This window comes from Vibrio sp. 10N.286.51.C3 (assembly GCF_003050065.1).
Lineage (GTDB): Bacteria > Pseudomonadota > Gammaproteobacteria > Enterobacterales > Vibrionaceae > Vibrio > Vibrio crassostreae.
The window spans coordinates 1-57,671 of record NZ_PIGC01000020.1; the positions used below are offsets into that span (position 1 = coordinate 1).

The following is a 57,671-nucleotide window of genomic DNA, read 5'->3' on the forward strand; positions in this document are numbered from 1 at the left end:
AATACAGCAACGTTGTCGCCTTTTTCAACTTTAGCTGTGTTCAGTACCGCGCCCATACCTGTTGTAACGCCACAACCTAGAAGACAAACTTCTTCAAGTGGTGCTTCTTTGCTTACTTTTGCTAGTGAGATTTCTGGAAGTACTGTGTACTCAGAGAAAGTAGAACAACCCATGTAGTGGAAGATTGTCTCACCGTTGATAGAGAAACGGCTTGTGCCATCTGGCATTAGGCCTTTACCTTGAGTTTCACGAACCGCTTGGCAAAGGTTAGTTTTACCAGACTTACAGAATTTACATTCGCCACACTCAGCAGTGTAAAGTGGGATAACGTGATCGCCAACTTCAACGCTTGTCACGCCTTCGCCGATCATCTCAACGATACCGCCACCTTCGTGACCAAGAATAGAAGGGAAGATACCTTCTGGATCGTCACCTGATAATGTGAATGCGTCAGTGTGACAAACACCAGTCGCAACGATACGAACAAGTACTTCGCCAGCTTTTGGCAGTTCAACGTCAACCGTTTCACGCTTTAGTGGCTCGCCCGCTTTCCAAGCAACCATAGCTTTGGATTGGATATGAGTTTGACCAGGTTTGATTTCGATAGTCATTGGATGCTTCCTTTATATGTCAGTACAGCGGATAACTTTGCAATTAAGTTCAACTCGTTAAGAGTAGTCGAGCTTAAATGTTTCCGCTCTCTCGTTTTGTTGGAGCTAGTATAGATGTCACTCTAGTTTTTGATAATCCCTCTAAATGGAAAATGATTATTACGTATTTGTAATAATTGGTATATTAAGAAGGGGGGATAGGGGACGTTCGTTACTCAGAGAACCTAAGGACACTGTAAACAGGAACTATGTAGGTAAGGTATTTATTAGAAATAAATACGACGTGAGATTTTCGCTTATTTTCTCGTGGTAAGTTCAAACATGTTCGTTTGCTGGTCATTTCCACTGTGTCATTGGCTTCTCATGTGGACGAGTTACACATCAAAGCCTCTTCGTTTTGAAAATATTCAGTAATTCACAGTAACTACTCAAGGCTTGATGGCAAAGTCCATGGAGGACCTATTCAAAGTATGGACTTTTACATATGAGTCGTAACGTTCAAGTGGGGTGCTCGGGTCACCTCACTCACGTTAATTGCATATTCGCTTTCTAACAACGATCAACGCTCATCGGGTTGATCACTGTTACCTAAGTCGGCTTTCTATTATGCTTTGTGCTTACTTGTCTAAACAAACACGTTGGAAGTCATTCCAATCACCCACACCTGGAGCGACTTCTATACAGCCTTCTTTTGTATCCATAACTGCTGTTAGCGTGGAGATAAAGTCAGAGCCATAAGCGGCATGCTGCGCAATCGGCTTCGTATTAAGTACATACTTAGCAGCCTCTACATTGCCTTCTGGTGTGTTATCAATGAACTGCTGAGCAAACTCTGCGCGCCACTCAGTGTAAGCGGTTGCAACCGTACGCTGTTTACTCTTCTCGCCAAGCCCCACAGACTCAGCGAATGCTTGCAATACGCCTGGACGCTCAGAGTGATTCGCATGACCGACACCTGCAGGACGTTTTATGACGTAGTTCTTACCGTCGAGCATCTCCACGCCCACCGTGTTACCAGTACTGTCCGCAAAGTTAAAGTGGGATGCCACGACAGTACGGTATTGGTCTAAAATCTTCTCTGCATCATCAACACTCTTGGCGTTTCGCACTAGGTAGTTTTGAAGTGTACCAAGCTCAATAGCGTTGTCTGCTTCATTGCCTATACCCTTAGAGTCGGTACCTTGGAAGTTAATCACAACCCCAATATCTTTACCTAGTGTTTGACCTGAACCATAAAATCCTGATGCCATCACCTGTACATAATCATCAGCTTGTAAAACCCAGTAATTACCACCAGATAACGAAGGCGTGTCGTTTACTTGACCTACAACACCAGTACCTGAAAAACTCACTGTTGTGCATCCGCTTAGCGCAGACTGGGCAGTCGAAGCTAATGCCGCATCAAGCTGTGATAGTGTGAACATGGTTTTTAACGAAATCCCGCCCACTTTGGCAAGCGCGTTAAGAACTTCGAAGTAGTCGGGATTAAGCTTTTGAGAGTTCCTTAAAACCTTCATTGAATCTCTCTCAAACTTGACCACATCGATGCCTGCTAGTTTGTAGACGTATTTCGCTTCCTTAATACCACGTCGTACTTCTTCACCGACCTGCTTTTCAAATAACTCAGCATAATCAGCCGATTTTACGCCACGAATATCAACAATAGGTAAACTTTCTTGCTGAACAAATGCTTGCGGCGCATAGTAAGGCTGATGGACATCCAAACCTGGTACTGGCTCAAGAGAAATCGCGTGAGCTGAACCTGAGAGTGCAAGTGCGGTAGAAAGGATTGCGCGTTTAGTCATTTTCATATTGTTTTCCTTTATGTATTTGATTCATCATTTGAGACAACTCATACCTCTATGTCTGGCTATTAAATTATCATTTCAAATTTCCGAAATTCAGATAGCATTACTCGAGTAATTCCAGAAAACGGACAATCGTAATGGCAGAAATAGAAACAGAAGGGTTTGAATTCTTCGGCGTTGAAGAGACGGTCTTTCGAAGAATGGTGATAGAGCGAATCGAGGCGCTCATGGTTCAAGAAGGGTTATCTAAGAATTCGCTGGCTAAAAAAGCAGATATTGGCCGCTCAGCGCTTTATGAGAAGATGGATAGAGAAGCGAAAAGTCACTTCACCATTTTGGACTTTTTCCGAATCGCCAAAGCGCTTGATGTCAGCTTGCTGCAGTTGTTCCCAATGACCCAATTAGAGCGATTACATGGAGGGCAATTGCCTCTTTCTGCCAGTACACTTAAATTTCTCGACCTCATGCTTGCAGCCCCCAAAGAGGACATTGAGTTTTTAGCCAATTTTTACGCATCACTGAAAAAGCGCGATCAGCTCAACGGGGAGCAATAGCTGAACACATATTCATAATCCATAAACTATCAGTCCGTCTTTTCCTAATTATGGAAAACCTTGGGCTATCTATGAATTGCTAATTTAGGGGAAGCTGTAGCTCCCTTTTGTCTAAAAATGAGTTAGCAGGCTCTTTTATTTTGCATGCAGATGAATTATCTAAGACCAATTCATTGAGTTTCTTGGTTAAGATCTTTTAGGGTACGTCATAATAATTGCTTACTGAAAATCGCATGAATTGGAAATAAAACTACAATATTCTGAGCGCCGTATTTTACAGTTGTGGACTCAAACATGCTTTTATCTCTCCCACCACCAGTGATGCTATCACTCGCCATCGTGCTTGAAGTTGTCGCCACTTCTTTATTACCTAAAACGCAGCAATTTACTTCTTTACCGGCCACGGCCGCGGTATTGATTAGCTACGGTTGTGCCTTTTATCTGTTATCTCTCACAGTGCAAACCATGTCTTTGGGTGTGGCGTATGCGATTTGGTGTGGGGCTGGGATTGTATTAGTCGCAGCACTGTCTTGGCTGGTTTACGGGCAGAAACTCGATATCTACGCGGTGATTGGGATCGGTTTGATTCTGTCTGGCGTAGTGATCATCAACCTGTTTTCGGAGTCGGTGAGTCATTGAGCTTTATTTAGGTCACACTTATTAATTTAACAGATTGATTTTTATTTTTATTTTATAAATGTGGATTGTATTATGTAATTATGAAGCACGGACTTTCGTGGTATAGAAGTTGATATTTGTAACCTCTCTTAGTCTGCACACACATGATAGTAATCGGATAACATAAGTTGTTCCATTGTACAAACCGAACTCATTTCAATGCACTATATGACTTTTGGACATTTGATGTATAAAACATTATTTTTTTTGTTAGGAGTATTCACTTCACTGCAAGTTTTTGCTGAAGGAGATATAAGTTGGGTTAACGCAACAAATAAGTATTCTTGTACTAAGGAACTAGAGACCTGCTTCTTCGATGACTTTACTTCAGAGGAAGACTCTAAGGTGGTTGACGGTATATTTGTATATTTGGACAATATAAATTACCTAAGTGGTTTCTACAGCAAAAAAAAGTTCTTAGAGAAGTTAGAAATTATCTCTAAAACAAATGAAAACTATGCTTTTTTAATCGAAGCCAGTATTTATTACCATGGGGAGGGCTTTGTTCGCAACCTTGATAAAGCAATCGAAATTGTCGAGTCTAGCCCTTTTTATAATGAAAATGATCCCGACCAGATGTCTATCCTTGGTCTGAGTTATTATTTTAAATTTACAGAAGCAAAAGATGCACCTTTAGATTGGTATTTAAAAGCTAAAAACTATCTGAAAAAGTCTTATCAGCTAGATGAAAACTATGTAACAAGAGAATTAGCATTTTCTCTAATTAAGTCTAGCAATTTACAAGATCTAGAGTTGGCAGGGGATATTTTCAGAAGATTTTCTGAGATTGGTGATGAAGATGATGTGTATAACTATGATGTATATCTTAAAGGCATGAAGCAGCTCCAAGAAAACTAATAATGATCTACATTATCAATATTGGATTCCGAGTTAGAGGGATCTTTTATGCCAATGCCAATGCTAATTTCCGAGTGAGCTAATTCTCTATCGAAGCTATGTTCGAAAATAAGTCAACTTACCCCCCAACACCGCCACAAACGCATCCAAATACTGTTCGATAGTCAAATCTGAAGAAACTGGCGGTAGTTCTACGGTAATACACGGTAGGTTTCTTTCTTGGCACCAAGTGCCGAATGAACCTGGGGTTTCGTAATCAACGTCTTCGACGAGCGGTAGGTTGAATTGCTTGCCTAGCCAAATGGCGAGCTCTGATTGAGTTGGGTCGTCGACCATGGCGAGTGGCTCGTGGAAAGATATGACGAACTTAGGCTGGCGCTGCTCGATGAGGTCGATCAGTGATTGTACTTCAGGTTCTAGCTGGTCGGTTTGCCCAGTTTTTACTTTTACATCTCTGACTGGTGTATGTGAACTCCAGCGATAGACGGTGCCGTTTTCTGTCCAGTTTTGAGTCGGAAAAGCGCGGTTTAAATCAACTTGGTTGGCGTTGGCGCGAGTGCCGAGTTGATTGCCGTCTGGGTTCATCGATAAAATTACATCGTGTCGTAAGTTGGGGGCAGGCAAACTTCTTAGCGCGCAAGACAAACCTGCGATAGAAGCAGTTTCATCGCCGTGTGTGCCTGCTAAAAGCAGCCCGCGAGACTCACTTTCTACTTGCGCGGGGAAGTAGAGCAAGGGTGCGCCCAATACCGACTTTCCATATGGCAGCGGCTTTATTGAAAATGCAGCTCTTTCCGTTCTTGGAATTAAACTCACCTTTATCTCCTGATTGATCAAGTACTATCAAGTATTAACGATTACAAAAACTGCTTAGATAAACGAAAGCATTAAAACTCGTCAACAGTCGCATTGTTAATTTTATTACTTGCTTCAAAGATAGGCTAGGAGAGCAAAAACATATGGATTTTAAGAAACACTCAACGGCGTTACTCATTTCATCTCTATTGACCCCTTTTATCTCAGTGACTGCCGTTGCTGATACATTGCCAGCGGGAACTTCTCTGGCGAAAGAACAACACTTAGTTCGTGCTAACGATGCAGAAGCTGCGACGCTTGACCCTGCAAAAGCAGAAGGCTTGCCGGAAATGCACATACTACGCGATCTGTTTGAAGGATTAGTGATCCAAGATCGCGATGGCAATATCACCCCAGGAGTTGCGGAATCTTGGGAAACCGAAGACAACAAGACGTTTGTATTCCACCTACGTAAAGACGCTCAATGGTCGAATGGCGATCCGGTGACAGCCGATGATTTTGTGTATGCGATAAGACGTGCGGTCGACCCTAAAACCGCATCGCCAAACGTGTGGTATCTCAAGCTCACCAAAATCAACAACATCGCTGACGTGGCAGAAGGTAAGAAGCCCGTTGAAGAGTTAGGTATCTCTGCAGTCGATAAACACACGGTGAAGTTCGAACTCGATAGTAAAGTGCCTTACTTTGTGGCGATGACGGGCCACACATCCATGATGCCCGTTCATAAGGCAACGCTAGAAAACAGCGACAAGCCGTGGAGTGACCCTAAGCAGTTTGTCGGTAATGGCGCGTTTGTTTTGGATGAATGGGTGGTTAACGAACGCATTGAACTGAAGAAGAACCCGAAATACTGGGACAGTTCAGATACGCACTTAACCGAAGTGACTTATATTCCGTTTGAGAATCAGAATGCCTCGATTAACCGTTATGCGGTGGGCGAAGTTGATATCACTTCTGACGTACCAACACACATGGCGCAGCAGCTCAAAACCAAATACCAAGATGCATTTACTGCGGTACCTTTGCTGTGTACCTACTACTACGCGTTCAATACTACACGTCCTCCATTCGATGATGCGCGAGTACGTAAAGCCGTGTCGTATTCTATGATGCGTGATGTTATCACCAATGGCGTCACTCAGGTGGGTAACCTGCCGGCTTATACCTTTGCTCATGAATATACAGCAGGGTTTGATGCGACTCAGCCTGAATACAGTACTTGGACTCAAAAGGAGCGCGACCAAAAAGCTAAAGAGCTACTCAAAGAAGCGGGCTACGATGCGTCTAATCCGTTGGATTTCAAATTACTGTACAACACCAGTGAGTCGAACAAGTCGATTGCAGTGGCGATTGCATCAATGCTGAAAGGTAATTTGGGTGCTCAAGTCGAGCTTGAAAACCAAGAGTGGAAGTCTTACTTGGTGTCACGTCGCCAAGGTGATTTTGATGTGATGCGCGCTTCTTGGTGTGGTGACTACAATGAAGCATCGACTTTCTTGAGCTTATTGCGCTCTGAGTCTTCAGGTAACTTTGCGCGTTACAACAATGACAAGTACGACGCTGCAATGGACAGCGCACTGTCAGCAACCAACGAGCAAGATCGCCAAGGCTTCTATGATCAAGCGGAGCAGTTACTGGCTGAAGACATGCCTATCGCACCCATCTATTACTATATGCAAGCTCGCCTAGTGCGACCGAGTGTTGGTGGCTTTGCGAAAAACAATGTAGAAGGACGTATCTATTCTAAGGATCTTTACATCAAGGAATAGGTGGGCCAAATGCGAGTTCAGACATATCAGGACTAAAATATGATAGAGCTAGGAAATAGCGCATAAAGGTCAAAAACAGAAGAAAAGGGACGTTGAACATAAATATATGATTAACGTCCCTTTATTATATCTCTATTTTAGATAATGCTACTTATAGGGAGTTTTAGCTGCCTATAAATGAACGTTGAAGCTCGAAATTGATACTAACCATTATTATTTGTGAATTAGTTAAGTATAGCTATCATAATGCTATTGATATTTATAATATTTGAGATTTTTTTAAAAAAGTGATTATCTATTTATTGAGTTCTAAATATCTATTTTTATATTTTGTCTATTTGTATTTAAGTTGATGTCGATCAATTGAAATAAACTCATTCATTCCTACGCTTAATTATATAAATAGAGCAATAGGATTTAGGAGGGTAATAATGAAGTACTCAATGATGACGCTATTAGCCGTGGTTGTACTTACGATCATTCCAGCCAGTGCTGTTCACGCAAAAGATAAGATACTAGAGAGCAGTAAGCTTGCCTCAAATATAGTTATCGATGGCAACGTTGATGCCGTTTGGGAGCAAGCTAAACCACTGACACAGAAGGTGAACAAATTACCGTATAAACCAAATAATGGCTATGAAGGCATTAAAAAAACCAGTGTGGAAATGAAGTCGATGTATGACAATGAATACATTTACTTCTTGTTTACTTATGCCGACCCGACCAAAAGTATTGACCGCTTTCCTTGGGTTAAACAAGAGGATGGGTCATGGAAGCAGTTGAAAAATAAAGATGATACTGGGCACGACAATACTTACTACGAAGATAAATTTGCGGTTTATTGGGACATCAATGCTGAAGGCTTTTCTGAGAAAGGGTGTAATGCTGCATGTCACAGAGCTAAAAAGGGTAAAAATGCAGGGCGTGATGATAAGAACCCAGCACGTAAATACACCAAGCAGGAAGACGAGTTTATTGATATGTGGCACTGGAAAGGTGTGAGAACCGCGGTTCATAATCAGCTCGATGACCAATATGTTGATAGTAATACCGATCCAAAACAAAACAAAGGTTGGGGACGTAAAGGAGACAGCAAAACGGGGGGTGGCTACGTTAATAACGTAAAAGACGGTCAGCCAGCCTATGTATCAGATAACTTAACCAATGAAACATTACTTATTTTAGACTCAGAGAAGAAGCCGTTTACAACTGACTACAATAAGTTAGACCGAATTCCAGGGTTAACGGGTAAGCCATTTACCGGTTCCCGTGGTGATATCGAAGTCGGTGCTATTTGGAAAGAGGGTGTTTGGACTCTGGAAATGAAGCGTAAGCTTGTAACTACGGGGGAAAATGCAGAAACGCAAGATGTGCAATTTGACGATTTGAGCCAATTATATCCATTTGGTGTTGCGGTTTTTGATAACTCTCAAATTAATCACATATACCATCGCGGTGTGTTAAACCTTGAGTTTAAATAATTATAACACTCGTAACTAACTGAAATGATTTGTGTCGAAATAATCGGCTCAAATCATTTCTTAACAGAAGAGTACTATTATGGTCAAAACAGTTACTCAATATGTTTCTTATTTATTTGTGTTGACCACGTTGAGCATATTCTTTATGCCGCTACCACTCTGTTCTGAGTCAACAGTTCAGAATCCCGCTGTGCATAATGTAAAACCGTTTTCTAGCCAAATTACCAATGAAGCGGAAATGCAGACTTTAATAAAGGAAAATAAGCGTTGTATACGGTGCCATCAAAAAAAGCGTCTGCTTAAAAATATTAATGCCATCGCTTCTGTAGGCGCACATGCCAGTACTGAGTTTTACAACAACTGCACGGCTTGTCATGGCAGAAAAGGTTCTCATCCCAAAGATTCTGATGTGGTAAGTGTGATTCCATTCGATGATCATATCGACTTGCCAATTTTCGAGCAAAACCAAAAGTGTATCGCTTGTCATTCTCCTGAAAGCTTGAGGGTCAGTGAGTGGACTCACGATGTACATGCCACCAAATTGACATGTTCCAATTGTCATAATTTACATCGCGATTCAGACCCGATTATCGGTATCAGTAAGAAGTTCCGTATTGGGTTATGTGCAACCTGCCATGAAGCTATTCTGCGTGAGAAAGAGCTTAAGTCGCATCGGTAAGAAGGAGCCAGTTTTATGAGTACGACTAGATATTTAATTAGTGTGTTACTTGCTGGAGTATGCGCACTGGTGGTCGCTGAAGATTTACCTAATCCAGATGAGCATAACCTTGCGAATATTCACCTAAAGGATGAAACATGTGCGGGTCAGTGCCATCTAGACGAAGAGCCTTCTGACGATCTTGAGTTTGAATATAACAGCTGCGTGGAGTGTCATGATGATTTTGGTCACCTCGAAGGGCGCCAGCATAATTTAAAGCACAAAGAGAGCGAAGAGATGGAGTGCGTCGAGTGTCATCTTCCCCATGAAGAATTTGATCCTAAGGACACTTGTACCGACTGTCATGATGAAGAAGACGAAGAATTATCAGACTTTTATTCAGTTAGGCTAGAGCGCTATTTAAATACGTTTAGCCTTGATTTCTAGAAACTCATTATATTAAAAAGTAGAGCCGGGCACACTTACTTTAGATGTGATGGGTTTACTCTCTTCAACGTCTTTAAGCGGTGCTGCTTCGCGAATATCGGCACCTACTAGAGCTGCGTTATTGCAAAGATCAATAGATAAGTCTGATGCGAACTCGGCTCTAAGACATAGCGAAGCTAAGACATCACGCATAACAATTAGAAATAGAGAAGAGGGACGTTGATCATAAATATCGGATCAACGTCCCTTCGTCATTAATCTGTAACGGTAAGCGCAAAAAACTGAAACCTGACTGAAGTATTTTTCACTTTTATTTCAATCAGGTGAAGCCATGTTACCCCCTCTACGTGCCCTTGTTGCGTTCGAAGCTGTTGCCCGCCTCGGTTCTATTGGCGCTGCTGCGCGAGAGCTTTGTGTTACGCAAGCTGCGGTGAGTCAGCAGCTTAAAAGTTTAGAAATCTTTCTCGATACCACACTGTTTGAACGCAGCTCCAAAGGCGTAAAGTTGACGTCGGCTGCCCAACATTATCAACCGATTGTTGCGGGCTCATTGGCTCATCTGAAACTACAGACTCAAATCCTGTTTGGGGAAAAAGAAACCGACGTTTTGAGCCTGCGCGTTAATCACACCTTTTGCCATAACTGGCTGCTACCTCGCCTGCCATCTTTTTATCAAAAATACCCTTTTATCAGGCTCGATATTCAGCTGGTGGATTGGCCATCAACCAACCCTTGTCAGAATGTCGATATCGAGCTGACCAACGGCAAAGTCGAAAGCGAAGACACCCATTGTGAGCGACTGTTTCAAGAACACTGGCAGTTAGTGTGTAGCCCTCAATTCAAATCCGATCATCAAGAATTACTCAGCAAGCATGACTTTGCTGCTCTGCCGACGGTTCAGGTGAAAGGCTACCGAGAGAACTGGCTGCAATGGCTTGGGCATAACCAATTCGAGATGACCTTACCTAAGGTTCTGCTCGAAGTGAGTAACTCTCTGCATGCCTTAGAAGCGGTTAAACATGGCATTGGAATGTTGCTCGTACGCTCGCTCGCGGTGTCTGAATTGCTCAAGAAAGAAGACCTTGTGTTGGCAAACGAATCCTCGATGCCTGCCGAATCTGCCCACTATCTGATTACCAAACACAGTCGCAGCGCCAAGGTGAATTTCTTCTGCGATTGGCTCTATCACCAAATGGAAGACGGTGAACTGGAGTAAAGATTTTCTTATGGATAGCCATAAAAAAAATGAAGGGCGCTCTTACTAACCTGTCATAAAAAACACTTAGTTTAACCGCATACAAATAAGGACGAGGTCACCATGAGTGCTTTCTCACAACCAATGAAAAACCGCTTAAAGGTACTGTTATTTACCGCACCGTTGTTGGTGCCACTGTTTACTTTTTGGCTCGTACCATTTGGTTATTCAATTTATATCAGCTTTACCGATTGGGATTACATCTCGCCAGATTATTCGTTCATCGGTTTAGAAAATTACGAGTACATGGTTGAGGACTACGAGTTCATTCAAGCGGTGCTCAACACGTTTTGGTTCTCTGCCGGAGTGGTGATTCCAACCATCATTCTTGGTCTTGTGTTTGCCATGTTGCTGCACAAAAACTTCAAGGGTAGCCAGTTTTATCGTGCTGTGATCTTCTCGCCTTGGATCACGCCAACGGTCGCGGTGTCGATTGTTTGGTCTTGGGTGTTCGAGACGAAGTCGGGCTTGGCAAACCACTTGTTAGAGTCTGCAGGGTTTAGCGCGATTCCATGGTTAGAGAACGGAAACACAGCCTTGATTGCGGTAATTATCGTTACGGTGTGGCAGGCGATTGGTTGGACGATGTTGTTTTACATCAGTGCGATCAACAAGATTCCAGAGTCACTGTATGAGGCTTCTTTGATCGATGGTTGCAGTAGCTTAACGCGCTTTTTGAAGATAACGCTGCCCCTGATTTCTCCAACCACATTCTTCTTAGTGGTGGTCAATATTATCACTGCAATGCAGGCGTTCGATCAGTTCCAGATCTTAACGCAGGGCGGGCCGGGTGGTGAGACTCGTACCTTGTTGTACTTATTCTACCAACAAGCATTTGAACGTTACGAAATGGGACCTGCAGCCGCGACATCGTTAGTGATATTCCTGATTACTGGATTGTTGGCACTTATTAATACCTACATCGGCAAGCGCTGGGTGTACTACTAGTCGATTTTTGAAAGGACAGAATTATGACCACGCAAGTATTGGATGCCAATCAAGTATTAAATCAGAGGGCAGCTACAACCAAAGTTAAAGCCCAAACCAAAGCGACGAAATCAGAGGTTGCGTCAAAGACAAATTCAGTGGATCGCCGTTCGTTCCTCGCACTGGCTAAGCACCTGTTCTTGGCAACCTGTGGAACCATCATGGTGTTTCCGTTCTTATGGATGCTGTCTGGCTCGCTGAAAAGCAACGATGAGATCTTTGCTAACCCGCTGGACTTGATTCCAGAACATTTCCGTTGGGAAACCTTTGTCGAAACTTTTCACAGTGCGCCGTTTGGCTTGTACATCTTCAACAGCTTTAGCGTGGCTTTGTTTACGACTCTATTGGTGATTGTGAATTCCGCGATGTTTGCATACGCGCTGACTCAGCTGAAGTTTCGCTCGAAGACGGTGCTCTATTTCATCGTGATGGGTTGTTACATGCTGCCGGGCGCAGTGACTTACATTCCGTCTTACATCACCTTGGCAAAACTGGGTTTGTTGGATTCACATATGGGCTTAGTGGCGTCGAATGCGGCGTCGGTTTTCGGCGTGTTTTATCTGCGCCAAGTGTTTATCAAGGTGCATCCGTCGCTGATTGAAGCGGCACGAATTGATGGTGCAGGTGAGCTCAAAATCTTATGGGCAATCATCTTACCGCAATGCCGAGCAGCAGTCGCAACACTGTTCCTCATCACTTTTATTACCAATTACAACAGCTACATGTGGCCAAGTCTGGTGATTACGACTCAGGATTTAAATCTGATCGCTACTGGTATTCGTCACTACTTTATTGCCGAAGGTAACTATGGGTTGAACTGGTCGCAAATTATGGCGGCGAGCACCATTGCAGTATTGCCTTTGTTAATTCTATTCGTCATTTGTCAAAAGACGATTCTTTCAGGTATCGCCGATAACGGCGTAAAAGAGTAAACGGAAATGAAACTAAAAACTCTCGCACTAGTGTGTGCTGGCGCAGCAAGCGCGTCTATGTTCTCTAGCAGTGTTCTTGCCGCTACCGAAGTTAACTTTTGGTATTCCGGTGGTACTAAGCCACAGCAAATGATGACTAAGCTCATCGAAGAGTTCAATGCGAGCCAAGATGAGTATGTGGTGAAGCCAGCATTGCAAGGTAACTACACAGAAACCTACCAGAAGCTGCAAGCCGGTTTAGCGTCGAAAACGGCACCTGAACTTGTTCTGTTAGATTCAGGCCGTGCGGAAGCGATGCACGGGCGTGGTCTGAGTCGTGACCTAACGCCGTTCATGGATGAAGAGTTCAACTTCTCTGATTTCATCGGCGCGTTTAAAGATCAAGTGACGGCAGAAGATGGCACTATCATCGGTCTACCTGCTTACGGCACAACTCAAGTGTTCTACTACAACAAGCAGGTGTTGGCAGATAACGGCTTTACTGAGCAAGATCTAAAGACATGGCAAGGCGTGGCTAAGGTCGCAGAGAAAGTCACACAACGTGATGAGAAAGGTAATGTGACCTTCTACGGCTGGGAGCCGATGTGGGGTCAAGACAACATGATTGATGCGGCATTTTCTAACGGCGCTAAGATCATCAGTGATGACGGTAAGAAAGTGCTGATTGACTCTCCTGAGTGGGTTGAGGTTTGGGACAGCTTCCGTAAGTGGATCCACGATGATCAAATCATGCGTATTCACTACGGTGGTCAAGGCTGGGAATACTGGTACAAAACCATTGATGATGTGATGAAAGACAACGCACTAGGCTACACCGGTTCATCGGGTGACCAAGGTGACTTGGACTTCACTAAGCTTTCAGCAACCACGCAACCAGGTTGGGGCTCAAACCCTTCTGCACCACAAGCGGGTGCGCTGGTTTACGTAATGCCAAAAGGCACAGATGACGCAGCGGCCAAAGGTGCATTCGAGTTTGTTGAGTTCTACACCAACGCGAAAAACACCGCGGCATGGTCGATGTTTACGGGCTACATCCCAGTGCGTAACAGCGTTTCTGAAGTTCCAGAATACCAAGCGTTCACTAAAGATAACCCACAAGCTCTGATCCCGCTAAAGCAAGCGAACACGGCGACCAAAGATTTCCTAGACCCTACCAACGGTAAGATCATGGATGCGCTTAAGGTGGCTGCAGACCAAATTCAAATCCAAAACGTGCCTGCTGATAAAGCGCTAAAACAAGCAGCTAAGAAAGCACAACGTGCACTAGACCGAGCGAATCGTTCTTAATCTGTAAAGTGGTTAAAACTATCTTTGCATGCATAAAGGCCCATCTATTCGGGTGGGCCTCTTTTTGACCCAGTCCTTCAATTAGGACGAATTTGGTGAAGACAATGACCCAATTTCAAGGTGAGCTGCCGTTTGGCAGAGTACGTATCCCCTTTGATGTGCCAGCAGGTTCTCACAGCGTAACCATTATTGGTACGACGGTGACAAAAGGGTTCCTATACGCAGCAGCCTACGATCCCAACCAAGCATTTCGTGGCAAAGTGCTGTTTGAAAAGACGCACAAGTCACTCACCATCCAACCGGAAAACTCAGGCCTAGGCGCGATTGATGGAGCGATTCCATCGGGCGAGTGGTTCTTAGAACTCTACAACCTTGAGGGTGAGTTTCGTACCGAACGCGCGATGCAGTATCAAGTCGATGTGCTTTGCTCTGATGAATTAGTTAATAACGATGTTGAGCTAGAACTGAACCCAACAGTCACAACTGAGCACGATATCGAGTTTGATTACAGCTACATGCTGAGTTCTGATTCTCGCTGGTATCGTGGCGATTTACACGCTCACACTCAGCTTTCTGATGGTCACAATACCTTAGCCGCGGCTAAAGACATTGTTGAATCACAAGGGCTCGATTTTTTCTTCTTTACAGAGCACAACATTTGCCAGCCCAAGCTGCCTGTATCAAATCAGTGTTTGTTCTTACCGGCGTTAGAAGTCACGACTGATCTCGGGCATTTCAATGTGCATGGCCCGGTTAAGTCTTTGGATCTCAGAAACGTTGAACACAGCAGCCAAGCGACGATGGAAGCTGGATTGAGCTTAGCTAAAAGTGGACACAATGGCGGACACAGTTCCCTCGGCATTAATCACCCGATGATGAAGCCGTGGCATTGGCAATACGATCAAGTAGAGCTCAGCCAAGTGTCCACGTTTGAAGTGTGTTGTGACCCAACTTGGTCGACCTCACCGAAAGCAACGGAAGAGGCGTTATTGGTTCTCAATGAAATGTGGAATTGTGGTCAGCGAATCACGGCGATTGGCGGCAGTGATTCACACCTTGAGCCCCATGAACGCAACCCAAAATCCGATGAGCCTTCTATCTATGGCGATCCATCAACATTCGTTTACAGCCATGGTTTGAGTGGTGAAGGCATCTTGTCCGGTTTGCGTAACGGCCAAGTGTACTTAGAGCGCCGCTGCGGCTTGAAGTTTGATATCAACTTAGGCGACTTGCTACCAGGTAACGATTCTCAAGGGCTGGCTCTGACTTATCGTATTGCTGTCACTGACTCAGAAAACCCCTATTACGCGGAGTGCGTTGTGGATGGCGAAATTGTCGACCGAATCGCTTTGAGTGATGAGCTACAAAGTATCCATATTGATGAAGGGTACCGTTGGTGCCGTGTCGATATTCGTCGTGGGGAGCTTTCTTCAGCACTAATCAACAGTACTCAACCTTCATCTAACGAGCATGAATTTGAAGGCTGCATCAATGCCGTATTCGACGGCAAACAACCAGAATTTAACCAACCCCTAGTGCGTACTTGGGGAGAACTAATGGAGCGAATGAGCCGTGATGAAGTTTAAGGCGATGTTATTTGATAAAGACGGCACATTGTTAGAGTTCCACAAGATGTGGCTTAACGTTTCTCGTGGTGCCTGTGAGCGTGTGAAATCTTACAGTGACCAGCATCAAGGTAATCAAACTGTCACACCTGCTGAGTTACTCTTGGCCATCGGCGTGGAAGGTGATGTGGTTGATAACTATGGACTATTAGCCTCAAACCCAGTCGAAGATACCGCAACAGCGTGGTTCAAAATGCTGCAACCGAATGTCTCGCTCACTGAGTTTACTAAGGTGACCAAAGCCGCTTTCAATGACGAAGTGGAAGAGAACCCAAGCTGGATTGAAGCCCTTCCGGGTGTGACTGAAAAGCTTGGCCTGTTTAAGCAGCAAGGCATGATTTTAGGCATCGCGACTGCGGATACCAAAGACTCAACCATCTACACACTGGAGCAATCGGGTTTGAGCGAGATGTTCGATTATGTCGGTTACTCCGATGGTGATATCGAACCTAAACCTGCGCCAGCACTGCTCAATGCATTCTGTGAACAATGCGGTATTGAGCCTCATGAGGTGATCATGTTTGGTGACACGGTTTCGGATATGGAATTTGGCCGCAATGCAGGCGCAAGCAATGTCGGTGTTCTGACGGGGACTGCACAACACAGCGAGTTAGAGCCTGTGGCGGATCTGGTTATCGCATCGGTTGCCCACTTTGAGCTCAATCAACTGCAAGAACGTGGCTAAAACGTTTCACGACAGATTGCAAAGATAGTATTTAACGAATTGATTTAAGGACAGGTTATGGCTGAAGTCACACTGAGAGGGGTAGAAAAAACCTACCCAAATGGTTTTAAGGCCGTGCACGGTGTCGATCTGAATATTCGCGAAGGTGAATTCATGGTGTTTGTTGGGCCGTCTGGCTGCGCAAAATCCACCACACTTCGTATGATCGCAGGCCTTGAAGATATCTCAGAAGGCGATGTCTACATTGGCGATAAGCGTGTGAATGAGCTGCCACCTAAAGATCGTGGCATCTCGATGGTGTTTCAGAACTACGCGCTTTACCCGCACATGTCGGTGTACGAAAACATGGCTTTTGGCCTTAAACAACAGAAGCTGCCAAAGCATGAAATCAATGAGCGAATTGAAGATGCAGCCAAGACTCTCGATATTGAACATCTGCTAAATAATAAGCCGGGTGAAATGTCGGGCGGTCAAAGGCAGCGTGTGGCTTTAGGTCGTGCGATGGTGCGTAAGCCGGATGTCTTTTTGTTTGACGAGCCGTTGTCTAACTTAGACGCAAAGCTACGTGTGTCGACTCGTGTCAGCATTGCGCAGCTGCACAACAACCTGAAGCAAGAAGGGCAGAACGCCACCATGATCTACGTGACACACGATCAGGTGGAAGCCATGACTCTTGGTGACCGGATCTGTGTATTGAATCAAGGTGAGATCATGCAAGTCGATACGCCAATGAATCTTTATCAGTACCCAGCCAATAAGTTTGTTGCAGGCTTTATTGGTTCGCCAGCGATGAATCTTATCAAGGTGAGAGTGGACGAGATTGACGGTGTGATGAACGTGATATCGGAAAGTGGTACACGTTGGACGCTACCACAAGATAAGCAGGCTATCGCCCGTGAGAAACTCGGTGAGTGGTTGTGGTTTGGTGTTCGCCCTGAGCATATCCAATTGGCCAACCACGATGCCCCATTGTCGGAGGTGAATACTCAAACGCACAGGCTAGATGTTGTTGAATCCATGGGTAATGAGCTGTATCTCTACTTCAAACTCGGTGCTGACAAGCTGGTGGCTCGTGTACCTTTCGATGCAGATCGAATTGCAAACAGCGGTGAAGAGACAGTGCTCCACTTTAATACGCTACAGTGTCACTTATTTGATTTGGAAACCGAAGAGACGCTCGTTCCTAAGAGCTGATTCTGTTGCTCCTACGAGTTATTCTGTAAAAAGAAATCCCCATTCATTGACTAGACGAATGGGGATTTTAGTTACTAGGGGGTAGTAATTTTTATCTTCTAACTTGTTTCAGGTTTAAATAGCCACCATGTCCGCGGCTTTCTTCATCGCTTCTTTGGTTGAACACTCAATCACATTCGCGTTTGCAAAGCGGTGAGCGTCTTTCACTTGGATATCGTGAGCTAAGATAACTAGCTTCGCGTTCGCTACATCTAGGTCGGTGATGCGGTTCTGAATACCGTTTTGACCTTGAGTTTCTACCTTGATCTTAAGGCCTGCTGCTAAGCCTGCTTTTTCCAGTGCTTTCGCTGCCATGAAGGTGTGTGCAACACCTGAAGGGCAACATGTTACTGCTACGATGTCGTACTCGCCTTCGCCTGCTACAGGTGCTGTTTGAGCTTGAACTGGCGCTGCTTCAACCATGTCATCTTCTGTTTCTACTGCGACTGGTTTCCAGAAGCCAACGATAACCGCTGTTGTCAGTGAACCTAGCGCAATACCGACGACGTACATTGGAATGTTGCTTGATACTGGCGCAGTGATTAGGCCGCCCCACGGTGCGTGCAGTAGAACGTCTGTCATGAAGCCGAATACACAGCCCACGATACCACCGGCAACGATTGAAGGAAGTACACGCATTGGGTCGTTTGCTGCGAATGGGATAGCACCTTCCGAGATACCGATAGAGCCCATGATTGCCGCTGCTTTACCTGCTTCTTGTTCTTGTTTAGAGAACTTATTTTTGAATAGGAACGTCGCCAGTGCCATACCTAGAGGTGGTGTACAAATCGCGATGCCTACGCCGCCCATTAGCCACGGTTGTGTGTCTACTTGAGTTTGAGCAAATAGGGTCGCTACTTTGTTGATAGGGCCGCCCATATCAAACGCAGTCATACCGCCAAGGATTGTGCCCAGAACCATCTTAGATGCGCCAGCCATTGAAGCTAAGAACTCGTTCATAGAAGACATGAACAGTTTGATTGGCTCACCGATGCCCCAAAGAACGATACCTGCAGAGATTAACGTGCCTAGAAGTGGGTAGATGAAGTAAGCACCCAGCGCCGTCATGTTCGCAGAAAGCGGGATCTTCTTAAGTTGGAACACCACGCCACCGGCGATAAAGCCTGCCACGATACAACCAAGGAAGCCGCCGCCCATGTCAGCCATGATGCCAGAAGAGATCATCGCAGGAGCTAGTGCGGGTTTGTCTGCAATTGAGTAACCAATAAAGCCGCCAAGAATGATTGGGAAAAGAACAAGGCCCTTGATACCGATATTAGAGATGTCTGCCAGCAAACCGTCGGCTGGAACCGCACCTTTGCCTGATGCCATGACCGCTAAAGCCAGCAGAACACCACCAGCTACGATGAAAGGCAGCATGTGTGAGGTTCCGAAAAGCAGGTGGCCTTTCATGGTACTAAGGATTTTTTTAAAGTCGCTACTACTGTTTTTATTATTGGTATTCGTAGCTTGAGTTGTTAGGGTGCTCATAATTTTCTACGCCTTATGAATTAATTAAAATATTAAGGATCTGTTGTTCGTCTTTTGCGTTATGGATATCTTGAATAAATTCATCGCTGAATTTTCCAAATAGTTCTTGTAGTACATAAATATGATGGTCAGCACCGTTATCCGGAGAGGCAATCATAAAAAATACGGTTGGATTGATGCCGTCTTCATCGCCATACTCGATACCTTGACGCTTAACACCGACAGCAATGGCAGGCTCAGTTACAGCCTTGCTTTTTGAGTGTGGGTAAGCGATGCCGTCCATTGAGGTGATGCTTTGAGATTCACGAATTTCAATGTCTGCCAAGAAGGCTTCTTTACTGCTGATTCGGTTGTTCTCAAATAACATGCTTGCCAATTCTTCAAACAGTTCTTTTTTATTATTCGCTTTAAGGTTGTTATTAATTAAGTTGACGTTAGTTAGCTGTGTGATCATTTATTAACTCATTCACTCTTGAAGTTCTTGAATTAAAATTAATGGATTAACCCGATTCGCGAAATAGCAAATAAAAGCCCTTCACTGTACATTTGTATCCAGCAAAATTAAGTGTGATTTGCATCATTCATCCAGTGTGAGATGGGTCATATTTGATGGCGTTTTTCGGTGTTGAAATAACTTTTTGTAGGAACAAAAATGCCCCGCAAAAGCAGGGCATGGATAGTGTGTGATTAGTGGTGATGGATCTAGCTGTAAGCGCGCGCTACGCGTCCAGCGCAATCCAGTTTGTAACTCTCAGCATAAGCAGGAATGAATACCGACTGGCCTTTCTCTATCACGCAGGTTTCACCGCATTGGTGAGTGAGCACCATAGATTCGTCGAGCGGCAGTAGGATCTCGGCACCTTCGGTGGTGATTTTTCTCTGATGAGAATTCTGCACGATAGAGAACTTGAAATCCTCGACCGGAATGTCGTACTCCATCACATCACCTTGCTCAATCGGGCTGAGCAGTAATCTATCCGCAGGTTTTTCATTAAATCGAGTACAAGAAACCAGTTCATTCACGTCCATGTACTTAGGCGTTAACCCTGCACGCAGCACATTGTCTGAGTTCGCCATGATCTCTAAGCCTGTGCCCTTGATGTAAGCGTGAGGGGTTTCAGCATCCAGATACATGGCTTGCCCCGGTTTTAGGGTAATCACGTTCAATAGCAGCGGAGCGAACAAGCCGACATCACCTGGGTATTGAGCTTCAAGCTCTGAAATCAATTGGAATACACGTTTATCTGAAAGCTTAGCCTTCATCAGCAGCATGGTTAACGCCATGCCTTTTTGCTCGCCTTCCAGAGACAGCAAGCTTGCAAAGAAGCTGGCTAATCCATTGGGAGTTTGGTCGTCCGCGAGATCGTTCACCATCGAACACAACTCTGGAATATCAAGGTAATGGAAGTGCTCAAGGATCTCGCTGATTGATCTAAAACCATTCATTGCGGTGTAGTCGGTTAGGGCATACACCAGTTCTGGCTTGTGGTTGGGATCCTTGTAGTTGCGGTTGCCAGCGGTCATCGGAATGCCTTGCTGCTCTTCTAGAGCATATCCAGATTCAGCTTGTTGTTTATTTGGGTGTACTTGCACCGATAGCGCTTTCTCTGCTGCTAACACCTTGAATAGATATGGTAGCTCACCAAAACGACTCGCGACTTTCTCGCTTAGAAACAGGTTTAGGTTCTTGGAAATAAGGTTCGACAACGTGGTCTGCTGCCCGTTATCAGTCACCATTGAGCAACCATTCGGGTGAGCGCCCATCCAGATCTCTGCTTGTGGCTCACCAGACTGGTTATCAATACCAAACAGTTGGCTAAACGAAGAAGGACTCCCCCATGCGTAGTTTTGAATCACGTTGGTCATAGGGTAGAAAAAGCGTTGTACGAACGAGTCGTTCGCTAAAGAAAAATCAGACATCGAAATCACCATGAAGGGAAACATGGCTTGAGCTCTATTCGTTCCTAAAAAACTATTAGCTACTAAAAACAGTAGGGTAGAAAGGCTCAAGCCATTGGAGTTGAAATGGCTTAAGCCGCTGCTGCTGTTAGCTTGGCTTTGCGTAGATTTTTAAGCGCGATACAAGTAACCGCAGTTACGCCCGCACCTGAAGCCATACACAGAAGTGCCAGCATTGGGTAGTTCATTGCGCCTAGTAGAGCCACAACTGGGCCACCGTGGGCAACGCTGTTGGTGATGCCAAATGAGAACGCCATTACTGCAGCGGTCATTGAGCCAAGTACGTTGGCTGGGATAACTGACATCGGGTCTTGAGCTGCGAAAGGAATCGCACCTTCAGAGATACCCACTAAGCCCATTGCGCCTGCTGCTTTACCTGCTTCAATTTCAGAAGATTCGAACAGGTCGAACTTACGGCCAAGTCTGGTTGCGATAGCCATGCCCAGTGGAGCGACAGGGATAGCACACGCCATTGCACCCATGAATTGAGTTTGACCGCTAGCAATCATGCCAACCGAGAACAGGAATGCTACTTTGTTGAATGGGCCACCCATATCAAAGCCAGCCATGCCACCCAGTACGATGCCAAGCAGAACCACGTTGCCTGTGCTCATGCTAGTAAGTAGGGCAGTAAGAGCATCCATTAGTCCCGCGATAGGGGCGCCAATTACGAAGATGAACAGACCCGCGATGAATAGAGAGCCAGTGATCGGAGCGATCATGATAGGCACAAGCGGTTGAACGAACTTGTGGTAGTTAAACGAAGTAATCCATTTAACGAAGTAACCCACTAATAGGCCTGCGATGATTGCGCCAATGAAGCCAGTACCTGCGTCAGCGCCATAGAAAGAACCGTTGTTGGCAATCCAACCGCCAATCAAGCCAGGGGTTAGAGCAGGGCGGTCAGCAATTGCGTAAGCAATGTAGCCAGCCAAGATTGGGATCATCAGGGTGAAGGCAACCACACCCACTTCTAGGATTTGGTTCCACATGCTGCCAGCAGGAATCGCCATGCCAGATTCGCTTGGCTCACCGCCAATCGCTAAGGCTAGGGCAATCAAGAGGCCGCCTGTGACCACGAATGGGATCATGTGAGATACGCCATTCATCAAGTAACGATAAAGGTCTGAACGCGCTTGTGATGCTTTCTCTGCAACGGATTGGTTGGTTGGAGCTTGCTCTGCTTGGTAACTTGGTGCGTTGAGTGCTTGCTGAATCAAGCCTTGCGCGTCTTTGATCGGCGCTTTCACGTTGGTGCTGATAACGCGTTTTCCGGCAAAGCGAGCCATGTCGACCTGTTTGTCACAAGCCACCACAATTGCGTCGGCACGTTCGATTTCTTCTTGAGTTGGGCTGTTTTTAACGCCGATAGAGCCGTTAGTTTCGACCTTCACATCGTAGCCAAGAGCCGCCGCGCCTTTCTCTAGTGCTTCGGCTGCCAAATAAGTGTGTGCAACGCCAGCTGGGCAGCCTGTCACACCAATGATGAAGCCTTGTTTCTCAACGTTGGTTTCCGCTTCCGAAGGCTCAGGTTTGGTAAGCAGTAGTTCTAATGCTTCTTGTTCAGATTGAGCATTCATGAAGCTTTCGATAAAGCCTTCTTCAATCAGTTTTGAAGAAAGCTCTGCCAGTACTTCGATGTGATGATTATCGCCACCATCGGGAGAGGCAATCATAAAGAACAGTTTTGATGGCTGACCGTCATCCGCGCCGTACTCGATACCCTGTTGATGGACACCGATAACAACCGCAGGTTTGATGACCGCAGCACTTTTCGCGTGTGGCAGAGCAATACCTTCTTCAAATCCGGTATTACCTTGTTCTTCACGAGCCTTAATGTCGGCAAGAAACTGTGCTTTGTCTGAAATTATGCCTTGTGCATAAAGCACGTCTATCAGCTCTTTGAATACTTCTTCTTTTGAATCAGCGCTAAGCGAAAGCTTAATCAAATCTTGATTGATCAATGTTGTGATCATAATGAACCCCTACTTGTTTTTATTTTGTTAGAGGTATTCTGGAATCTACGGCTTGCCTTCTGTAGTGAAGAAAAAACGCATTTACTGGATGATTGTTGCGTTATAAGTAGAGTGTGATTTTGATCGTTTAGTGGCGCGTTTTTCGGCCTCTATTGACATAGGTTGAGCCTGCTTGAGGCTTTTATTTGCATGGGGTTCGGCGTGTAGAGTTATCGAAGGAACAATGTGCTATATCAGGTTTTTGACTGGAGATTTATTTCCACTACTGGATTTTTGTAACCTAGATCTAAAATTGTGATTTTGCTCAATAGCGCTATGTTTCACTAAGGAGTATATCTATTCCCGTAGCGTTATTGCTGCTTTTAAGAGTTCGAATAAATGATATTTCATGACCTAATCTCGTCGGTATTAAATGAGCGAGAACCATTTCATAACATCTGGTTTGCGGGGGATTTTCACACGCCTTCAGCATGCAGTTATCAGGTGAACTTTCCACGCTTAGAGCTGGTGCTCGACGGAGAGTATGTCAATGAGATGGAGAGTCATGATCGTAAGATCACCAACGTTGTCGCGAAAGCGGGCGATGCGATTTTTATCCCACCGAACTGCTGGAACAAACCCAACTGGGATACTGACTGCTCGGTGTTGAGCATGTTGTTTGGTCGCCGTCAGCTTGGCTTAAGTTTGGTGAGTAAGCGCAAAGGGGAAGAGAGTTTTTACGATATTCAAAAGCACAGTATTCAGACTCGCTCTGGGTTTGCGATTGATAACATTTTGGAGGCGCTCAGCTCGTTAGCGCGCGAGAGTAACAAGCAGCCTATGGATGAACTGTTACTACAAGCGCTGCTGCAATACAGTAAGACCATGTTGGATGCACCTGTCGAGAAATCTCACAGCCGAGTACAGGATGTGTATCAGGGGATTTGCATCTACATTCAAGAGAACTTCCACCGCCAGATCACTCGAGATAGCATCGCCTCACGCTTTAGTATTTCATCTAACCATTTGTCACGAATGTTCCGCCAACAAGGCCATATGACGCTGGCCGAGTACATCACGCGCGTGCGAGTCGATCGTGCCAAGTTCATGCTTAAGAAGTACAACTTCAAGCTCAATGAAGTGGCATTACGTTGCGGCTTTAAGGATGTGAACTACTTCTGTCGAGTTTTCAAAAACCGCACCGGAAGAACACCGACCGAGTATCGAGGCTCAATCTAGCTCTAACGAGCTGGTAACTAAATAAGACGTGAAGAGATGTACATGAGCAGAGCTTGTAGATCGACACTGCTTCGAGTCTTTTGTAAACGCTCATTGACTTGGTCGTGAAGCAGATTTCTGGTTAGGTTGGTAGCCGCCACAATATGCTCTCGCTGTGGCTTGGTAGGCAGTACCAAAGCAATGGCAACGTGTACTTCGCCAATGCGTGAGGCCCAGTCAATTGGGTCGTCACTGACGATAACCGCGATCGAGAGGTCTTGGGTCGATTCAAACATCACATGCGGCAGGGCGATCCCTGGAGATACACACGTAGACGAGCGTTCCTCTCGTTTAATAAACGCCAGAATCAGTTCATCCGGATCTTCTGGATACACCAAATGAGCGAGCCCTTTTAGGCATTCAAACTTGGTCAGTTGGGTTTGTGCTTTGGCATGGTGCCACTTGATGTCACAGGGCGGGCATATTTGCGGCATACGCTGGATTAGATCTTTCGAGAATTCATGGTTCACTTGTGAGCCAACCATGTCGTAATGCTCAGCAATTACATCTTTGAGAACGAAACAGGCCAGCTCCGCATCAATCCCAACCGCGGTTATCTGACACAAGTCACCACGAAGTAAACCTACTTGCAGCATCGCGACGGATTTGGATAGATCAGCGGTTCGATTTTGAGTGATGTTGATAATGCGGATGTTGCTTTTGAACTTCTTCGCTAATCGAGTAAGGGGCTGCGCGACATGTGAGTTTGCGGCAGGATCGTTAACGAAGAAGGTGATCTGATATTCGTTCATGAAAAGTTTAAGTTCGACAATGCTTAATAAAGACTTTATCGACACTCAACAACACCTCTTCCATGGGAATGAATAAGGTTTTAGCTGGGTCGAACCGGCTTGGTTGTTCAATATCGATATCAGATACGATTAATACTTTGTCTGCGAGAGTAATATCTTGGGCGGTCAGTAAGTTTTCAATACCCATAGCGCCTTGCGTCTCAACCTTGATTGAAACGTTGAACTTAGGGGCTGTTTTATTTAGAGCATCAGCTGCCATATAGGTGTGCGCAATGCCTGTAGGGCACGCAGTTACCGCTACAATTCTCATTATTATTCTCGGCTTATTCTCGTCCCTGTTACGTTACATAAGCTACCTTTCAGAAGCTATTTTGTAAAAGCCATCTTGCGTGGGAAATCCAGTATGGAAAGCTCGCATAGAGGAGGGGCGATATGTTTATGGGTTCTGTGGATTTTATGGATTGCCGTTTTTTATTCCAAGGTGAAAGTCACACTCTGAGTTCTTGGTTACAATAATCCAGTTAATGCACCTTTCGTCCTATATATTGAGTGCCTTCACACCGTTAATCTTTTCATCTTATTAACATCGAAATTTTAATTTAGGTCGGAAGAACCTAATTACTTCAGTCTGAAATCAGGCGAGGCAGAATAGACCATGGATATCACTAATATTATCGAGCCCGAGATTATCTGTTTGGAGCTACAAGCAGACTCAAAACAGGCAGTATTTGAAGAGCTTGTTGAGTTACTCGATCGCGCTGGTAAGCTCTCGAATAAAAGTGAATTCCTTGATGATATCTGGAAGCGTGAGGCGATTGGTAATACGGGGTTTGATGATGGTATTGCGATTCCACATGCGAAAAGCACTGCCGTTGCTAAACCTGCCGTTGCTGTAGGTATCAGCCGAACGGGGATTGACTATGGTGCCGATGGCGGTGAACTGTCTGATGTGTTTTTTATGCTCGCTTCGCCAGACAATAATGACGACCACCATATCGAGGTACTGGCTCAGATCTCGACCAAATTGATCGAAGATGGCTTTGTTACAAAATTAAAGGCAGCCGAGTCGGTTGAGGAAGCTCAAGAGCTGTTTCTTGAAGTCAATTCAGATTCCTTTGATAGCTATGCCTCTAGCCATCACGAAGTGTATGTCGAGCCACTCAGCCCTTGGGCACAATCACTCAATCGACTCAAAGAACACCTGTTGTATGGCACTTCACACATGATCCCATTCGTGGTTGCGGGCGGTGTGTTGTTGTCTTTGTCGGTGATGATATCCGGTCACGGCGCAGTTCCTGAGAGTGGCGTGTTAGCTGATATCGCACAGATGGGCATTGCGGGCTTAACGTTGTTTACTGCGGTGCTGGGCGGTTACATTGCGTACTCGATGGCCGACAAACCGGGTTTAGCACCGGGCATGATTGGTTCTTGGGTTGCCGTTAACCAATACAACACCGGTTTTCTTGGGGCGATAGTGGTCGGCTTCTTTGCGGGCTTTGTGGTGAATCTACTTAAGAAGATCAAACTGCCAGACAGCATGATCTCGCTGAGTTCTATCTTCATCTATCCACTAGTTGGTACCTTCGTCACTTGTGGTGCGGTGATGTGGGTGATTGGATCTCCGATAGCTCAAGTGATGCTTGAGATGAACCAAATGCTCACGGGTATGGCTGGCTCTGGAAAAATGGTGCTCGGCAGTATTTTAGGCGCGATGACCGCCTTTGATATGGGAGGACCAATCAATAAGGTCGCTACACTGTTTGCTCAAACTCAGGTAAATACCCAACCTTGGTTGATGGGTGGCGTTGGCATTGCGATTTGTACGCCACCACTCGGTATGGCTCTGGCGACTTTTATATCGCCGAAGAAGTTTAAACGCGACGAACGCGAAGCGGGCAAAGCCGCAGGGATCATGGGAATGATCGGCATCAGTGAAGGTGCGATCCCATTTGCTGCTGCCGACCCTGCACGCGTTCTGCCTGCGGTTGTTGCTGGTGGCATTGTCGGTAACGTTGTTGGCTTTATGTTCCATGTAGTGAACCATGCACCATGGGGCGGTTGGATTGTTCTGCCTGTGGTTAACGGAAAAATTGGCTACATCATTGGCACACTGGCGGGAGCGCTCACCACGGCTTTGATCGTGATACTGCTGAAAAAAAATGTGGTCGAAGGCGAGGCGAGTTCCAACCAGTTTGCAGGTGGCTCGGTGACAGAAGAAGGGCAAGCGGATGTACTCGCAATCACTTCTTGTCCGTCAGGTGTTGCCCACACTTTCTTAGCTGCGAAGTCTCTGGAAAAAGCGGCGCATCATCTCGGGGTTCGGATTAAGGTTGAGACACAAGGTGCTAATGGAATAGGCAATCGCATCACACAGAAAGACATTGAAAGAGCGAGGTTGGTGATCTTCGCTCACGATGTGGCGATCAAAGAAGTCGAGCGCTTTGCGAATGTGAAAACGTTAGATGTCAGCACCAAAGAGGCGATGCTCAATGCGCAGGCGCTGATCATGAGAAAGGTGTAACCCTTAAACACTAAAGTTAATCATCTATAAAGTTAACTAGCTCAAAACTAAAAAGACTCCGCTCTAGTGCTTTAGGCTAACAGTGGAGTCTTTTTGTATGGCTTCTAAAACAAGTTCAGCTTCTAAAAAGGATGATACTTAAATACGTCTTCAACCATTGAGTTAAGTAAATCAATGTCATCACAGGTTTTAGCGTACGTACGCAGACCTGCTATTTGAACTTGAACATGTCGAGCAAGCTGAACAGGTTCACGCTCTTTGCTTATTTCACCAAGCTCTTGTGCTTCGGTAATCAGCTTAGCGAACTCACCTTCCATGATCTTCAGTGATTTCTTCGCCTCTTCTAATAACTCTGCGTGTTCATCAGTCAGTTCTGCGACCGTTTTTGCTAGCATACACATGCCATTTGGCGAGCTTTGTTTTGATTCGACCACAGCACGTTTGACGAAACTTTCGAGCGCTTTGATTGGAGAGTCTGTTTCGCTGCGGAAACGGTTCAGATTGAGGATGCCAAGTTCGGTATAGCGAGCAAGCGTCTCTTTAAACAGACCTTCTTTGCTGCCAAATGTCGCGTAGATGCTACCCGGACGCATATCAATCACATCTTGCAGGTTACGCATAGAAGTTGCGTGAAAGCCCTTTTCCCAATACAGGTTCGTTGCTTTATCTACTACATCTTGTCTATCGAACTTCGCGGTCTTGGCCATAACATTTACTTCATTAATCTGAACATATGTTCAATATTTTATGCTGAACGCTCGTTCCAGTAAAGGTGTGTTTTGCTCAACTTAATTGTCTTCCTTGCATCTTGTTGGTGCATAAGGTGCTCGATTGAATGCAATTAATAGACAAGGTTTGGCAGTTTTTATTCTGGTCTCATTATCTAATGTCTAAGTAAGACTAGTCGTCGACGACTTCGACGGTTTTATGCTGCGCGCCGTAATAGGTGCCTTCATCGATAGTGTACATCAGCGTTTCTTCGCACTCTGGGCAATCGAATTCTTCATTAGGTTCGATTGCTGCTTCTTCTACCCATTCCCATCCAATGTGTTCTTCGCAAGCGGGACAGTCCATAAAACCTCTAATTATGCTTCTACGTTAATTGAATTCGTAACTTTTTGAGCCCGGCATTATACATAGTTGGCGCTGAATATGTAGCGACAACTGAGCAGAAAAAGGGTGTACACATACCTCTTTAGTGTTAATAAAACCTGCCATATTTCAGTCGCTTACGTCAATAAAATGTTGTTGCGCGCTTTTTGTGTTTTCTAAAGCTGCATAGCTAACAAATTTATAAATAAACCAATGAATTTTGTAAGGTTAAATGCTAGCGTTATCGATTGTCGTCCGTTATGGCACGGTAATTGATAAAACTAAATATTATTATGATCTCGGTAAAGGTACACCGTTTTAGAAGTGTGTCTAATTACATGACAGATAAAGATTCGTCAGCTGCTAGGAAATAAAAATGAAATTAACCGATATGTCCTTTAAGCAAAAAATCATCGCTTTGCTTATTTTACCGATCTTAGGGTTTCTCTGGCTCAGTGTTTCTGCGATATCCAAAGGCGTAGAAACAAAGACTGAAATGTCCTCATTGAATCAACTGACACGCCTTTCGGTTGTGTACAGTGAGTTAGTGCATGAGTTACAAAAAGAGCGAGGCATGACAGCTGGCTTTATTGGCTCTCAAGGAACCAAGTTTGTCAGTGAATTAGCCGCGCAGAGAACCAATGCCGATAACCGACGTAATGAAAGAAATGATTACTGGCAGTCTGCCAATATCAATCTGCCACAGATTAATCGCCTGAACACAGAGATAAGCCAAAGCCTTAATCAGATAACGACCATTCGAAATCGAGTGGATTCTCAATCTATCCCACTTTCTGAGGCCTTGGGTTACTACACCCAATTGAATGCAAAGCTTCTTAGCGTATCGGCGTTAATTGCAGAGCTAAGTTCTGATGCTACCATCACTACAGAAACCATCGCTTACTACAACTTCTTGCAAGGTAAAGAGCGAGCGGGTATCGAGCGTGCTGTCCTGAATAACACCTTTTCTAAAAATGAATTTGGCCCGGGTATGCTGGTGAAATTCATCTCTTTAGTGACAGAGCAAAATACCTACTTCTCGAACTATGAAGTGTTGAGCAACCCAGCGAACGTTCGATTCTTTGAACAACAGTTAAATGACCGCTCTGTGGCAGAAGTAGAAAAGCTTCGTAGCTTGGCTGAATCTAAGATGAGCGGCTTTGATGTTGACCCTGTCTACTGGTTCTCTCAATCTACTGCTCGTATTGTTCAGCTAAAGAAAACAGAAAACCACCTAGCTGAATCACTGATTGCGCTGACCGAGAAAAAGATGTCAGAGGCGCAGTCTGCGATGATGATGAGTATTGGTCTATTTGCTTTGATTACTTTGTTCGCAACCTTCGTGAGCTTTAAGGTGATCAGCGACCTGACGATGAGAGTGAAAGACCTGACAGTGATGTTGTCTAAAGTTCGTAATGACAACGATCTAACGGTTCGTGCTAAGTACGTTGGTAACAGCGAACTTGGCCAGATATCTTCGGCACTCAACGAAACGCTAGAGAAGTTTTCAAACGTTATCGACAATCTGTCTCAGTCGAGTCTGACCTTAGCTTCAGCCGCTGAAGAAACCTCGCAAACTTGTCACTACAACTCGAACACACTAGTTCAACAAAAAGACCAAATTGGCTTAGTTGCGACTGCTACAGAAGAGTTATCAGCAACGGTAAATGAAGTGGCCGCTAAAACTCAGCAGACAGCAAGCTCTGCTAAACTGGTCGATGAGCAGTCGCAAGAAGGTTTGAATACGGTTCAAAACTCTTACCACTCTATCGAAAAACTGGCATCTGAAATTAATGACCTAGCGGAAAAAATCACGCATCTACACGAGAGCAGCAATAACATTAACAGTGTGATTGATGTGATTAAGTCGGTCGCTGAACAGACTAACTTGTTAGCATTGAACGCGGCAATTGAAGCGGCACGAGCGGGTGAGCAAGGCCGTGGATTCGCGGTAGTGGCTGATGAAGTTCGCACGCTAGCACAACGTACTCAGCAATCGACAGCTGAAATTGAAGGCTTTATCAGCTCGCTACAGTCTGATGTTCAAACGGCGTTTAATGTGATTGATAACAGTCAAAAGATGTCGTCTAAAGCAGTTGAGGATTCAAAAGAGGTCGAGCACACCTTACAAGGAATCTCCGCATCGGTAAGCGAAATATTCAGCATGACCGAACAGATCGCCACAGCAACGGAAGAGCAAGCGGTTGTGACCCAAGATATCGCGCAAAACGTGATGGCAGTAGAGCAGAAATCGACGGAGTCGACCACAGGCGCAACTCAAATTGCAGCAACAGCCAAAGAACAAGCTGAACTGGCGGCTTCATTGAAAGAGATTGCAAACACGTTTAAGAGCTAATCTTTCAGAGTTAGAAGTTTTCCATCTTATATAAAAATGTCCCGCCTAATGCGGGACATTTTTTTAGTGGGACATTTTTGGGTAAAGCGACTAAAGCGCTTGTCCGTTAACCGACAATTTCACATCAATGTTGCCACGAATCGCATTTGAATATGGGCAAACTTGGTGAGCGGTTTTTACAAGCGTAACAGCCTGTTCTTGAGCCAAGTCGAGCTCAATCGCTAATGAAACGGTTAAAGCAAAACCACCATTTTCATTTGGACCGATACCAACCGTTGCAGTTGTTGGCGCCGATGCAATCTTGATTTTCATTTCTTTCGCTACGTGAAGTAGAGCATTTGAGAAACACGCAGAGTAGCCCGCCGCAAACAGTTGCTCAGGGTTCGTTGCTTCACCTGAACCGCCCATTTCTTTCGGGTAGCTTAATGCAACAGAAAGCAAATTATCGTCAGTAGAAACTTGGCCGTTACGACCAGCAATTGCAGTAGCAGAAGTAGTGTAGAGTGTTGTCATTGTCTTAATCCTTAAAATAGTTGTGTAAAATTAAATTGTGCGCAACTTTATTTTGAGGTTAGCTTAATTGATAAAACTTACGTGTGCAAGTATATTGTGTGCAATTTAATTTATTGACGAGGTGATCGTGAGCGACCAAAATGAATATCTAAAGTTAGATAATCAGGTGTGCTTTGCACTTTACAGTGCTTCAAATGCAATGAGTCGAGCTTATCAACCTCTGCTGAAAGCGCTTGATCTTACTTATTTACAGTACATTGTGATGATGGTGCTTTGGGAGCAACAAGAGATAAATGTCAAAGCGTTAGGCGCTAAAACACATTTAGATTCAGGAACCTTGACTCCATTACTTAAGCGTTTAGAAGCAAAAGGTTATGTGCTTCGTAAACGTAGTACTGAAGATGAACGAGTGCGAGTAATTACGCTAACTCCTGTAGGGACTGAACTCAAAGAGCGCGCGCAAACTGTCCCAGAAGAGATATTTTGTTTGTCTAAGATGAATGAAAACGAACTTAAATCGCTCAAAGCGCAATGTGAGCAGTTACTTGACAACTTAACTTAATAAGAACGTCTCTTTAATTCTCAGTAATCACGTTCAAATACTGAAAAAGCCAGTCAGTATCTACTGTTAATAGCAGATACTCACTGGCTTTTTGTATTTTGATGTGAGTGTGAGGTACTTGTTTAGTCTTCACTCACAAACACATACATATCACCACGGCAGCGGTTGATACTGTGTCTCTATCTAACCCATAAACCAAGACACGAAAATCAGCGCGCCAAAACCGAATGTTGCCATTAGTGCGGTGTCGCCACCGGCTGCTGTGTAGCTGCCCTCGGTTTGTAGGTGAGGGAAGTCCGGTCTGCGCACCTTAACCACCATTGCGAGTGGACCCCAGATAGCTAGGAACACCAAAACCATGCCTGCATAGTCGAGCATGCTTACAAACTGGCTAGCGAACAGCTCTGCTAATACCAAAGGTAAGATGAAGGTCAACGTATAAGCCAACGCTTTGTTGTTGGTTACAGCGTCTTTGTTTTGGTCATACAGCGCCATCGACACGCCGAGGAAAGAGGTCACTAATGCCAGTGCTGAGAACAGAGCAATCACTACTTTCAACCAAGCAGACTGTCCGCTAAACGCAGAGATCAGCTCTGAAATGTTGTGGAACTGGCTGATCGCGTCTGTGCCAAGGTTACCGATAATCGCGAACAACCAAGTGAGGTAGCACACGAGCGGAATCACTGAGCCAAGCAGAATCATATTGCGGATCTGCTTTTGAGTCGCTTCACGGTTGTAGATCACCAGTGATGGGATCACCACCATAGAGGCAAAGCTGGTAAAGATAACCGCGCTGTATTGCACCACATCATTGGCCGTGTATTGGCTAGTTTGAGTTAGGTAATCAAGGCGGATATTGCTAAACAGAGAAGCGATAACAATAAATAGCATCACCACCATCATGATGAATAGGCCACGGTTCAACTTGTCGATATAAGACTTACCCGCAACTACAATCACACCCATAAATAGGCTGAAAACGGTATAAGCAGCAGATGCAGAGATGTTTACGCCAACATCGAGCAGTAGCTTATGGATGATGTCACCCACGCCCAAGATATAAGCAATAAGCATACATACCAACAGCAGATAAAAGAGTGCATTGATAAAGTGTTTACCTTTGCTGCCCAGAGTGAGGTAAGCAACACTGCTCATGCCACTGTTGTCTTTAGTTTTAGTACACGCTTCTGCCAGTAGGAGTGCAGAGTAAGTGGTGCCGATAAAGATAAGTAGCATCAGCACTGAGCTGATCATGAAGCCAAATTGGGCCAACACCATTGGGATAGCCAACATGCCAGCCCCTAATGCAGTCCCTGAAAGGATTAGGGAACTGCCGAATAATTTCATATTCAAGAAAAACAACCTCTAGCGATCCAATTAATTTTTAGTCGGATTGTAAATAATTGTTTCCAAGACTAACAAATTACTCAGTAAAGTTAGGGATTAAATTCTAATTATTTTTGAATTTTTCTAAAAAGTTAAGAAGGCATTTTCAGGTGATATCTGTGCTCTTTTGATCTATTTGCTGGGTGATTGTATTTATCGTTTAGTTAACGTTCGTCCATTGTTGAATAATTTAGAAGTTAGCAAAATTCGGTTAGAAAGAAGTATGTTTATGAGCCAATTGTTTTCAATTCATCAAGTTTAATCCTCTCCTTTTCCTGAATCCCGTGCAGGCAATGTCGATGACTAACCGTTCTATGGTTAAAACCACACTCAGATCGTTTTATCAGTTTGAAGGTAAATAGGTAAAGAACGAGAAAAGTGTCTAAAATTCTGTTGACCTGACTACAGCTTCATAGTTTATCTTTGCTACCGAAATGAGAGGGGAAGTGCATGTATCGTATCTCTGAACTGGCCGATTTGGTTGGGCTGAGCCGCTCCACATTGTTGTATTACGGCAAGCTAGGTTTGATTGAAGCTCAGCGTCAGAGCAATGGTTATCGCCTTTATTCTGAAAAGGACCTACAACGTGTTCGGTTGTTGCAGCAGTTACAAGCGGGTGGGTTGACGCTCAAAGAGTGCCAAGCTTGTCTAGATGCAAAGATAGAGCGCAGCTTACTGGAAAATCGTCTTAAGCAGTTAGACGAAGAGCTCGTTCAAAAGCAACGATCACGCGACCTACTAGCAGCAATGCTAGGTGAAGGTGGTCTAGAAGAGTGGCATGAGTCGATGGACAAGCTTGCGCCAGATGCACACCTCGATTGGTTAATTAAGCAGGGTTTTGATGAGAAACAGGCTCTGCGATTGAAGTGGTTATCGAAAGACATGAATGAACATGATCAATACATGGCGGATTTTGGCGCTATTTTTGAGGGCTTAGAGCGTTTAGGGCCAGGAACGGTTGAAGATACCTTAGCAGCATTGGCACAAGTTCCGGTTACACCTAAGCGCGTACTTGAGATTGGTTGTGGCAAAGGCATCGCGACCAAGGCGTTAGCGAAAGCCTTAGTTGAACATCAAACGGACGTGCAAATAACAGCGTTAGACAATGATCAACCGAGTTTGGATATTCTGAGTCAACAAGCACTAGAACTTGGTCTCGAAAGCAATATTAAAACGGTATGTGCAAGCATGATGGATCTACCGTTTGAAGCTAAGTCATTCGACCTGATCTGGTCAGAAGGTAGCGCTTACATCATGGGTGTTCAGAAAGCACTTAAGCAGTGGCGGAAGCTACTCATCGATGATGGCATCTTGGTCGTGAATGATTTGGTGTGGAACACCGAGAATCCAAACGAATCAATCAAAGTATTCTGGCAGAAAGAGTACCCAGATATGACCACGGTAGCTGAACGTATCAAGCATGCAAAGGCGGCGGGTTACCAAGTCTTGGATGACTTTGCGATGAGCGACGCCGGCTGGCTTGCCTATTATCAGCCTTTGCAAAAGCAAGTCGAGTCTTTGAAAGCAACGATGCCAAACTCAAAAGCGCTCGCAGATTGCGACAATGAAATTAAACAATTCTTCAGTAACAGCGAACTTGTGGAAGGTTCTCAAGGCTCAGCTAAGCGTGATTTTGATTATCACTTCTTTGTGTTGAAGAAAGTACAGTAAGTGAAGAACACCATGAAATTTAGACAATATGATTCAAGCGAGATCGAAACGATCACGCAACTTTTTACTCAAACCTTTACTGATTCAGAAGGCGAGAACGAGGGTAAAACAGTAGGTAAGCTTGCCAAGGATCTTTTAACGACCACAGATCCAACAGAGCTACTTTGTTTTGTCGCGGAAGATGATACTCGTGAATTAGGAAGCACAATTGTAGGCGCGATTATTTTTACTCCGCTTTCATTTGATGACGAAACTAAGGCTTACTTGCTCTCTCCAGTAGCGGTGAGCACTCAAGTTCAAAAGCGTGGGATCGGCCAAAAGCTGATTAACTTCGGCTTACAGACTCTAAAGGAACAGGGTGTCGAGCTTGCTGTGACATACGGTGATCCTAGTTACTATTCAAAAGTAGGTTTTGAGCAAATCACTACTGAGCAGATCCCAGAACCATTCGAGTTGAGCTACCCTCACGGTTGGATCGCTCAATCGCTGACTGGCGGTGAAATCAAAGTGGCGAGCGAACAGTCTAGCTGTGTTGAAGCTTTGGCTCATGCTGAATACTGGTAGTTGCTTAAAATAAAATCTTAGATGAATGAAAGCCCATCAGGTTTCACTTGATGGGCTTTCTTGTTATGAGCAAAAGATATTCGTCATGCTTCAATGTAAAACTTGAACATATGTTCAAAATAACAATTGAACGATCGTTCTAATTTGTTCTATATTGTTTTCACACTAACGGAGAACAGTAATTAATTGCTCCGTAATTGAATAACTTTAAAATCATAAATTGATAGGGATAAAACAATGAGCAACTTCAAAATTCACTCAATAGAATCAGCACCCGCGCAGAGCAAACCTATTCTTGAAGGCGCTAAAAAACAGATGGGGCGAGTTCCAGGCTTGTTTGGTGTGTTGGCTGAATCCCCAAACACGCTTAAAGCTTACACTCAGCTTCATCAGGCGTTTAGTGACTCATCTTTCGATGCTGAAGAGCTAACGGTGGTTTGGCAAACCATCAACGTTGAACACGAGTGTCACTACTGTGTTCCTGCACACACTGGCATTGCACACTCAATGAAGGTTGATCCTGCGATCACTGAAGCACTGCGTAATCGCACCGCAATGCCAACTGAGAAGTTGCAAGCACTGCACGACTTCACGCTCAGCATGGTTCGTAATCGTGGCAATGTGTCTGAAAGTGAAATGGCAGCATTCTTTGAGGCGGGTTACGGCCAACAGCAAGTGTTAGAAGTGATTCTTGGCCTGTCTCAGAAAGTGATCAGTAACTATGTAAACCGTGTTGCTGAAACGCCGGTAGACAAAGTGTTCGAACAGTTTGCTTGGCAAGGCTAATTTACCTTTAAATAAGTAAATAGTAAGAATGATGAAAGCCCCGCTCAGTTGAGTGGGGCTTTGTTGTTTGGCGTGGGTGACGTTTTCTAGTTGCTTACTTATCTACAGCTAATGCTACTTTTAGTCGTACCAAAGCGTCTGCTAATACTTCTGCAGGGCACCCTAGATTCAATCGAATAAATCCTGAACCTTCCTCGCCAAAGGCACAACCCATACTCGGTACAATACCGGCTGCAATGAGTTTGCGCTCAAGCTCTGCATCGCTTAGTTTCATTGCACGGCAATCTAGCCATGCAAGATACGTCGCTTCGGGTTTAGTGAAACGAATATGAGGCAATTCTGTCTTTAGGAATCCGCTCAGCGTTTCTATGTTGTCTTGCAGATACTGTTTTAAGTCCGCTAACCAAGCTTGACACTCTTGATATGCAGTGGTCGCTGCGGACATTGATAGATTGTTGAAGCAATCCATGCCATGAGCATCCAAACGTCGAACAAACTGCTCCTTCAATTCTGCATTTGGAATGATAAAGTTCGAAATTCTTAATGATGATAAGCCAAAAGTTTTACTGGCCGCAGTTGCCACAATAAGTTTGTCGGTTAGCGAACTTGGTAGTTTCAATGTTGAATGGAATATGTTGGATGTTAGCGCTAGGTCGCTCCAAATCTCATCACTGATCAGCCATACATCGTGTTTTTGGCAAAGCTCGGCAACTTGCAGGATCTCTTGTTCGCTCCATACTCTGCCTGTTGGGTTGTGTGGGTTGCAGAAAATCAACGCTTTGGCGCCACTCGCAAAGCAGTCTTCCAAATGTGCGAAATCAAGCTGGTAACGACCTTCTGATACTATCAATGGGTTGTTCAACACCTTACGATCATTTAGTTCGATGATCTTACGGAACGAACCGTAGCCCGGGCTTTGAATTACGATTTGGTCATTCACTTGTGTGAGCATTTGCAGCGCCATAGCAATACCGGGCAAAACGCCGTGCACCGTTGTAATCCATTCTCGTTTGATTTCTGTTTGATGTTGGTTTCTAAACCAATCGATCGCGGCTTGGTAGTAGTCGTCTTGACGTTCTGAGTAACCAAAAATACCATGAGAAATATCTTGAGCTAAGCGATCTAATACTTGTTGAGGCGCTTGGAAATCATAGTCAGAAACCCACATTGGCAGTAAGTTGGTACTTTCTAAGCCAAGCTTCTGCTCCATAAAGTCCCACTTTACCGACCCTGTATTTCTGCGGTTAATTGTATTGTCGAAAGAATTCATAGGATGTGAGCCTTACTTAGTGCTGTGAGCCAGGGAAGTTTCTACGGAGTCTTCTGATTGTTCAGGCTTTGTGTGTGCAATACCAAACCCAGTGAAACCATAAATCAGAGCGAAAACGATACCGGTGTAACATTGGATTGCCCAAGGTAGGTAATCTAGCGTTGCAACTCCGAGCGTGCTTGCCATGTAAATACCTGCCGCAGTCCAAGGAACCAGTGGTTCGATGATTGTGCCTGCGTCTTCAATGGTTCTAGATAGGTTTTTAGTGTCTAGCCCCATTTTACGGTAAGCGTTCTGAAACAGTTCACCAGGGATGAGAAGTGCTAATTTACCGTCAGAGGTCGTGAATACTACTGTGATGGTTGCAATCACTGTTGATGCGATAAGTTGTCCTGTTGAGTGAATCATATGCAAGAAACGACCTAGTACCACATTCAAAGCGCCGGTTAGGCTTAAAACACCTGCAAAAGAGAACGCACAGAAAACCAGTAGGATGGTGCTCATCATTGAGAACAAACCACCACGGTTTAGCAGTTTAGACACATCAGGAATTAGTCCATCAATCGCTGTACCTTTCGCTTCAAACAGAGCGACATTGAAGCCGTCGACATAAGCTTGGAAACCTTGTTGTAGAGAGAAACCTTGTAGAACCATACCTAATACAATCGCAAGAGCAGACGCACCTAACATCAGTGGCAGAACAGGCTTTTTGGTGAGTGCGCCCCACAGAATCATCACTGGTGGGATGATCAAAAGGATATTGAAGTTGTATAGGCTATCCAGTCCCGCAAGAATTTGAGTGACCTTTTCTGGTTCACCTACGTTCGCGATATCTGCACTTTGTCCAGCAAAGAAGAAGACAACTGATGCAATCACAAACCCAGGCAGCGTTGTGTAAAGCATGTGCTGAATGTGTTCGTACAATGTGGTGCCTGAAACGACAGGCGCAAAGTTAGTTGAGTCTGAAAGAGGGGAGATCTTGTCGCCAAAATATGCGCCAGAAACAACAGCACCCGCGGCAGCTGCCAATGATACATCTAGACCGGCCGCAACGCCCATCAGTGCAACACCAACCGTGCCCGCAGATCCCCAAGAAGTACCAGTACATACAGAGACAACAGCAGTAACGAAAAAGGCAGCGATAAGTATGTATTCAGCGCTGATGACTTTAAGCCCCCAGTAAACCATATAAGGGATCGTGCCACTGATCATCCAGCTTGCGATAAGACCGCCCACCGAAACCAATATCAAGATAACAGGCATCGCTTTTGCAAGTTTCTCAACAATCGCGTTGATGATGTCATCCCAGTTGTAGCCCATCTTCCAAGCAATGCATGCGGTGAAAGTCGCAGAAATGAGTAGCAGAACTTCAATGCGAAGTCCTAAAACACCGTATCCAATAGCAAGTAGCGCAAACATAACGGCGATGGGCGCTAATGCTAATCCGAACGATGGTAGAGGCTTTGAGTTATTCATATTTGTTGTCCTCAGGTGAATGTAGGGTTTGTTCGGAATGGATAATAAGCGTGCTCTGAAATCGAAAGTGCGACTTCAATGCTGTTTTCATGTAAGCGGTTACATGAGGTGTATACATGAGATTTTGGTCACATTTCGTCTCATTTTAGTGCTTGATTGACTTAACCGTCTGCCTTTCAACCAGTGTCGCTTCGAATTTATGTTGCTTAGGAGGGGCGTATCCTGCGGCTTTAAGTTTTATGGCAAGGTTAGCCGCATAAGTCGACATCTCGTCGATAGGGTTGTGCATGGTGGTTAACCGAGGGTAAAGATAGCGAGCGAGCAAAACATCATCAAAGCCGATCACAGAAATATCGTTGGGAACCGAGATGCCTTGATCTTGCAAGCTCGTCATTAAGCCTGCAGCCATTACATCATTGAAGGTGACGGCGGCTGTGACCTCGGGGCATTGGTTTACTAAGATGTCACCCGCCGCTTCACCACCTGATTCACTAAAGTTTTGGTTGATGATCCAATTAGGCTGTATTTCGATATTGGCCGCTTTCATCGCTTCTTGGTAGCCCTGTAAACGGTCTGTTCGGTCTTGGATTGGAAGGTCGCTCGAGACATAGGCGATTTTTCGATGACCCAGCTCGATGAGGTGCTTTACTGATATTTGAGATCCGAGTTTATTATCTACCCATACAGAGCGATTTGATATTTGAGCAATCGTGCGGTTGAGTAAAACCATTGCAGGTAATTGAGCGGAGTAACGCAGTAACGTGGTGTCATCGAGCATCTTTGAATGAATGACCATTGCTTCACAACCTTGGCTGATAAGAAAGTCGAGGCCTTCTTTTTCTCGCTGAGCATTGTGTCCGCCACTTACCACGACCAATTGGTAACCATTGGTTCTAGCCACTTCTTCGACACTCTTCGCGACCAGAGCAAAAAATGGATCGGCAAGGTTGCCAGTCAGTAATCCAAGCGTATTGCTGCTTCTACTTGCCAAGGCTGTTGCGCGAGCATCTTTGTGGTAATTGAGCTCTTTTACTGCACGTTCTACGCGCTCTAGCGTGATAGGTTCAACGTAGCAGGTTCGGTTTAATACACGAGAAACCGTTGCTGTTGAAACCCCTGCAAGTGCTGCTACATCTTTTATTGTTGCCACGTTTAATTCTGCTAAGCATAGAAAGGCTGCGAGTGTAGCGAATCTCTAATATTTAATATGTTAATAAGGTCAAAGCTATTAACTCTTGATTGAGAATATTAGTCGAATACTGAAAATATCTAACGTACGTGCTTAGCTATTATCTTCGCCAGCGTCACAATCCCTTCTTTCCACTCTTTGCTCTCCTCAATGTTAGCGACAGTGAAGCGCAAGCAGTGTTTGTATTGGTCATTGGTCCCAAACACTGTACCGGGTAAAATCCCCAACTTATGCTTTAAGCAGTCTTGATAGACGGCATAGCTGTCGACCGACTCAGGCAGTGTTATCCAGTTGAGAAATGAGCCTTCCGGCTTTGATAGGTGGTAGTGTCCGACAAGGTGCGGGTAACTATCAAGAGCTTGAATTAACAAGCTTTGGAACTGTTTTTGATTGGTTTGATAGAGCCGTTTCATTTTGGATAAATGACTGCGATATTTACCGGTAGTGAGGAATTGACCCACCGCGGATTGCATGAGGTTTGAGCTGCCCATGTTGTCACATAAAAGGTACTTTTCGACCAAGGGCTGATAGCGCCCCGACAGTAACCAGCCGATTCGTAAGCGTGAGTCTAAGGTTTTAGACAATGAGTTGACGTAGATGACTCTATCTTGATCATCCAGTTCTTTGAGGCTCGCGATTGGTGTGTCGAATGCCAAGCTACCGAACACATCGTCTTCGATAATCGGTAAGGATCCGGTGATCTCCAGTAATGCTTTTCGATTCGCCAATGGCATCCGTGAACCGGTTGGATTGGTAAAGTTTGGCGTTAGCAGTAAGGTTTTCACTTCCCATTTGCCCAGCGCACTTTGTAGTGATGGGATATCAATACCGTGGCTAACGCTGCTGGGAATTTCAAGGGCTTGTAAGCCAAGCGACTCAAGTAAAAGTAGATTGCCGAAGTAACATGGCGACTCGACCGCCACGATGTCCCCCGGTTTGGTGAGCGCACGTAAAGCTAAACTGATCGCCTGTTGAGCTCCATGAGTAATCGCAATCTCTTTCGATCCCGCAGGCACACCAAGATCATGGGTGATCTTTAACAATTGCTTTACTAATTGCTCGTCTCCAGGAGGCAGTTGGTAATAACCGGGAAGCTGAGTTTGCAAACGACTGTGGCGACCGATCTCGGCGTACAAGCTACGAATCGCAGGGTTGTTGATATTGGGGTGTGCTGAGCCTGCCAATAGTTTTAGACGACCTTTTGGACGAGAGAGTACCGATTTGGTGACAGATAATAGATCAACTTTTTGAGGTTGGCTTGATGCATCCCAGCTAGTGGTGTTGGGTGCTTTCACGCGATAACCCGACTTGGGAACCGAGTACACCCAGCCCGTCGCTTCCAACTCTTGATAGGCGCGAATCACGGTGTTTTTGCTCACACCCAATTGTTCGCTTAATTGGCGGATCGAGGGAAGGCGATCGTCTGGGTGAAATAACCCTTTATCAATCTGAGCCTTAATATGTTGTTCGGTAGCGAGATATTTATTGCCGCTGACTTCTGCTTCCACGTTGTTCTCCCTCATAGCTCACACTCAATCTGTAACCATTTAAAGTGTTATATCTGTATCTTTATTAGTTATCTGTACCCAACTAAGGTAACAGCATTGATGAAGAGTTGACCAGAGGTTTGTAATGCTGATTAAAATGATTCCGTTTGTGTTTGTAATATTGTGGTCGTCAGGCTTTGTTGGCGCTCGTCTTGGCGTGGAATACGCAGAACCCGCAACATTACTTTCACTAAGGATGGTAGCCAACGTGGCGCTGTTCTTGGTTTTAATTGCAATCCTTAAGCGTCGTATCCCTCGTGGTCGAGCATTCTTCCACGCTGCTGTGGTCGGCATCTTGATTCATGGTTTCTACCTTGGTGGCACTTATCTGGCAATTGATATGGGTATGCCTGCCGGGTTGAGTTCTCTACTTGTTGGCTTACAACCGATTCTCACCGCATTAATTATGATCAGCTGTACTTCGCAGCGTTTTAATTTTGCACAGTGGTTGGGATTGGCGCTTGGTTTTGCGGGTATTAGTTTGGTGTTGATGGGCAATATTGAATGGCAGTCAGACGACCAAAAAGGCTTGGCAACGTTATTGTGTTTGGTTTCTTTGGTTGGTATTACCTGCGGGACTCTGTATCAGAAGCGCTTCTGTCAGGGCACTGATATGGTCGGCGGTGCGATGGTGCAATATTTGGCTTCTGCAGCGTTGTTTCTGCCGTTCGCAATGCGTTATGAAACTATGCAAGTGAACTGGACGGTAGAATTCACGTTGACTCTAATCTGGCTGGTGGTCGTTCTGTCTTGTGTTGCCATCCTATTGTTGCTTTACATGGTAGAGCACGGTGCATCTTCAAGTGTGGCTTCGGTCTTTTACTTGGTGCCACCGACGACAGCAATCCAAGCGTGGCTTATTTTCGGTGAGTCGTTCGACATCTATGGCGCGATGGGCTTTGCCTTGTCTGCTGCGGCGGTTTATTTGGTGGTGAGGAAGCCAGAATGGATTAAGGCTCGCAGGCGAACAGTGTTAGAGCGGTAGTGTGTATATCATAATTAACTCCACTTAACGTCAGTAACTAGAAACAAAAAAGAGCCTGAATATTCAGGCTCTTTCTGTATCAAATATTGGCTAGCGACTTTTGATTAGCGCTTCATCAAGCAAGCATATGCCGTAGTAAACGGTGCTTCTTGGTATTGCTTAAGGCCAGTTTCTTTGAATTTCATCATTAGAGGGTTGCGCTTGAGGCTCTCTTTGATGTCAGCAGGTGATACAACGGTTACGTCTAGGCCGTCGATCAGTTGAATTGCTGCTTCTAGTTTGAAACCAAAGCCACCGCCAGCAAATTTGCCTTTAGTTTGGCGTTGACGAATTACAACTTTATCTACTTGGTAATCTTCCATTAACTTTGCAAAAGAGAATTGAAAGTCTTTCATATTCTGTGTGTCGTTTGCGTCGCTAATTGAAACTTTAGAAACTCGGCAATCAGGAATGTTAAATACACCATCTGATAGAGAAAGAAGACAGATGACTGCATCGTTACCTTTGATTTCAACACCACAAATTTTCATGTTCTTACCTACTTATTTTAGAGCCCTACATTATGGTGTTATTTCTCACACTTCTCCAGTATTTGCGCGTACTCAGCGGCAAATAAGTCTAAATCAGAGCATACTTTAATGTTTGAGAGTTAACCTCTGGTTGAATAATCACCACGAAAATTAACGATATCGTTTGCTATGAGATAGGGCTCACAAATCCTTAGTGAGATTGCATATGTGTGCTGTATATTGCGCGCGCATCCCTATTTGAAGTGTGGTTATTAATCCCAATGAATATCAATAATCTTTCGATTAAGAGTAAAATCGCGATCCCGCTGTTGGTGATTGTGATTGTTTTTTCTACCGTTACTGTACTCAACGTTATCAGATCAAATGCTCAAGCTGCGATTAATAACGAGCTCAATAATGTGGTTCAGCCTGTGTTAGATAACCTAGAAGATGGCTACCGAGATATCTACCAAATTATCGCTTCGGCACAAGGTTTGTTGCTTGCTAAAGACCAAGCGGCGATTGAGTACCAAAAGTTTGAATTTAAAGACAACGCTTACAAAGCGGTTCCTCGTTTTCAAAGTGTCGAAACCTTGTATCAAGCGGGCGTGTTGGATCCATCTTCACGTGGTGAGTTATCAAAGCTTGTGAACGCGATGAGTAACTGGGTGGCGCTGCATGAGCCAATGTTTGCAGACCCTGCGAACGCGCATCAATACAATATTGATTACTCACCTGCATTAGATGCCGAGTTTGCGACTATTCGTAAGCAACTGCGTGATATCAGAACCTTGATTGAACTGAAGCAGAAAGAGCTTCGCCAGCAAGCCGATGACTCTATTGAATCAAGTAAGTTGATCATCGAAGTCGGTATGGCCGTTGCTGTATTCGCTGCAATCTTCGCGATGTGGTTGTCGAACCGTTTCATTATTCAACCCATTCAGAACGTTGAGAAAGCGATGAATGAAATCGCTTCGGGTGACGGTAATCTGTCTCAACGAATGAAGGTCGAAGGTAATGATGAGATTGCTCGTTTAAGCTCTGCTTTCAATCAGTTTGTTGGCAAGATCCACGTCACGGTCGAACAAGTTATTTTCACATCGAATGCGGTACGCGCTGAGATGGAAAACATCAAATCGTTAACCCAGAGTGTTGCTGAGTTCTCTTCAAATCAGCAGCGAGAAAGTGAAGTAGTCGCGGCGGCGGTTCATGAGATGCAAGCAACCAGTGAAGTGGTCAGTGGCAATGCATTAGATGCAGCAACCGCAAGTAACGTGGCGAACCATGAAGTGGAATCGGCAGATACCACGCTTGGCTTGACCGTGACTTCGATTGAACGCCTTGCGCAAGATATTGAGAACGCGGGTGGTGTAGTTCAAGAACTGGACACAGATGTGAAGAACATCGCCTCAATCCTTGGTGTGATCAAAGGTATTGCAGAACAAACTAACCTATTGGCATTAAATGCTGCGATTGAAGCAGCACGTGCCGGTGAACAAGGTCGTGGCTTTGCGGTTGTAGCTGATGAAGTTCGTGCGCTTGCAAGTAAAACTCAAGACAGCACTGGCGAAATTCAATCAATGATTGAACGCTTAGAAGTTGGTGCGAAACACGCGGTTGGTGTAATGACTGAAAGCAAAGTGAGTGGCGAGAAAACCATTGTTCAGGCAGGAACAGCGGCATCTTCATTGAGTGAGATTCGCAACTCAATCGGAAAGATGAACGACATGAACACACAAATCGCAACGGCGGCTTCGCAACAGTCTCAAGTGTCTGAAGAAGTGAATAAGAATGTTCAACGCATCGCTGAAAGCACAATGCAAATGGTTGAAATGGCGAGCAGCGCAGAAAATGCATGTATGGCATTGGCAGAACAGTGTGAGGCGCTAGATAGCCTAGTGTCTCAGTTTGAAGTTTAATTTTCAAAGTAGACAGACGAATATGAGCTGATACTGGTTGTTCGTTTGAATTCCATTAATCAGCGCTGAAGGTCAAAAAAGCCCATGCTCAATGAGTACGGGCTTTCTTTTAGATACTAGGTCGGTTTTGAGACCTAATTAATCGTTCGGTATTAGCTGCTGCGACCGTCTTTGTATGTGTAACGGTAGTCAACTTTTACGTTCGCTTGGTAATGAACATCGCCGCTCATGTTAGTGATTTTTTTCACTTCCATGTTCGCGTCATCAATCTTGAACGAATCGTATTTGGTTGTTTGTTGGAACTGTGGCAGTTCTCTTGAAAGCTCAAAAGGTGTTTTTGCGCTTAACTCATCCATAAGGTTAGTTCCTGCATCGTATGCTTCCGCTTCAGTAACAAATGTATCAGATTTTAGCGTTGTTTCTTGAATCGTTGTTTTGGTTGCTGCGAACGCTGTGGTGCTGAGTACAAGAGTTGATGCAAGTATGATTAATTTTTTCATAGGAGTACCTTACTGTGTTGAAGTACCTGTGTTCCGGTACAGAACCAACATATCAATGAAGTGGTAGGAGGAGTGTCAGGGGGAAATACGATTTTGTTAGTGTTCGGTAAGGAGTTTTGAGAAATGTCAGGTATCGGTTGGCGTTATTTTAATCAGTTGTGGCTGGCGAAGATTTATGCGCAAAGCATATCAAGCAAGGTGACACTGATATCTATCTTCAATACACTGTATGGGTAACCAAAATTCAGCATAAGGTAAAGGCATGGCCAATTGGGAAGGGGTAATTGAGTTTGTTGCAGTGGCAGAGCGTGAAAGCTTTACTGGTGCGGCGCAGAAACTCGCTACGTCGGTGGCTCAAATCAGTCGTAGGGTCGCAAACCTCGAAGAACGACTCGCAGTGAAACTGCTCAATCGAACGACCCGAAAGGTGTCTCTAACAGAGGCTGGGCAACTCTATTATCAGCAGTGTAAGTTGCTGGTCGAGGGCTTAGAAATTGCTGAGCTTGCGGTCACGCAGATGCAATCCACACCAAAAGGCTTACTGAAAGTCACCGCGCCTGTGACTTATGGTGAGCGCCAACTTGCTCCGATACTTCATCAATTCTTAAATCTTCACCCACAAGTAGAACTTGAGTTGATGCTGACTAATCAAAAGCTCGACCTAATCGACTCGGGTGTTGATGTAGCGATTCGTCTTGGTCGCTTAGAAGACTCAAGTCTTGTGGCGAAGAAGCTCTCTCAACGCCAACTCTATGTATGTGCCAGCCCTGAATATATTGAACGTTATGGGGAACCGCATACATTATCTGAATTAAATAATCATCAATGCTTAGTTGGTGGATTTGAACACTGGCGCTTTAAAGAAAATGGTCGCCCTCGTTCGGTTCGTGTTAACGGACGCATTAAGTGCAACAGTGGTTTAGCGTTATTAGATGCTGCGAAGCAGAGCATTGGCTTGGTGCAGTTACCTGAATACTACGTGAGTGAAGATCTAGACTCTGGAGAGTTAGTCGAAGTGCTTTCCGATTACCGAGACGACAAAGAAGGGATCTGGGCGTTGTACCCTCAGAACCGTAATCTATCTTCAAAGGTTCGCCTGCTGGTGGATTTCCTGTCTGAGCAATTGGATTAGTTTATGATCTAAAGCCACCAACGATAAAGTAAACGGGCTTCAGAATAGATATTCTGAAGCCCGTTTACTTTTAATGATGATAGCTTTGAACGTTGAGTAGCGTTCACTTACTCGACATTAGACAGTGAAGCGATCCACTAAATGATACAGCTCATTTGCACGACTGTTGAGGTTTTGGCTACCGGTGCGGTTTTGATTTGCTAGTGCCGCCGATTGTGAGCTTTGGTCTGAAATCACTACAATGCGTTGAGATATCTCTTGGCCGACAATATTCTGCTGTTCTGTTGCCGTAGCAATAAGCGAGTTCATGTCCATGATGGTATCTATCGATTCTTGGATCTTCGCCAGTGCAGCGGCGGCAGCGTTTGCTTCTTCCACGGTTTGAGCACTGCGATTTTGGCTTGAGTCCATCGCTTTTACAGCGGCGTCTGAAGCGGCTTTTAGTTGCTCAATCATCTTATGAATATCGCCCGTGCTCTCTTGAGTTCGGCTTGCCAGTTTACGTACCTCATCAGCTACCACTGCAAAACCACGACCTTGTTCACCTGCACGCGCAGCTTCAATCGCGGCATTCAATGCAAGTAGGTTAGTTTGCTCGGCAATATCTTGGATAACTGCCAGTGAAGAGGAGATGTTCTGCACATCGCCTTCTAATCGTGATACTACGGTGTTGGCTTCTGAAACTTCGCTCGCTAGGCCTGCAACCGAATCTGCAGCTGCGTTTACGATCTGTTGTGCTTCTTTGGCATTGCCCTCTGCAAGTTTAGCGGAATCAGCGGCTTGGCTTGCGTTGCTAGAGATTTCTTGCGCCGTTGTGGTCATCTCAGTCATCGCCGTTGCAACTTGTTCTGTCTCTTCACGTTGGCCTGTAGCAATTTCGTCGACCTGAGCGGCGCGAGAAGACATGCTAGATGTCTCGGCTACGACTTGCTGACCGACATCACTGACGCTGCGAATGATGGTTTGCAGGCTGGCAACAAAGGCATTGAAGTTTTCACTGAGCTTAGTGAACTCGGGCGCTTTGAAGGTTTCCATTCGGGCGGTTAAGTCGGCTTCACCACTTGCGAATGCGCTGATTGAACGGTCAAACTGCTCAAGTGGCTTCATAATGGTGCGGTTCACAGCAACAGCAAACGCTGCGACAACAAAGGCAATCAATCCGCAGAAAATAGCGATGGCAGTCAGTGAGCTTTGCAGCGCAGCGTTCGAGCTCTTTTTCATTTCTGCAATGACAGCATCAATGTCGTCAGTATAAAAACCGGTACCAAGCATCAAATCCCATTGTGGGATGAATATTGAATAGCTGAGTTTTGGTAGGGCTTCAGATTGACCAAGTTTAGGAAAGTAGTAGGTGGTGAATTCGCCAAGCTTTGAGTTCTTGATGAGGTCACGAATCAGGTAATTGCCTTTTTTGTCTTGCAGGTCGTAGTAGTTTTTCCCAATGCCATCCGTATTTTGTCCGACTACCACTCTCACACCTTTAGAGTCGTAACCAAAGATGTAACCAGATTCGCCATACTCGAGTGTTCTTAAGGTTGGCAAGGCCTCTTCTAATGTTGCACCTCTTTCCAAGAACGGGCTGATAGAAGATTGAGCCATTTGCAGATACGCTTTGAGTTCCTTTTCTTTCATCGCCATCATATTGCTACGCGTCGATTCTACTTGTTGTGCGGTTAGCTCAGTGCTCTTCATATACGTCACACTCATCATCCCGATTGCCATCAGTAGCAGTGGAATGAAAGAGAGGATATAAAGGCGGTTTTTGATGGTTAGGGTCATGTCACGCTTCCTGTGTGATTGTCTCATGCAATTTTCAACACATTATTAATGTGGTTTCAAAATGTAAATGGGCTTGTTGTTTAATTGTTACCCTAGAGTGTTTTTGTTTTATAAATATGATGACGGTTAAGTTTTTAAGGTGAGAAGCCTTGCAATTAGAGGCTTAAGAGCGAAAAAGTGAGTTTGTATCGATGCTTTTGAAATCGACGCTGCTTTGTTAGAATGCGACGCTTTGTAGCACCCTGCTATGTCTATTCGTTAAGTGAGAAAGATTCATGAACAAAAGCCATGTGACTATTGGTTTAACTAACCCAAAGAGCCCGACAAACGTTGGTGCTGTTATGCGCGCGGCTGGTTGTTACCAAGTCGACGAAGTTAGATACACAGGGCAACGCTACGAAAAAGCCGCGAAATTTCACACCGATACCAAGAGTGCTGCGCGTACCATCCCGTTGACCGGTGTTGAGTCGTTTTTAGACAATCTTGATCCAGAAACTAAGATCGTTTGTGTGGAACTCGCTGAAGGTGCAACACCACTGCCGCGTTTTAAACACCCAGAAAATGCCATTTATATCTTTGGCCCTGAAGACGGCTCTATTTCTCAAGATGTTGCCGATAGAGCAGATCACGTTGTGTACGTTCCAACAGTTGGCTGCATGAACTTAGCCGCAACAGTGAATGTGCTACTTTACGATCGTCTTGCTAAATCTGATGAAATGGATGAGAGCAACGAGCTGATTAAGAAAAGTCGTGATAACCGTAATCACCTGCTAATCAAAGAAAAGTAAATCTCTACTTCTAGTGTTATCTATCCCGTACGCAATCGGATATTATCTTGAGTTCATTACCAGATAATTGAAGGGTTAGATAACACTATGGAAGACAAGCAATTACTTGCCGCACTACAACAACACCCTGTCCTCGATCTCTATCAGTTATTCCAAGAAGTTGGTCAAAATCGCTCTCTGTACGTATTGTTAGAGAGGCTATCTTCCCTTAAAGAACATCATCAATTGAGCACTCGTCTCAGCCCTTTCAAGCCTCACATCGAAGGGTTACTGGCTCAATTCGATAGCACCACACCTGACAGTGAAATCCTCAAGGCAGTTGCTCTTCAGTCAGAGATTCATCAACGAGGCCACAGCATGAGCCGTTACATCATGACATCAGATAATCATCGTCATTTTTCTCCAAGTGCAGACTTAGTCTTGTTTGGTGACTCGATCACTGAATGGGCTCCGTGGGCGGATATTTTCCGTGATGTTTCTATGGTCAATCGCGGCTTAGCGGGGGATACCACAACCGGCATGTTACGCCGCATTGATACCACGTTAAACGTGAAGCCAAAGCTGGTGTGTTTTATGGCAGGGATAAACGATTTAGCGCAAGGTTACGATGTCGAGCATATCTACCAGAACTACGTTGATATGCTTAAGGTGTGGCAAGAAAACGATATTCGAATATTGGTGCAATCAACGCTTTATGTAGGGTCTAAACTGCAAAGCTTGAACCCTCAGGTTTCAGAATTAAACCAAAGACTAGAAGCTTATTGCAGACAGCATGATATCGAGTTTTTGGATGTGAACCGTGTTCTAGCACCTAATCAATTACTATCAAATGGATATAGTTGTGACGATCTGCATTTGAATGCCAAGGCTTATCAAGCTTGGGCTGAGGTTCTTCAACCTGCGATAGCTGAGTTACTAAAATAAACCCATGTAGATAGCTAAGTTGATAGATAGACAGTTTAGTTAATACAACAGAATCCAAGCCCTAAACCTGTTCGGTGAACCAAAGGACATCAATTTGAACCTGAGACAACTGGAAGTCTTTTACGCCATTATGCAGACCGGAACCGTATCTGGAGCTGCACGCAGCTTGCATGTGTCCCAGCCTAATGTGACGCGTATTTTGGCGCACACTGAGCAGCAGTTGGGGTTTGGCTTGTTCGAGCGTGTCAAAGGGCGATTGGTGCCAACGGTTGAAGCGAAAACCTTGTTACCGGAAGCGGAGAAGGTCTACCAACAACTGGGTCAATTTCGTTCTTTGACTAACAAAGTGAAGCAAGGCCATCAGCATTTGCGTATTGGCGCACCGCCGATTTTAGCGACCAAATTGCTGACTCCGGTAATAGCCCAAATGTCTCGTGAACAAGAGCTCTCTTTTGAGTTGTTGACTGCTAACCGTGATGAACTTTGTGCTGGGCTATTAAAGCATGAGCTCGATATTGCTATCGCATTTGGAGATGAAGCACCGCCAGCTATATTGTCTGAAGCCTTACTGGCCGAATCACTTAAGGCTCTGGTTCCATCCCACACTGTTGAACAGTTACCGACTGAATTAACCCTTGATGACCTGATCAATTATCCCTTACCAATCATCGGGCTTGATAGCCGCGATCCATTAGGCCTCCTATTACATCAAAGCCTTATTGCGCGAGATGAGCATTATCACCATCCGATATCGGTACGTGGATACAGCGCGGCGGCGGAACTGGTCAAGCACCAAGCGGGGTTTGCGATTGTGGATCCGTGGACGGCAGAGCAATATCAAAATGACGATGCAGTCTGTGTGTTGCCACTTCAACCAGACATCCAATTTTCGGTCTCGATGCTTTGCGCAGAGCACACCCCTCAGTCGATTTCCGTTAAGCAATTGATCGCTTCATTGAAGAGCCATACTCAGCCTATAACTTAAGGTTATAGGCACTCGATAAATAGGTATTCGGCAGCCTTTAACTTCTTAATTAAAGTAATTCCATACAAGGACTTATTAATTAGGAATGCTCATGTCTATCGCTCAACCTTACCTTCTTTTTCTTGGGGATGTTACTGACCCATTGGCCGCAAAAACCGCTCGTGGTATTCACCAATGGCGACCAGAAATCTGCCTCGGCCAATTACGTTTAACAGAAGAGACCGTTTCTCTTGGTTTGATGGATCTGACCTTGCAACAGGCACAAGCTCAAGGTGCGAAAACGTTAGTGATTGGCACTGCAAACCCGGGCGGCGTTATTCCTGACTCATGGCAACCTACGATATTAGCCGCTGCAGAAATGGGATTTGAGATTGCATCCGGCATGCACCAGCGCTTGAGTGAATTCTCACCGCTTGCTGACATGCAACAGCGAGGATTGACTAAGCTTCATGATGTACGCCATTTTGATGGTGTCCTAAACGTTGGTAATGGCAAGCCTCGTCAAGGTAAACGCCTTCTCACAGTCGGTACCGATTGCTCTGTAGGCAAGATGTTTTCGGCGTTAGCGATTGAAAAGTCGCTTAAAGATGCGGGAATATCTGCTCAGTTTAAAGCAACAGGGCAGACAGGTATCTTGATTGAAGGCAGCGGTATTTCGATTGATGCTGTGGTGGCGGATTTCATTTCGGGCGCGGTTGAAGCCATCAGCCCAGATTTTACCGACCACGAGTGGGACATCATTGAAGGCCAAGGTTCTTTGTTCAATCCGTCTTTTGCTGGCGTGAGTTTGGGTTTGTTGCATGGCGCGCAAGCTGATGCTTTAGTGCTGTGTCATGAAGTAGGGCGACCACATATTCGCAATCTACCGCATGCCAAATTGCCAGCAATAGAACAGACGATTGACGCTAATTTGCAAGCCGCGCGACTGACAAATCCAGATGTGAAGCTGGTGGGTATTTGCCTGAACACATCGGCGATTAGCATTGAAGAGGCTGAGACATTGTGCCAAGAATGGACCACACTTTATCAAGTACCAGTGACGGATCCGGTGCGATTTGGTGTACAACATATTACTGATCATTTGCGATATTCACTTTAACGATTTCATCATTTCTACGTTTCCATTTGTTAAAGCGAACATCAACCGAGTGAAATTATGAAGATTACAGCAGAACCAGTTACTATCGCGATGCAAACGCCTTTTCGCATATCTCGAGGCAGCCGAACAGAGTGTCATGTTGTTCGCGTTTACATTGAACATAATGGTAAACAAGCTCAAGGCGAGTGTACGCCTTACCCGCGTTATGGTGAGTCATCCGAGTCTGTGTTGGCGCAAATCCAACAAGCTTCGAGCTCTCTTGAAATGGCCTTTGAGCGTGGTATGACCGATCCTGAAGAATTACGAGATCATCTTCAGTCTTCATTGACCGGAGGAGCTGCGCGTAATGCTATCGATTGTGCGCTTTGGGATTATCAAGCGCAGCAGAACGACCAGATCTTTCCGAATAGCTTGTTCGAGTTACCTAAGCAGATTGTTACCGCTATGACAGTCTCGATTGGCACACCAGAGGCGATGGCAATACAAGCTCGAGATTATGTGGCGAACGGTGCGAAACTTCTAAAAGTGAAGCTTGATGGTGAGCAAGTAGTAGAGCGTGTACGCGCTGTCCGAGAAGCGGCTCCTGGGGTTAAAATTGTACTGGATGCCAATGAAGCATGGACTGGGCTGAACCTTGAAGAGCTGTTCAATCAGCTGACTGAGTTTGATATCGCGATGATCGAGCAACCTTTACCACAACAGCATGATGCCTCACTGGCACACATCAAGCATCCAATTCCACTGTGTGCTGATGAAAGCTGCCATACCAGTTCCCAACTGTCTTCGTTGTTGGGCAAGTATGAAATGGTCAACATCAAGCTTGATAAAACCGGTGGTTTGACAGAAGCATTAGCACTTGCCGAAGAAGCGCAAAGGCTCGGATTTACTCTGATGTCGGGCTGTATGCTTGGTACCTCACTGGCCATGCGTGCAGCTCTGCCGATCGCAGTGCAATCTGAAATCGTCGACCTAGATGGACCTGTATTACTTGGTCAAGACGTGTCGCCAGCACTGACTTATCAAGATGGGATGATCATTCTTTAACTCGTTGAGTTTCAACCAGTAGTTTTACATGACATCAATGAAATCGCGTGAGTGAAAGCTTGTGCGATTTTTGTTGGTATTAATAAACCTTAACTGATTAATATTATGAAAGTTATATTAAGTGTTCTTGTACTGCAGTTCATGTTGATCCGAGGTCATCATGAACTCAATGAATTTTCTCGTTTTTAAAGGCGTATAACGAGCGTATGGATACATCATAATGAATGGACGTGTTGTTCCTGAATACTCTTGTAATACTTCGACTAGCTCTCCCTTTTGTAGCTCTTGCTCAACCGTGAAGCGATAGACCTGCATGAGCCCTGCACCACTTTTAACCAATGTCAGCGTGGCTAAGAAATCTTCCTGACACAGTAAACGTCCCTTCGTTTCTACTTTGATGAGATCGCCTTTAGAAAGAAATGTCCATGGTACTTTTCGACCACTGCTAGGCAATATGTACTGTATACATTCATGCTCCTGAAGATCAGCAACAACACTTGGTGCGGGGTGATTTTTTAAGTATGACGGCGCAGCAACAATGATGAGCTCTGCATCCTCAAGGCGTCGTGCAATCAAACCGGAATCATGCAACTCACTCCCTCTAATGGCTACGTCATAATTATCCTCCGAAAAATCAATGTTTTGATTACTGACCTCTATGTTGATTTTCAACTGTGGGTAAAGGTCACAAAACTGATTTATCCGTGGTAGTAAGCGGTAATGTGCATACAGAGTAGGGACACTAATGCTAAGTACTCCCACCGGTTCTTGAGTTTCTCCCGATATTTTTTCTTCTGCTTCAATTAATTGATTCAAGGCATTTCGACAATCCACGTAATAACGTTGACCTGTATCTGTCGTTCTCATATTGCGAGTTGTTCTAATGAACAGTCGAGTTTGTAATCTCTTTTCGAGTCGAGCAATAGAACGGCTGACTGCTGCAGGTGTCACACCAGCAGCATTAGCAGCGGCCGTAAAGCTGCCAGTTTCCACGGTAAGGCAAAAAAGCTCGATGCTGCTCATTTGTACATTGTCAAAATATCGTTGCATAACGCCCTCATAGATTGATTACATTGTGTATCAACTGTAATGACTTAAAGCTCATTTTTCAATTTTAAGTAACAGGTTATCTTAACCTCCATCATCAAGATGCCGAGTTAGAACCAGAATCTAGACAAGATATGGACTCTACATTGGCAACCAAATAATGAGGACGAATTCAAAATGCCATACGTCAATATTAAAGTGACACGAGAAGGTGTGACTGCTGAACAAAAGAAACGTCTGATTGAAGGAACAACTGATCTGCTCTATCAAGTGCTCGATAAACCAAAATCAACGGTATTTGTCGTGATTGACGAAGTGGAAACCGATAATTGGGGTGTTGGCGGGGAGACAGTAACAACACTTCGAAACAAACAGGAATCTGTCAAAGAATAGATTTTAAACTTTCTATTTAACCATTTGCTATTTCTATACCTAAGTAACATTAGTGATCGATAAATCGTCGATCACCTTAAACCATATACTGGAGAAAATCGTATGAAAGCTGCTGTTATTCATAATTTTGGTGGACCTGAAGAAATTAAATTTGAAGAGGTTCCAACACCTCAACCAGGTCCTGGAGAAGTGTTGATAAAAACACAGGCGATTGGTACAAATCGACTTGATCATTATGTTCGTTTAGGACAGATTTCACCGGATTTAACATTCCCTCATGTTCTGGGCTCTGATGCTGTCGGCCAGGTGGTTGAACTTGGAGAGGACGTTACTGGATTTGATATCGGTGATCGTGTTATTTCGATGCCTGGTTATCCACTTGATCCAGCAGAATCGCATGTCCGTCCGGTTACTGTAGCCAACAGTTATGCGATTCCGGGTGCTCATCGTCAGGGAACCTACTCAGAATATATTGTTGTACCAGCACAGTGGTTGCTAATTGATAATACTGGATTACCTGTTGAGCAGATAGCCGCATTACCAGTGCCTCTGTTAATCGCCATTCGTTCTATTGAAATTGTTGGTGAAGTTAAAGCAGGTGATACCGTCTTAGTACATGCGGGCGCTTCAAGTACAGGGATGATGAGCATTCAAATTGCAAAAGCACTTGGTGCTCGTGTCGTTACTACGGTACAAAATGAAGACTCAGCTAACATTGCTAAAGATTGTGGCGCTGATTTTGTTATCAATTCTTCTGAGCAAGATTTTGTTGCTGCTATCAATGAATGGACTGCAGGCAAAGGTGTGGACGTTGCTATTGATAATTTAGGAGGTGATATTCTTCAACAAACGATTAATGTCGTACGCCCTCAGGGCATTATCGTCACAATGGGCTTCATGGCTGGTACTGAAGCGACAATAGATGTTCGTAATTTCTTCTTTACTCAAAAGCAGTTACGAGGAACATTAGTTGGAGATATTGAAGATTTTTCACGATGGCTTCCAGCAATCAAAAAAGGGCAAATCAAACCATTGATTGATAGTACATTACCGTTATCTTTGGCAGCGAAAGCTCATGAACGAATGGCAAGCAATCAAGCGCTTGGAGCGATTGTACTTATTCCTTAATGTCATCATTGTTAGGGGGAAGGTAATCAAATATGTCATTGTCAGTTACCTTAATAACTAGAACTTGCTTCCTTATAGCTGTTAGGTGCAGATAAAGTACTTAAGACCATTAAAGTCGTTCTTTGGAACAACGGCGTTAATGGTCATACAAACTTCGTGGAAAATATTTTAGTCACTCAGATCCAAAGGTTAATTTTGAAGTTGTTCCCTATGTTTTAGTCTCTTCACAACGTCATACACAATTCTCTAGTTAAACGAGTTTAAGTCTATGTCATAACGTTCCAATACTTCTTGAAACTGAAGTTTTTTTTGACCGGCGGCCACAGCCATAACTTTGGCTGTTACATCCGAAATCTCGCCTTTCGTGATTCCAGTTTTTTTTGCCTGCTTTAAGTAATAGTTTGTACATGGCAGACAATTCATCCCCATGGCAGCGGCTAAACCGACTAGAAGTTCAGTCTTAGAGTCTAAGTATTCATTATCATGAGTTGAACGATAAAATGCGCCATAGGGCTCTTGGTGCTTTCCTAGCATAAAAACCATCCATTATTTATGGGTATGTTAAGTAAGTTAAACTAGTGGAGATTTTATAGCAAGGAAGAAGTAAATGGTCTTGATCTAACTTGATTTGGGCAGAAGTATGGTAAGTCCCGTTTTGCGAGTGAACTGTCCAATACGGTCAATCTCTATGATAAATGCTCAGACTTTATTGGAAGTGCTCAAACTAAAATGCCCTCCGACAGGGATTGATAAAGTAATCACGTTTCTGTCGGTGCGGTCACTTTCTATTATCGCAAAACAGACAGCTCAAGCTTTATAAAATAATTGTTATGATATCTTATGTGAAATGTTAATGATTGCTCTTCATTTAATAGTTTCACTAAAGCTATTCGATGCAAGCCTAAGTAAGGCTCATGCCATAACTAATTGAATCATTAGCAGTTCCTGTTGACGATTTGATGAGAAGAAGGTGGGGCGAGTGAGCAGTCGTGTCTCAAAAGTGATAGATAACAAGGACAGTTTTGAACGTCCATTTCCGATCAAGATTCCGCGTCGTAAGTGGTTTGGCTGGAAGGGCATAGAGCTGCGTTTAGTGTTGGCGTTAGCCATGCTATCGATGACCACCATCTTTCTCTCGGTAGTCTCCAGTTTCACCTTTGATAACCTAAATCAACGCCTTGTTGAGCTAAAAGAGAGTGAAATCCCCGCTTTAGATAACGCTGCACGCCTCAATGACATGGTGCGTGTGATTATCACAACCTCATCGCAACTCAGTGATGCGGAATCGAATTTAGAACGCAAACAAGCGATGCTTAAAATTGAAGACGCCATTTCCGTCATGAATAGCGTAATGGTTCAATTCCCCGATTATCACTCCTATTTTAAA

General features: G+C 44.7%; 55 protein-coding genes (1 of these 55 running past the window's edge). 32 read left to right on the forward strand and 23 right to left on the reverse strand.

Annotated elements, in window-relative coordinates; all coding sequences use genetic code 11:
• Both CWO27_RS18900 and CWO27_RS18905 read right to left on the reverse strand, forming a co-directional pair.
• Window positions 1-611 (reverse strand): alcohol dehydrogenase catalytic domain-containing protein (locus CWO27_RS18900; RefSeq protein WP_181359718.1); only part of this gene is annotated, 611 nt, incomplete at its 3' end.
• A 617-nt stretch (window positions 612-1,228) separates the two neighbouring features.
• Complete coding sequence (locus tag CWO27_RS18905) at window positions 1,229-2,422, reverse strand: C45 family autoproteolytic acyltransferase/hydolase (RefSeq protein ID WP_107899381.1); 1,194 nt, start codon at window positions 2,420-2,422, stop codon at window positions 1,229-1,231.
• Between the two features lie 134 nt (window positions 2,423-2,556).
• On the opposite strand from CWO27_RS18905, the gene CWO27_RS18910 reads away from it, so the two are divergent.
• The 3 genes from CWO27_RS18910 to CWO27_RS18920 all read left to right on the forward strand — a co-directional run bounded on the left by CWO27_RS18910 (window position 2,557) and on the right by CWO27_RS18920 (window position 4,509).
• Window positions 2,557-2,973: a helix-turn-helix domain-containing protein gene (locus CWO27_RS18910; protein WP_048663813.1), complete on the forward strand. Its 417-nt coding sequence runs from the start codon at window positions 2,557-2,559 to the stop codon at window positions 2,971-2,973.
• A 294-nt stretch (window positions 2,974-3,267) separates the two neighbouring features.
• Window positions 3,268-3,612 (forward strand): DMT family transporter, encoded by a 345-nt coding sequence (locus CWO27_RS18915; protein WP_107899382.1) that lies wholly within the window; start codon window positions 3,268-3,270, stop codon window positions 3,610-3,612.
• A gap of 225 nt (window positions 3,613-3,837) precedes the next feature.
• The gene (locus tag CWO27_RS18920) at window positions 3,838-4,509 is read left to right on the forward strand and encodes a sel1 repeat family protein (protein ID WP_102433411.1); all 672 of its coding nucleotides are present in this window, start codon (window positions 3,838-3,840) and stop codon (window positions 4,507-4,509) included.
• A gap of 96 nt (window positions 4,510-4,605) precedes the next feature.
• On the opposite strand, the gene mpaA is transcribed toward CWO27_RS18920, so the two are convergent.
• Window positions 4,606-5,325 carry a murein tripeptide amidase MpaA gene (gene mpaA, locus CWO27_RS18925; protein ID WP_102433410.1) on the reverse strand — a complete coding sequence of 240 codons (720 nt, stop codon included), beginning with the start codon at window positions 5,323-5,325 and terminating at the stop codon, window positions 4,606-4,608.
• A 143-nt stretch (window positions 5,326-5,468) separates the two neighbouring features.
• Here mpaA and CWO27_RS18930 point away from each other — a divergent pair, with 143 nt between their 5' ends.
• From CWO27_RS18930 to CWO27_RS18945, 4 genes are all read left to right on the forward strand, one after another.
• Window positions 5,469-7,094, forward strand: a complete 1,626-nt coding sequence (locus tag CWO27_RS18930; RefSeq protein WP_107899383.1) for an ABC transporter substrate-binding protein — start codon at window positions 5,469-5,471, stop codon at window positions 7,092-7,094.
• Window positions 7,095-7,525: 431 nt separating this feature from the next.
• On the forward strand, window positions 7,526-8,575 hold the full coding sequence (locus tag CWO27_RS18935; protein ID WP_102431979.1) for an ethylbenzene dehydrogenase-related protein: 1,050 nt from the start codon (window positions 7,526-7,528) through the stop codon (window positions 8,573-8,575).
• A 79-nt stretch (window positions 8,576-8,654) separates the two neighbouring features.
• On the forward strand, window positions 8,655-9,254 hold the full coding sequence (locus CWO27_RS18940; RefSeq protein WP_102431980.1) for a cytochrome C: 600 nt from the start codon (window positions 8,655-8,657) through the stop codon (window positions 9,252-9,254).
• Between the two features lie 15 nt (window positions 9,255-9,269).
• Window positions 9,270-9,680, forward strand: coding sequence for a cytochrome c3 family protein (locus tag CWO27_RS18945; RefSeq protein WP_102431981.1), 411 nt, complete (start codon window positions 9,270-9,272; stop codon window positions 9,678-9,680).
• 12 nt (window positions 9,681-9,692) lie between these two features.
• Here the strand turns inward: CWO27_RS18945 and CWO27_RS18950 are convergent, their stop codons facing one another.
• Window positions 9,693-9,872, reverse strand: a complete 180-nt coding sequence (locus CWO27_RS18950) for a hypothetical protein (RefSeq protein WP_102480815.1) — start codon at window positions 9,870-9,872, stop codon at window positions 9,693-9,695.
• Window positions 9,873-10,011: 139 nt separating this feature from the next.
• Here CWO27_RS18950 and CWO27_RS18955 point away from each other — a divergent pair, with 139 nt between their 5' ends.
• The 7 genes from CWO27_RS18955 (at window position 10,012) to CWO27_RS18985 (ending at window position 17,645) form a co-directional block, all read left to right on the forward strand.
• The gene (locus tag CWO27_RS18955; protein WP_102431983.1) at window positions 10,012-10,896 is read left to right on the forward strand and encodes a LysR substrate-binding domain-containing protein; all 885 of its coding nucleotides are present in this window, start codon (window positions 10,012-10,014) and stop codon (window positions 10,894-10,896) included.
• A gap of 102 nt (window positions 10,897-10,998) precedes the next feature.
• Complete coding sequence (locus tag CWO27_RS18960; protein ID WP_102431984.1) at window positions 10,999-11,883, forward strand: carbohydrate ABC transporter permease; 885 nt, start codon at window positions 10,999-11,001, stop codon at window positions 11,881-11,883.
• Window positions 11,884-11,906: 23 nt separating this feature from the next.
• Entirely contained in the window at window positions 11,907-12,854 is a 948-nt protein-coding gene (locus tag CWO27_RS18965; RefSeq protein WP_102431985.1) for a carbohydrate ABC transporter permease, read from the forward strand.
• Window positions 12,855-12,860: 6 nt separating this feature from the next.
• The gene (locus tag CWO27_RS18970) at window positions 12,861-14,141 is read left to right on the forward strand and encodes an extracellular solute-binding protein (protein WP_102431986.1); all 1,281 of its coding nucleotides are present in this window, start codon (window positions 12,861-12,863) and stop codon (window positions 14,139-14,141) included.
• Between the two features lie 104 nt (window positions 14,142-14,245).
• Window positions 14,246-15,727, forward strand: a complete 1,482-nt coding sequence (locus CWO27_RS18975) for a CehA/McbA family metallohydrolase (RefSeq protein WP_102431987.1) — start codon at window positions 14,246-14,248, stop codon at window positions 15,725-15,727.
• Entirely contained in the window at window positions 15,717-16,451 is a 735-nt protein-coding gene (locus CWO27_RS18980; RefSeq protein ID WP_107899384.1) for an HAD family hydrolase, read from the forward strand. Before CWO27_RS18975 ends, CWO27_RS18980 begins: the two co-directional genes overlap by 11 nt.
• A 57-nt stretch (window positions 16,452-16,508) precedes the next feature.
• Window positions 16,509-17,645 carry an ABC transporter ATP-binding protein gene (locus CWO27_RS18985; RefSeq protein ID WP_102431989.1) on the forward strand — a complete coding sequence of 379 codons (1,137 nt, stop codon included), beginning with the start codon at window positions 16,509-16,511 and terminating at the stop codon, window positions 17,643-17,645.
• A 114-nt stretch (window positions 17,646-17,759) separates the two neighbouring features.
• Here the strand turns inward: CWO27_RS18985 and CWO27_RS18990 are convergent, their stop codons facing one another.
• From CWO27_RS18990 to CWO27_RS19005, 4 genes are all read right to left on the reverse strand, one after another.
• Window positions 17,760-19,175, reverse strand: a complete 1,416-nt coding sequence (locus tag CWO27_RS18990; RefSeq protein WP_055319106.1) for a fructose-specific PTS transporter subunit EIIC — start codon at window positions 19,173-19,175, stop codon at window positions 17,760-17,762.
• A gap of 13 nt (window positions 19,176-19,188) precedes the next feature.
• Window positions 19,189-19,629 (reverse strand): PTS sugar transporter subunit IIA, encoded by a 441-nt coding sequence (locus CWO27_RS18995; RefSeq protein ID WP_017069783.1) that lies wholly within the window; start codon window positions 19,627-19,629, stop codon window positions 19,189-19,191.
• A gap of 248 nt (window positions 19,630-19,877) precedes the next feature.
• The gene (manA, locus tag CWO27_RS19000) at window positions 19,878-21,095 is read right to left on the reverse strand and encodes a mannose-6-phosphate isomerase, class I (RefSeq protein ID WP_102530135.1); all 1,218 of its coding nucleotides are present in this window, start codon (window positions 21,093-21,095) and stop codon (window positions 19,878-19,880) included.
• Between the two features lie 110 nt (window positions 21,096-21,205).
• Window positions 21,206-23,110 (reverse strand): PTS fructose transporter subunit IIABC, encoded by a 1,905-nt coding sequence (locus CWO27_RS19005; RefSeq protein WP_107899385.1) that lies wholly within the window; start codon window positions 23,108-23,110, stop codon window positions 21,206-21,208.
• Between the two features lie 378 nt (window positions 23,111-23,488).
• On the opposite strand from CWO27_RS19005, the gene CWO27_RS19010 reads away from it, so the two are divergent.
• Entirely contained in the window at window positions 23,489-24,328 is an 840-nt protein-coding gene (locus CWO27_RS19010) for a helix-turn-helix transcriptional regulator (RefSeq protein WP_102431991.1), read from the forward strand.
• Between the two features lie 17 nt (window positions 24,329-24,345).
• Here the strand turns inward: CWO27_RS19010 and CWO27_RS19015 are convergent, their stop codons facing one another.
• Together CWO27_RS19015 and CWO27_RS19020 are read right to left on the reverse strand one after the other, a co-directional pair.
• Entirely contained in the window at window positions 24,346-25,119 is a 774-nt protein-coding gene (locus CWO27_RS19015) for a PTS sugar transporter subunit IIA (protein WP_017070486.1), read from the reverse strand.
• Between the two features lie 7 nt (window positions 25,120-25,126).
• The gene (locus tag CWO27_RS19020) at window positions 25,127-25,429 is read right to left on the reverse strand and encodes a PTS fructose transporter subunit IIB (protein ID WP_017069788.1); all 303 of its coding nucleotides are present in this window, start codon (window positions 25,427-25,429) and stop codon (window positions 25,127-25,129) included.
• 345 nt (window positions 25,430-25,774) lie between these two features.
• On the opposite strand from CWO27_RS19020, the gene CWO27_RS19025 reads away from it, so the two are divergent.
• Entirely contained in the window at window positions 25,775-27,640 is a 1,866-nt protein-coding gene (locus CWO27_RS19025) for a fructose-specific PTS transporter subunit EIIC (protein WP_102530127.1), read from the forward strand.
• 122 nt (window positions 27,641-27,762) lie between these two features.
• On the opposite strand, the gene CWO27_RS19030 is transcribed toward CWO27_RS19025, so the two are convergent.
• Both CWO27_RS19030 and CWO27_RS19035 read right to left on the reverse strand, forming a co-directional pair.
• Window positions 27,763-28,347 (reverse strand): TetR/AcrR family transcriptional regulator, encoded by a 585-nt coding sequence (locus CWO27_RS19030; RefSeq protein WP_102431994.1) that lies wholly within the window; start codon window positions 28,345-28,347, stop codon window positions 27,763-27,765.
• A 193-nt stretch (window positions 28,348-28,540) separates the two neighbouring features.
• Window positions 28,541-28,714: a hypothetical protein gene (locus tag CWO27_RS19035; RefSeq protein ID WP_008216632.1), complete on the reverse strand. Its 174-nt coding sequence runs from the start codon at window positions 28,712-28,714 to the stop codon at window positions 28,541-28,543.
• Between the two features lie 394 nt (window positions 28,715-29,108).
• On the opposite strand from CWO27_RS19035, the gene CWO27_RS19040 reads away from it, so the two are divergent.
• The gene (locus CWO27_RS19040) at window positions 29,109-31,088 is read left to right on the forward strand and encodes a methyl-accepting chemotaxis protein (protein ID WP_102480810.1); all 1,980 of its coding nucleotides are present in this window, start codon (window positions 29,109-29,111) and stop codon (window positions 31,086-31,088) included.
• Window positions 31,089-31,178: 90 nt separating this feature from the next.
• Here the strand turns inward: CWO27_RS19040 and CWO27_RS19045 are convergent, their stop codons facing one another.
• Window positions 31,179-31,601, reverse strand: coding sequence for an organic hydroperoxide resistance protein (locus CWO27_RS19045; protein WP_102431996.1), 423 nt, complete (start codon window positions 31,599-31,601; stop codon window positions 31,179-31,181).
• A 127-nt stretch (window positions 31,602-31,728) separates the two neighbouring features.
• Here CWO27_RS19045 and CWO27_RS19050 point away from each other — a divergent pair, with 127 nt between their 5' ends.
• Complete coding sequence (locus CWO27_RS19050) at window positions 31,729-32,163, forward strand: MarR family winged helix-turn-helix transcriptional regulator (protein ID WP_102431997.1); 435 nt, start codon at window positions 31,729-31,731, stop codon at window positions 32,161-32,163.
• A gap of 183 nt (window positions 32,164-32,346) precedes the next feature.
• Here CWO27_RS19050 and CWO27_RS19055 read toward each other — a convergent pair whose 3' ends face one another.
• Entirely contained in the window at window positions 32,347-33,510 is a 1,164-nt protein-coding gene (locus CWO27_RS19055; protein WP_102431998.1) for an amino acid permease, read from the reverse strand.
• Between the two features lie 489 nt (window positions 33,511-33,999).
• Here CWO27_RS19055 and CWO27_RS19060 point away from each other — a divergent pair, with 489 nt between their 5' ends.
• The 3 genes from CWO27_RS19060 (at window position 34,000) to CWO27_RS19070 (ending at window position 36,570) form a co-directional block, all read left to right on the forward strand.
• Window positions 34,000-35,220: a MerR family transcriptional regulator gene (locus CWO27_RS19060; RefSeq protein WP_102431999.1), complete on the forward strand. Its 1,221-nt coding sequence runs from the start codon at window positions 34,000-34,002 to the stop codon at window positions 35,218-35,220.
• A complete protein-coding gene (locus CWO27_RS19065) occupies window positions 35,221-35,784 on the forward strand; it encodes a GNAT family N-acetyltransferase (RefSeq protein WP_102479532.1) in 564 nt (187 codons plus the stop codon).
• 237 nt (window positions 35,785-36,021) lie between these two features.
• On the forward strand, window positions 36,022-36,570 hold the full coding sequence (locus CWO27_RS19070) for a carboxymuconolactone decarboxylase family protein (RefSeq protein WP_102432001.1): 549 nt from the start codon (window positions 36,022-36,024) through the stop codon (window positions 36,568-36,570).
• Window positions 36,571-36,664: 94 nt separating this feature from the next.
• Here the strand turns inward: CWO27_RS19070 and CWO27_RS19075 are convergent, their stop codons facing one another.
• From CWO27_RS19075 to CWO27_RS19090, 4 genes are all read right to left on the reverse strand, one after another.
• Window positions 36,665-37,840 carry a MalY/PatB family protein gene (locus CWO27_RS19075; protein WP_102432002.1) on the reverse strand — a complete coding sequence of 392 codons (1,176 nt, stop codon included), beginning with the start codon at window positions 37,838-37,840 and terminating at the stop codon, window positions 36,665-36,667.
• 12 nt (window positions 37,841-37,852) lie between these two features.
• Window positions 37,853-39,316 (reverse strand): Na+/H+ antiporter NhaC, encoded by a 1,464-nt coding sequence (gene nhaC, locus CWO27_RS19080; protein WP_102432003.1) that lies wholly within the window; start codon window positions 39,314-39,316, stop codon window positions 37,853-37,855.
• Between the two features lie 145 nt (window positions 39,317-39,461).
• Entirely contained in the window at window positions 39,462-40,466 is a 1,005-nt protein-coding gene (locus tag CWO27_RS19085; RefSeq protein WP_102432004.1) for a LacI family DNA-binding transcriptional regulator, read from the reverse strand.
• A gap of 119 nt (window positions 40,467-40,585) precedes the next feature.
• Window positions 40,586-42,013 carry an aminotransferase-like domain-containing protein gene (locus CWO27_RS19090; protein WP_048663789.1) on the reverse strand — a complete coding sequence of 476 codons (1,428 nt, stop codon included), beginning with the start codon at window positions 42,011-42,013 and terminating at the stop codon, window positions 40,586-40,588.
• A 124-nt stretch (window positions 42,014-42,137) separates the two neighbouring features.
• On the opposite strand from CWO27_RS19090, the gene CWO27_RS19095 reads away from it, so the two are divergent.
• Window positions 42,138-43,037 carry a DMT family transporter gene (locus tag CWO27_RS19095; protein ID WP_048663788.1) on the forward strand — a complete coding sequence of 300 codons (900 nt, stop codon included), beginning with the start codon at window positions 42,138-42,140 and terminating at the stop codon, window positions 43,035-43,037.
• Between the two features lie 104 nt (window positions 43,038-43,141).
• Here CWO27_RS19095 and CWO27_RS19100 read toward each other — a convergent pair whose 3' ends face one another.
• On the reverse strand, window positions 43,142-43,567 hold the full coding sequence (locus CWO27_RS19100) for a DUF3010 family protein (protein ID WP_017069797.1): 426 nt from the start codon (window positions 43,565-43,567) through the stop codon (window positions 43,142-43,144).
• Window positions 43,568-43,827: 260 nt separating this feature from the next.
• Here CWO27_RS19100 and CWO27_RS19105 point away from each other — a divergent pair, with 260 nt between their 5' ends.
• A complete protein-coding gene (locus CWO27_RS19105; RefSeq protein ID WP_055319080.1) occupies window positions 43,828-45,465 on the forward strand; it encodes a methyl-accepting chemotaxis protein in 1,638 nt (545 codons plus the stop codon).
• A gap of 152 nt (window positions 45,466-45,617) precedes the next feature.
• Here CWO27_RS19105 and CWO27_RS19110 read toward each other — a convergent pair whose 3' ends face one another.
• A complete protein-coding gene (locus tag CWO27_RS19110) occupies window positions 45,618-45,965 on the reverse strand; it encodes a DUF3316 domain-containing protein (RefSeq protein WP_048659007.1) in 348 nt (115 codons plus the stop codon).
• A 262-nt stretch (window positions 45,966-46,227) separates the two neighbouring features.
• Here CWO27_RS19110 and CWO27_RS19115 point away from each other — a divergent pair, with 262 nt between their 5' ends.
• Entirely contained in the window at window positions 46,228-47,097 is an 870-nt protein-coding gene (locus CWO27_RS19115; RefSeq protein WP_048669431.1) for a LysR family transcriptional regulator, read from the forward strand.
• Between the two features lie 117 nt (window positions 47,098-47,214).
• On the opposite strand, the gene CWO27_RS19120 is transcribed toward CWO27_RS19115, so the two are convergent.
• Window positions 47,215-48,876 carry a methyl-accepting chemotaxis protein gene (locus CWO27_RS19120; protein ID WP_102432005.1) on the reverse strand — a complete coding sequence of 554 codons (1,662 nt, stop codon included), beginning with the start codon at window positions 48,874-48,876 and terminating at the stop codon, window positions 47,215-47,217.
• A gap of 275 nt (window positions 48,877-49,151) precedes the next feature.
• Here CWO27_RS19120 and CWO27_RS19125 point away from each other — a divergent pair, with 275 nt between their 5' ends.
• The 5 genes from CWO27_RS19125 to dgcA all read left to right on the forward strand — a co-directional run bounded on the left by CWO27_RS19125 (window position 49,152) and on the right by dgcA (window position 53,716).
• Complete coding sequence (locus CWO27_RS19125) at window positions 49,152-49,664, forward strand: RNA methyltransferase (protein ID WP_102432006.1); 513 nt, start codon at window positions 49,152-49,154, stop codon at window positions 49,662-49,664.
• 87 nt (window positions 49,665-49,751) lie between these two features.
• Entirely contained in the window at window positions 49,752-50,588 is an 837-nt protein-coding gene (locus CWO27_RS19130; RefSeq protein WP_102432007.1) for an SGNH/GDSL hydrolase family protein, read from the forward strand.
• Between the two features lie 94 nt (window positions 50,589-50,682).
• A complete protein-coding gene (locus CWO27_RS19135) occupies window positions 50,683-51,573 on the forward strand; it encodes a LysR family transcriptional regulator (RefSeq protein ID WP_102432008.1) in 891 nt (296 codons plus the stop codon).
• A 91-nt stretch (window positions 51,574-51,664) separates the two neighbouring features.
• Complete coding sequence (dgcN, locus tag CWO27_RS19140; protein WP_102530125.1) at window positions 51,665-52,672, forward strand: N-acetyltransferase DgcN; 1,008 nt, start codon at window positions 51,665-51,667, stop codon at window positions 52,670-52,672.
• A gap of 57 nt (window positions 52,673-52,729) precedes the next feature.
• On the forward strand, window positions 52,730-53,716 hold the full coding sequence (gene dgcA / locus CWO27_RS19145) for an N-acetyl-D-Glu racemase DgcA (protein WP_057623846.1): 987 nt from the start codon (window positions 52,730-52,732) through the stop codon (window positions 53,714-53,716).
• A gap of 117 nt (window positions 53,717-53,833) precedes the next feature.
• On the opposite strand, the gene CWO27_RS19150 is transcribed toward dgcA, so the two are convergent.
• A complete protein-coding gene (locus CWO27_RS19150; RefSeq protein WP_102432010.1) occupies window positions 53,834-54,766 on the reverse strand; it encodes a LysR family transcriptional regulator in 933 nt (310 codons plus the stop codon).
• A gap of 174 nt (window positions 54,767-54,940) precedes the next feature.
• Here CWO27_RS19150 and CWO27_RS19155 point away from each other — a divergent pair, with 174 nt between their 5' ends.
• Both CWO27_RS19155 and CWO27_RS19160 read left to right on the forward strand, forming a co-directional pair.
• The gene (locus CWO27_RS19155; RefSeq protein WP_102432011.1) at window positions 54,941-55,156 is read left to right on the forward strand and encodes a tautomerase family protein; all 216 of its coding nucleotides are present in this window, start codon (window positions 54,941-54,943) and stop codon (window positions 55,154-55,156) included.
• Between the two features lie 102 nt (window positions 55,157-55,258).
• Window positions 55,259-56,284 (forward strand): quinone oxidoreductase family protein, encoded by a 1,026-nt coding sequence (locus CWO27_RS19160; RefSeq protein WP_102530124.1) that lies wholly within the window; start codon window positions 55,259-55,261, stop codon window positions 56,282-56,284.
• 246 nt (window positions 56,285-56,530) lie between these two features.
• On the opposite strand, the gene CWO27_RS19165 is transcribed toward CWO27_RS19160, so the two are convergent.
• Window positions 56,531-56,818, reverse strand: coding sequence for a carboxymuconolactone decarboxylase family protein (locus tag CWO27_RS19165; RefSeq protein ID WP_102432013.1), 288 nt, complete (start codon window positions 56,816-56,818; stop codon window positions 56,531-56,533).
• A gap of 436 nt (window positions 56,819-57,254) precedes the next feature.
• Here CWO27_RS19165 and CWO27_RS19170 point away from each other — a divergent pair, with 436 nt between their 5' ends.
• Window positions 57,255-57,671, forward strand: partial view of an ATP-binding protein gene (locus CWO27_RS19170; RefSeq protein WP_102432014.1) — the beginning only. Its footprint extends 1,557 nt past the window's final position; the window shows 417 of its 1,974 coding nt (coding positions 1-417); its start codon is at window positions 57,255-57,257; its stop codon lies off the right edge, out of view.

Bases quoted from the DNA above. Each gene is read 5' to 3' on its own strand.
- CWO27_RS18940 (WP_102431980.1), top strand. From the start codon at position 8,655: ATGGTCAAAACAGTTACTCAATATGTTTCTTATTTATTTGTGTTGACC.
- CWO27_RS19125 (WP_102432006.1), top strand. From the start codon at position 49,152: ATGAACAAAAGCCATGTGACTATTGGTTTAACTAACCCAAAGAGCCCG.
- CWO27_RS19110 (WP_048659007.1), bottom strand. From the start codon at position 45,965: ATGAAAAAATTAATCATACTTGCATCAACTCTTGTACTCAGCACCACA.
- CWO27_RS19070 (WP_102432001.1), top strand. From the start codon at position 36,022: ATGAGCAACTTCAAAATTCACTCAATAGAATCAGCACCCGCGCAGAGC.
- CWO27_RS18915 (WP_107899382.1), top strand. From the start codon at position 3,268: ATGCTTTTATCTCTCCCACCACCAGTGATGCTATCACTCGCCATCGTG.
- CWO27_RS18930 (WP_107899383.1), top strand. From the start codon at position 5,469: ATGGATTTTAAGAAACACTCAACGGCGTTACTCATTTCATCTCTATTG.
- CWO27_RS19035 (WP_008216632.1), bottom strand. From the start codon at position 28,714: ATGGACTGTCCCGCTTGCGAAGAACACATTGGATGGGAATGGGTAGAA.
- CWO27_RS19120 (WP_102432005.1), bottom strand. From the start codon at position 48,876: ATGACCCTAACCATCAAAAACCGCCTTTATATCCTCTCTTTCATTCCA.
- manA (WP_102530135.1), bottom strand. From the start codon at position 21,095: ATGTCTGATTTTTCTTTAGCGAACGACTCGTTCGTACAACGCTTTTTC.
- CWO27_RS19130 (WP_102432007.1), top strand. From the start codon at position 49,752: ATGGAAGACAAGCAATTACTTGCCGCACTACAACAACACCCTGTCCTC.
- CWO27_RS19115 (WP_048669431.1), top strand. From the start codon at position 46,228: ATGGCCAATTGGGAAGGGGTAATTGAGTTTGTTGCAGTGGCAGAGCGT.
- CWO27_RS19165 (WP_102432013.1), bottom strand. From the start codon at position 56,818: ATGCTAGGAAAGCACCAAGAGCCCTATGGCGCATTTTATCGTTCAACT.
- CWO27_RS18975 (WP_102431987.1), top strand. From the start codon at position 14,246: ATGACCCAATTTCAAGGTGAGCTGCCGTTTGGCAGAGTACGTATCCCC.
- CWO27_RS18970 (WP_102431986.1), top strand. From the start codon at position 12,861: ATGAAACTAAAAACTCTCGCACTAGTGTGTGCTGGCGCAGCAAGCGCG.
- CWO27_RS19150 (WP_102432010.1), bottom strand. From the start codon at position 54,766: ATGCAACGATATTTTGACAATGTACAAATGAGCAGCATCGAGCTTTTT.
- dgcA (WP_057623846.1), top strand. From the start codon at position 52,730: ATGAAGATTACAGCAGAACCAGTTACTATCGCGATGCAAACGCCTTTT.
- CWO27_RS18935 (WP_102431979.1), top strand. From the start codon at position 7,526: ATGAAGTACTCAATGATGACGCTATTAGCCGTGGTTGTACTTACGATC.
- CWO27_RS18950 (WP_102480815.1), bottom strand. From the start codon at position 9,872: ATGCGTGATGTCTTAGCTTCGCTATGTCTTAGAGCCGAGTTCGCATCA.
- CWO27_RS19040 (WP_102480810.1), top strand. From the start codon at position 29,109: ATGAAATTAACCGATATGTCCTTTAAGCAAAAAATCATCGCTTTGCTT.
- nhaC (WP_102432003.1), bottom strand. From the start codon at position 39,316: ATGAATAACTCAAAGCCTCTACCATCGTTCGGATTAGCATTAGCGCCC.
- CWO27_RS19095 (WP_048663788.1), top strand. From the start codon at position 42,138: ATGCTGATTAAAATGATTCCGTTTGTGTTTGTAATATTGTGGTCGTCA.
- CWO27_RS19155 (WP_102432011.1), top strand. From the start codon at position 54,941: ATGCCATACGTCAATATTAAAGTGACACGAGAAGGTGTGACTGCTGAA.
- CWO27_RS19160 (WP_102530124.1), top strand. From the start codon at position 55,259: ATGAAAGCTGCTGTTATTCATAATTTTGGTGGACCTGAAGAAATTAAA.
- CWO27_RS18920 (WP_102433411.1), top strand. From the start codon at position 3,838: ATGTATAAAACATTATTTTTTTTGTTAGGAGTATTCACTTCACTGCAA.
- dgcN (WP_102530125.1), top strand. From the start codon at position 51,665: ATGTCTATCGCTCAACCTTACCTTCTTTTTCTTGGGGATGTTACTGAC.
- CWO27_RS18985 (WP_102431989.1), top strand. From the start codon at position 16,509: ATGGCTGAAGTCACACTGAGAGGGGTAGAAAAAACCTACCCAAATGGT.
- CWO27_RS18910 (WP_048663813.1), top strand. From the start codon at position 2,557: ATGGCAGAAATAGAAACAGAAGGGTTTGAATTCTTCGGCGTTGAAGAG.
- CWO27_RS19100 (WP_017069797.1), bottom strand. From the start codon at position 43,567: ATGAAAATTTGTGGTGTTGAAATCAAAGGTAACGATGCAGTCATCTGT.
- CWO27_RS19005 (WP_107899385.1), bottom strand. From the start codon at position 23,110: ATGATCACAACATTGATCAATCAAGATTTGATTAAGCTTTCGCTTAGC.
- CWO27_RS19105 (WP_055319080.1), top strand. From the start codon at position 43,828: ATGAATATCAATAATCTTTCGATTAAGAGTAAAATCGCGATCCCGCTG.
- CWO27_RS19015 (WP_017070486.1), bottom strand. From the start codon at position 25,119: ATGAACGAATATCAGATCACCTTCTTCGTTAACGATCCTGCCGCAAAC.
- CWO27_RS18990 (WP_055319106.1), bottom strand. From the start codon at position 19,175: ATGAGCACCCTAACAACTCAAGCTACGAATACCAATAATAAAAACAGT.
- CWO27_RS19045 (WP_102431996.1), bottom strand. From the start codon at position 31,601: ATGACAACACTCTACACTACTTCTGCTACTGCAATTGCTGGTCGTAAC.
- CWO27_RS19010 (WP_102431991.1), top strand. From the start codon at position 23,489: ATGATATTTCATGACCTAATCTCGTCGGTATTAAATGAGCGAGAACCA.
- CWO27_RS18960 (WP_102431984.1), top strand. From the start codon at position 10,999: ATGAGTGCTTTCTCACAACCAATGAAAAACCGCTTAAAGGTACTGTTA.
- CWO27_RS19060 (WP_102431999.1), top strand. From the start codon at position 34,000: ATGTATCGTATCTCTGAACTGGCCGATTTGGTTGGGCTGAGCCGCTCC.
- CWO27_RS19075 (WP_102432002.1), bottom strand. From the start codon at position 37,840: ATGAATTCTTTCGACAATACAATTAACCGCAGAAATACAGGGTCGGTA.
- CWO27_RS19020 (WP_017069788.1), bottom strand. From the start codon at position 25,429: ATGAGAATTGTAGCGGTAACTGCGTGCCCTACAGGCATTGCGCACACC.
- CWO27_RS18945 (WP_102431981.1), top strand. From the start codon at position 9,270: ATGAGTACGACTAGATATTTAATTAGTGTGTTACTTGCTGGAGTATGC.
- CWO27_RS19055 (WP_102431998.1), bottom strand. From the start codon at position 33,510: ATGAAATTATTCGGCAGTTCCCTAATCCTTTCAGGGACTGCATTAGGG.
- CWO27_RS19030 (WP_102431994.1), bottom strand. From the start codon at position 28,347: ATGGCCAAGACCGCGAAGTTCGATAGACAAGATGTAGTAGATAAAGCA.
- CWO27_RS18965 (WP_102431985.1), top strand. From the start codon at position 11,907: ATGACCACGCAAGTATTGGATGCCAATCAAGTATTAAATCAGAGGGCA.
- CWO27_RS18905 (WP_107899381.1), bottom strand. From the start codon at position 2,422: ATGAAAATGACTAAACGCGCAATCCTTTCTACCGCACTTGCACTCTCA.
- CWO27_RS18980 (WP_107899384.1), top strand. From the start codon at position 15,717: ATGAAGTTTAAGGCGATGTTATTTGATAAAGACGGCACATTGTTAGAG.
- CWO27_RS19025 (WP_102530127.1), top strand. From the start codon at position 25,775: ATGGATATCACTAATATTATCGAGCCCGAGATTATCTGTTTGGAGCTA.
- CWO27_RS18995 (WP_017069783.1), bottom strand. From the start codon at position 19,629: ATGATCACACAGCTAACTAACGTCAACTTAATTAATAACAACCTTAAA.
- CWO27_RS18955 (WP_102431983.1), top strand. From the start codon at position 10,012: ATGTTACCCCCTCTACGTGCCCTTGTTGCGTTCGAAGCTGTTGCCCGC.